The organism is Nocardioides sp. NPDC006273, assembly GCF_040613495.1.
Taxonomy (GTDB): Bacteria; Actinomycetota; Actinomycetes; order Propionibacteriales; family Nocardioidaceae; genus Nocardioides.
Genome location: NZ_JBEXSD010000051.1, coordinates 1 through 45,602, shown reverse-complemented (window position 1 = coordinate 45,602; position 45,602 = coordinate 1). Strand labels below are relative to the sequence as shown.

At 69.0% G+C, this 45,602-nt stretch carries 45 protein-coding genes and 1 tRNA gene; 29 read left to right on the top strand and 17 right to left on the bottom strand.

Going from position 1 to position 45,602, the window contains the following annotated elements; all coding sequences use genetic code 11:
• Positions 1 to 773, bottom strand: a 773-nt coding sequence (locus tag ABZZ22_RS20240) for a DUF222 domain-containing protein (protein WP_354934890.1), incomplete at its 3' end; no start/stop codon positions are given.
• 423 nt (positions 774 to 1,196) lie between these two features.
• The gene (locus tag ABZZ22_RS20235; protein WP_354934897.1) at positions 1,197 to 2,921 is read right to left on the bottom strand and encodes a gamma-glutamyltransferase; all 1,725 of its coding nucleotides are present in this window, start codon (positions 2,919 to 2,921) and stop codon (positions 1,197 to 1,199) included.
• 132 nt (positions 2,922 to 3,053) lie between these two features.
• Between ABZZ22_RS20235 and ABZZ22_RS20230 the strand changes: the two genes are divergently transcribed.
• Positions 3,054 to 4,175, top strand: a complete 1,122-nt coding sequence (locus ABZZ22_RS20230; RefSeq protein WP_354934887.1) for an ionic transporter y4hA — start codon at positions 3,054 to 3,056, stop codon at positions 4,173 to 4,175.
• A 31-nt stretch (positions 4,176 to 4,206) separates the two neighbouring features.
• Here the strand turns inward: ABZZ22_RS20230 and ABZZ22_RS20225 are convergent, their stop codons facing one another.
• From ABZZ22_RS20225 to ABZZ22_RS20210, 4 genes are read right to left on the bottom strand one after another with little or no spacing between them, the layout of a single operon-like run.
• On the bottom strand, positions 4,207 to 5,406 hold the full coding sequence (locus tag ABZZ22_RS20225; protein ID WP_354934884.1) for a Wadjet anti-phage system protein JetD domain-containing protein: 1,200 nt from the start codon (positions 5,404 to 5,406) through the stop codon (positions 4,207 to 4,209).
• On the bottom strand, positions 5,403 to 8,765 hold the full coding sequence (locus tag ABZZ22_RS20220) for an SbcC/MukB-like Walker B domain-containing protein (RefSeq protein WP_354934881.1): 3,363 nt from the start codon (positions 8,763 to 8,765) through the stop codon (positions 5,403 to 5,405). Before ABZZ22_RS20220 ends, ABZZ22_RS20225 begins: the two co-directional genes overlap by 4 nt.
• Positions 8,762 to 9,583: a DUF4194 domain-containing protein gene (locus tag ABZZ22_RS20215; protein ID WP_354934878.1), complete on the bottom strand. Its 822-nt coding sequence runs from the start codon at positions 9,581 to 9,583 to the stop codon at positions 8,762 to 8,764. Before ABZZ22_RS20215 ends, ABZZ22_RS20220 begins: the two co-directional genes overlap by 4 nt.
• Positions 9,576 to 11,105, bottom strand: coding sequence for a DUF3375 domain-containing protein (locus ABZZ22_RS20210; RefSeq protein ID WP_354934875.1), 1,530 nt, complete (start codon positions 11,103 to 11,105; stop codon positions 9,576 to 9,578). The genes ABZZ22_RS20215 and ABZZ22_RS20210 overlap by 8 nt, the downstream gene beginning before the upstream one ends.
• A gap of 160 nt (positions 11,106 to 11,265) precedes the next feature.
• Between ABZZ22_RS20210 and ABZZ22_RS20205 the strand changes: the two genes are divergently transcribed.
• Positions 11,266 to 12,441, top strand: coding sequence for an Ig-like domain-containing protein (locus ABZZ22_RS20205; RefSeq protein WP_354934872.1), 1,176 nt, complete (start codon positions 11,266 to 11,268; stop codon positions 12,439 to 12,441).
• Here ABZZ22_RS20205 and ABZZ22_RS20200 read toward each other — a convergent pair.
• Positions 12,438 to 12,857, bottom strand: a complete 420-nt coding sequence (locus ABZZ22_RS20200; protein WP_354934869.1) for an SRPBCC family protein — start codon at positions 12,855 to 12,857, stop codon at positions 12,438 to 12,440. The two genes, ABZZ22_RS20205 and ABZZ22_RS20200, sit on opposite strands and share 4 nt — an antisense overlap.
• A gap of 24 nt (positions 12,858 to 12,881) precedes the next feature.
• Positions 12,882 to 14,558 carry a phosphoenolpyruvate--protein phosphotransferase gene (gene ptsP, locus ABZZ22_RS20195; RefSeq protein ID WP_354934866.1) on the bottom strand — a complete coding sequence of 559 codons (1,677 nt, stop codon included), beginning with the start codon at positions 14,556 to 14,558 and terminating at the stop codon, positions 12,882 to 12,884.
• Positions 14,559 to 14,677: 119 nt separating this feature from the next.
• Between ptsP and ABZZ22_RS20190 the strand changes: the two genes are divergently transcribed.
• Genes ABZZ22_RS20190 through ABZZ22_RS20175 form a run of 4 tightly spaced genes read left to right on the top strand, consistent with a single transcriptional unit; the run spans position 14,678 to position 18,734 of the window.
• A complete protein-coding gene (locus ABZZ22_RS20190; protein WP_354934863.1) occupies positions 14,678 to 15,445 on the top strand; it encodes a DeoR/GlpR family DNA-binding transcription regulator in 768 nt (255 codons plus the stop codon).
• Positions 15,442 to 16,395, top strand: coding sequence for a hexose kinase (locus tag ABZZ22_RS20185; RefSeq protein ID WP_354934860.1), 954 nt, complete (start codon positions 15,442 to 15,444; stop codon positions 16,393 to 16,395). Before ABZZ22_RS20190 ends, ABZZ22_RS20185 begins: the two co-directional genes overlap by 4 nt.
• Positions 16,392 to 18,440: a fructose-specific PTS transporter subunit EIIC gene (locus tag ABZZ22_RS20180; protein ID WP_354934893.1), complete on the top strand. Its 2,049-nt coding sequence runs from the start codon at positions 16,392 to 16,394 to the stop codon at positions 18,438 to 18,440. The genes ABZZ22_RS20185 and ABZZ22_RS20180 overlap by 4 nt, the downstream gene beginning before the upstream one ends.
• 36 nt (positions 18,441 to 18,476) lie before the next feature.
• The gene (locus ABZZ22_RS20175; protein WP_354934858.1) at positions 18,477 to 18,734 is read left to right on the top strand and encodes an HPr family phosphocarrier protein; all 258 of its coding nucleotides are present in this window, start codon (positions 18,477 to 18,479) and stop codon (positions 18,732 to 18,734) included.
• 145 nt (positions 18,735 to 18,879) lie between these two features.
• On the opposite strand, the gene ABZZ22_RS20170 is transcribed toward ABZZ22_RS20175, so the two are convergent.
• Together ABZZ22_RS20170 and ABZZ22_RS20165 are read right to left on the bottom strand one after the other, a co-directional pair.
• Positions 18,880 to 19,029, bottom strand: a complete 150-nt coding sequence (locus ABZZ22_RS20170) for a hypothetical protein (protein ID WP_354934856.1) — start codon at positions 19,027 to 19,029, stop codon at positions 18,880 to 18,882.
• Positions 19,030 to 19,651: 622 nt separating this feature from the next.
• Entirely contained in the window at positions 19,652 to 20,041 is a 390-nt protein-coding gene (locus ABZZ22_RS20165) for a DoxX family protein (RefSeq protein WP_354934853.1), read from the bottom strand.
• Between the two features lie 253 nt (positions 20,042 to 20,294).
• Here ABZZ22_RS20165 and ABZZ22_RS20160 point away from each other — a divergent pair, with 253 nt between their 5' ends.
• The 7 genes from ABZZ22_RS20160 to ABZZ22_RS20130 all read left to right on the top strand — a co-directional run bounded on the left by ABZZ22_RS20160 (position 20,295) and on the right by ABZZ22_RS20130 (position 27,128).
• The gene (locus ABZZ22_RS20160) at positions 20,295 to 21,191 is read left to right on the top strand and encodes an RNA polymerase sigma-70 factor (protein WP_354934850.1); all 897 of its coding nucleotides are present in this window, start codon (positions 20,295 to 20,297) and stop codon (positions 21,189 to 21,191) included.
• Between the two features lie 119 nt (positions 21,192 to 21,310).
• Positions 21,311 to 22,411 carry an NAD(P)/FAD-dependent oxidoreductase gene (locus ABZZ22_RS20155; protein ID WP_354934847.1) on the top strand — a complete coding sequence of 367 codons (1,101 nt, stop codon included), beginning with the start codon at positions 21,311 to 21,313 and terminating at the stop codon, positions 22,409 to 22,411.
• Positions 22,412 to 22,443: 32 nt separating this feature from the next.
• On the top strand, positions 22,444 to 24,066 hold the full coding sequence (locus ABZZ22_RS20150) for a LuxR C-terminal-related transcriptional regulator (RefSeq protein WP_354934844.1): 1,623 nt from the start codon (positions 22,444 to 22,446) through the stop codon (positions 24,064 to 24,066).
• A 38-nt stretch (positions 24,067 to 24,104) separates the two neighbouring features.
• Positions 24,105 to 24,638, top strand: coding sequence for a cupin domain-containing protein (locus ABZZ22_RS20145; protein WP_354934841.1), 534 nt, complete (start codon positions 24,105 to 24,107; stop codon positions 24,636 to 24,638).
• 276 nt (positions 24,639 to 24,914) lie between these two features.
• Positions 24,915 to 25,904 (top strand): YihY/virulence factor BrkB family protein, encoded by a 990-nt coding sequence (locus tag ABZZ22_RS20140; protein WP_354934838.1) that lies wholly within the window; start codon positions 24,915 to 24,917, stop codon positions 25,902 to 25,904.
• Between the two features lie 131 nt (positions 25,905 to 26,035).
• Positions 26,036 to 26,932: a glycosyltransferase gene (locus ABZZ22_RS20135; protein WP_354934835.1), complete on the top strand. Its 897-nt coding sequence runs from the start codon at positions 26,036 to 26,038 to the stop codon at positions 26,930 to 26,932.
• Positions 26,922 to 27,128, top strand: a complete 207-nt coding sequence (locus ABZZ22_RS20130; RefSeq protein ID WP_354934832.1) for a hypothetical protein — start codon at positions 26,922 to 26,924, stop codon at positions 27,126 to 27,128. The genes ABZZ22_RS20135 and ABZZ22_RS20130 overlap by 11 nt, the downstream gene beginning before the upstream one ends.
• A gap of 27 nt (positions 27,129 to 27,155) precedes the next feature.
• Here ABZZ22_RS20130 and ABZZ22_RS20125 read toward each other — a convergent pair whose 3' ends face one another.
• Entirely contained in the window at positions 27,156 to 27,308 is a 153-nt protein-coding gene (locus tag ABZZ22_RS20125; RefSeq protein WP_354934829.1) for a hypothetical protein, read from the bottom strand.
• A gap of 651 nt (positions 27,309 to 27,959) precedes the next feature.
• Between ABZZ22_RS20125 and ABZZ22_RS20120 the strand changes: the two genes are divergently transcribed.
• Positions 27,960 to 28,373: a PRC-barrel domain-containing protein gene (locus tag ABZZ22_RS20120; protein ID WP_354934826.1), complete on the top strand. Its 414-nt coding sequence runs from the start codon at positions 27,960 to 27,962 to the stop codon at positions 28,371 to 28,373.
• A gap of 230 nt (positions 28,374 to 28,603) precedes the next feature.
• Entirely contained in the window at positions 28,604 to 28,966 is a 363-nt protein-coding gene (locus ABZZ22_RS20115) for a nuclear transport factor 2 family protein (protein ID WP_354934823.1), read from the top strand.
• A gap of 685 nt (positions 28,967 to 29,651) precedes the next feature.
• Here the strand turns inward: ABZZ22_RS20115 and ABZZ22_RS20110 are convergent.
• The 4 genes from ABZZ22_RS20110 to ABZZ22_RS20095 all read right to left on the bottom strand — a co-directional run bounded on the left by ABZZ22_RS20110 (position 29,652) and on the right by ABZZ22_RS20095 (position 33,042).
• Positions 29,652 to 30,431 (bottom strand): hypothetical protein, encoded by a 780-nt coding sequence (locus tag ABZZ22_RS20110; RefSeq protein ID WP_354934820.1) that lies wholly within the window; start codon positions 30,429 to 30,431, stop codon positions 29,652 to 29,654.
• Between the two features lie 272 nt (positions 30,432 to 30,703).
• Positions 30,704 to 31,054 (bottom strand): hypothetical protein, encoded by a 351-nt coding sequence (locus tag ABZZ22_RS20105; protein ID WP_354934817.1) that lies wholly within the window; start codon positions 31,052 to 31,054, stop codon positions 30,704 to 30,706.
• Complete coding sequence (locus ABZZ22_RS20100; protein ID WP_354934814.1) at positions 31,051 to 32,538, bottom strand: hypothetical protein; 1,488 nt, start codon at positions 32,536 to 32,538, stop codon at positions 31,051 to 31,053. The genes ABZZ22_RS20105 and ABZZ22_RS20100 overlap by 4 nt, the downstream gene beginning before the upstream one ends.
• A 156-nt stretch (positions 32,539 to 32,694) precedes the next feature.
• Positions 32,695 to 33,042 (bottom strand): GntR family transcriptional regulator, encoded by a 348-nt coding sequence (locus ABZZ22_RS20095; protein WP_354934811.1) that lies wholly within the window; start codon positions 33,040 to 33,042, stop codon positions 32,695 to 32,697.
• A gap of 120 nt (positions 33,043 to 33,162) precedes the next feature.
• On the opposite strand from ABZZ22_RS20095, the gene ABZZ22_RS20090 reads away from it, so the two are divergent.
• The 12 genes from ABZZ22_RS20090 (at position 33,163) to ABZZ22_RS20035 (ending at position 43,151) form a co-directional block, all read left to right on the top strand.
• Positions 33,163 to 33,423 (top strand): DUF6284 family protein, encoded by a 261-nt coding sequence (locus ABZZ22_RS20090; RefSeq protein ID WP_354934808.1) that lies wholly within the window; start codon positions 33,163 to 33,165, stop codon positions 33,421 to 33,423.
• A gap of 18 nt (positions 33,424 to 33,441) precedes the next feature.
• The gene (locus ABZZ22_RS20085) at positions 33,442 to 33,654 is read left to right on the top strand and encodes a hypothetical protein (RefSeq protein ID WP_354934805.1); all 213 of its coding nucleotides are present in this window, start codon (positions 33,442 to 33,444) and stop codon (positions 33,652 to 33,654) included.
• Between the two features lie 111 nt (positions 33,655 to 33,765).
• Positions 33,766 to 33,984, top strand: a complete 219-nt coding sequence (locus ABZZ22_RS20080) for a hypothetical protein (protein WP_354934802.1) — start codon at positions 33,766 to 33,768, stop codon at positions 33,982 to 33,984.
• The gene (locus ABZZ22_RS20075; protein ID WP_354934799.1) at positions 33,981 to 36,194 is read left to right on the top strand and encodes a hypothetical protein; all 2,214 of its coding nucleotides are present in this window, start codon (positions 33,981 to 33,983) and stop codon (positions 36,192 to 36,194) included. Before ABZZ22_RS20080 ends, ABZZ22_RS20075 begins: the two co-directional genes overlap by 4 nt.
• A gap of 148 nt (positions 36,195 to 36,342) precedes the next feature.
• Positions 36,343 to 36,651 (top strand): hypothetical protein, encoded by a 309-nt coding sequence (locus tag ABZZ22_RS20070; RefSeq protein ID WP_354934796.1) that lies wholly within the window; start codon positions 36,343 to 36,345, stop codon positions 36,649 to 36,651.
• 111 nt (positions 36,652 to 36,762) lie between these two features.
• Positions 36,763 to 37,779: a helix-turn-helix domain-containing protein gene (locus ABZZ22_RS20065; RefSeq protein ID WP_354934793.1), complete on the top strand. Its 1,017-nt coding sequence runs from the start codon at positions 36,763 to 36,765 to the stop codon at positions 37,777 to 37,779.
• Complete coding sequence (locus ABZZ22_RS20060) at positions 37,779 to 38,057, top strand: hypothetical protein (RefSeq protein WP_354934790.1); 279 nt, start codon at positions 37,779 to 37,781, stop codon at positions 38,055 to 38,057. The genes ABZZ22_RS20065 and ABZZ22_RS20060 overlap by 1 nt, the downstream gene beginning before the upstream one ends.
• On the top strand, positions 38,041 to 39,063 hold the full coding sequence (locus tag ABZZ22_RS20055) for a bifunctional DNA primase/polymerase (protein ID WP_354934787.1): 1,023 nt from the start codon (positions 38,041 to 38,043) through the stop codon (positions 39,061 to 39,063). The genes ABZZ22_RS20060 and ABZZ22_RS20055 overlap by 17 nt, the downstream gene beginning before the upstream one ends.
• The gene (locus ABZZ22_RS20050) at positions 39,060 to 40,196 is read left to right on the top strand and encodes a DNA cytosine methyltransferase (RefSeq protein WP_354934784.1); all 1,137 of its coding nucleotides are present in this window, start codon (positions 39,060 to 39,062) and stop codon (positions 40,194 to 40,196) included. Before ABZZ22_RS20055 ends, ABZZ22_RS20050 begins: the two co-directional genes overlap by 4 nt.
• Before the next feature lie 47 nt (positions 40,197 to 40,243).
• Positions 40,244 to 41,698 (top strand): DUF3631 domain-containing protein, encoded by a 1,455-nt coding sequence (locus ABZZ22_RS20045; RefSeq protein ID WP_354934781.1) that lies wholly within the window; start codon positions 40,244 to 40,246, stop codon positions 41,696 to 41,698.
• Positions 41,695 to 41,925 (top strand): helix-turn-helix domain-containing protein, encoded by a 231-nt coding sequence (locus ABZZ22_RS20040; protein WP_354934778.1) that lies wholly within the window; start codon positions 41,695 to 41,697, stop codon positions 41,923 to 41,925. The genes ABZZ22_RS20045 and ABZZ22_RS20040 overlap by 4 nt, the downstream gene beginning before the upstream one ends.
• Positions 41,922 to 43,151: a site-specific integrase gene (locus ABZZ22_RS20035; RefSeq protein WP_354934775.1), complete on the top strand. Its 1,230-nt coding sequence runs from the start codon at positions 41,922 to 41,924 to the stop codon at positions 43,149 to 43,151. Before ABZZ22_RS20040 ends, ABZZ22_RS20035 begins: the two co-directional genes overlap by 4 nt.
• Positions 43,152 to 43,179: 28 nt before the next feature.
• Here ABZZ22_RS20035 and ABZZ22_RS20030 read toward each other — a convergent pair.
• Both ABZZ22_RS20030 and ABZZ22_RS20025 read right to left on the bottom strand, forming a co-directional pair.
• Positions 43,180 to 43,253 (bottom strand) — tRNA-Pro (locus ABZZ22_RS20030).
• Between the two features lie 77 nt (positions 43,254 to 43,330).
• Positions 43,331 to 44,050, bottom strand: coding sequence for a FadR/GntR family transcriptional regulator (locus ABZZ22_RS20025; RefSeq protein WP_354934772.1), 720 nt, complete (start codon positions 44,048 to 44,050; stop codon positions 43,331 to 43,333).
• A gap of 95 nt (positions 44,051 to 44,145) precedes the next feature.
• Between ABZZ22_RS20025 and ABZZ22_RS20020 the strand changes: the two genes are divergently transcribed.
• Both ABZZ22_RS20020 and ABZZ22_RS20015 read left to right on the top strand, forming a co-directional pair.
• A complete protein-coding gene (locus tag ABZZ22_RS20020; protein WP_354934769.1) occupies positions 44,146 to 44,661 on the top strand; it encodes a gluconokinase in 516 nt (171 codons plus the stop codon).
• 220 nt (positions 44,662 to 44,881) lie between these two features.
• Entirely contained in the window at positions 44,882 to 45,490 is a 609-nt protein-coding gene (locus tag ABZZ22_RS20015) for a hypothetical protein (protein WP_354934767.1), read from the top strand.
• Positions 45,491 to 45,602: the final 112 nt, after the last annotated feature.

Here is a 45,602-nt window from a genome sequence, read left to right as displayed (position 1 = left end):
ACGACCTTGACCTCGACCCGAGGCTTCGCGCCGGTCGTGCTTCGGCCGGTGATTCGGTCGACGAGGGTGTCGGCCATGACCTGGCCACGGGTCCGCTCGTCCCCAGCGGCCTGCGCGGCCTTCGCCGCCTGATCCAGCGCAGCGAATACGGCGACTCCGTCCTTGACCGGCAACAGCGCCCCGAGCCAGGTCATCGTGTCCGGGGCCGGCCGCCCGCTGACCCGGCGGTCTTTCTCCGCGTTCGCGGCACGGGCGACGACGGATTCCTGGTCCAGGGTGATCGCGAGCTTCTCGGCGGCGTTCTCGAGCTGCCGAAGCCCCATCGTCACCACCGCTGGCGGCTCACCGTCAGAGCCGAGGGCGCAGAGCTGGTAATCGATGACCCGGCGGTCCTCCAGAGCCAGGCAGGCGGTTTCGCGGGCGAGGATGGTGGCCTGCCACTGCGAGAACAGACCCGCCTTCATCAGGGTGAAGGTGTGTGGCATCTCGGTGAGGAGGATCTTCGCCAGTCCGAGCAGCTTGGCACCTTTGGCGGGCGAGACCCGCCGCGCCAACGCGATCTGGGAGGCGACACCTTCGCCGAGCTTCCGGGCAGGAACCCCTGCCTCGGCCTGCCGGACGCGGGTGGCCTCGTCGAGGCGTACCGCTGCTTCTGCCTGAACCGCCTCAGCGACGCACTTCACTTCTTCGAGCCGAGTGATCCAGTCGACCAGCTCACCCTCGGACGCGCCCAGCGGCGGCCCGGCAAGGAGCTGGTCGACGGTCTCGTTCATACGCCTGATTATATGCGACACGGCACCGCGGCGCCACCCGTTTTTGCTGGTCAGGCCTGATTTATGCAGTCCGCATACAAGCAACCTGATCCCCGCGCCACACCCTCGCCGCCGCCCCGATAATGGCGAAATCCTTTCTCGATCAGGTGCCGGGTCAAGGATGGCCGAAGGCCACCGCGAAGCGGCGGGCGAAGCCCGTTCTTGACGCGGCGCATGATCGAGAAACACTGGAGGAAGGGTCGGCGGCGAACCCAGAAACGAAGAAACAGTCGCCAAGCGAGGTTTCCCCGACGAGAACCGTGTTGGTCTCGACACGCCTCCGCCTAGCGGCTCCAGCGGCTCGACCAGCGGGGTAGGGCGACCAGCGGGGTAGGGCGACCAGCGGGGTAGGGCGACCAGCGGGGTAGGGCGACGAGCGGAACATCAACGCCCGACGGCATACCCCTGAGCGCCCCGAGCATTAGCAGCAGCAGAAAGCGTCCCAGTCTCCGGATCACGAGTAACCGCAGAAAGCCGCCCCAGCGACCAGTCTCCGCTCAGCTCAACAGCATGCCCCCGTTGCCGCAACCCCTCGATGATCGAAGCACCGAGCCGGTCCTCGAGCACCGCCCCAGCAGGATTCCAGGTGCGAGGCCAGAAGGAGCCGGGGAAGGATGTCGAGTGGAGCGCGGGAGCGTCGATGGCCTCCTGAGGCGAATATCCGCCGACGAGAGTGCGCAATAGGTAGAGCAGCTGCCACTGGTCCTGCTGGTCCCCGCCGGGAGAGCCGACCGCGGTGACGGCCTGACCCTCGCGGAGCACGAGGGTCGGAGTGAGCGTGGTCCGAGGCCGGCGCCCCGCACGAAGCGTGGAGGGCAGACCGGGCTCCAGCCAGGTCATCTGCAGCCGGGTGCCGAGGCAGAAGCCGAGCTCGGGGATCGTGGGCGAGGACTGCAGCCAGCCGCCCGACGGGGTCACCGCGATCATGTTGCCCCAGCGGTCGGCGACATCGATGTGGCAGGTGTCACCGCGGGTCTCGCCCTCTCGCGAGACGGTCGGCTCCCCCACCCCGGACGCGACCACACCCGGGTCGTAGGTCTCCCGCAACGGCGGGAAGGTCTTCGCGCCCAGGCCGGGCCTCACCTCGGACGAGGCGGCATCGGCGATCAGGGGTCGGCGGATCGCGGCGTACTCCTTGGACAGCAGAGTCTCGATCACGTCGGGATCGGCACCGTCGCCGTAGTGGGCGTCGCGGTCGGCGAAGGCGAGCTTGGTCGCCTCCAGGATCGTGTGCGCACCCTCCGGCCGGCTCGGGTCGAGCAGCGCGTCGTCCAGCGGCTCGAGCAGGTTGAGCGTCTGCAGCAGCACCGGGCCTTGGGTCCACGGCCCTGCCTTCGCGATCGTGCGGCCGCGGAACTCCGTCGTCACCGGCCTCTCGTACGCAGCCGAGAACTCGGCCATGTCAGCCGACCTGATCACTCCGGAATGATCGGTTCCGGAGGAGTGGCGGTGCGGGGTGCGTACGAACCGATCGATCGCCTCCGCGACGAACCCGCTGCCCCAAGCAGCACGGGCGGCGTCGATGCGCTCCGCACGGGTCGCTGCGGTGTCCCCAACTGCCACCAGCCGGTCGAGCACGGCGGCGTAAGCCTCGTTGTGGACCATGGTGTCGGGCTCGGGCGGCTGGCCGTCGACGAGCCAGTGGGCTGCCGAGGTGGGCCAGTGGTCGCGGAACAGATCGGCCACGGCGGCGATCGTGGAGACCGCCCGGCCCAGGATCGGGTGGCCGTTGCGGGCGTAGTCGATGGCGTAGGCGAGCACGTCTGCCAGCTCCCAGGTGCCGTGGTCGCGCAGCAGCATGAGCCAGGCGTCGACCGCACCTGGGACGGCGGCCGCCAGCGCCCCGGAGCCGGGGACCAGCTCGAGCCCCTCTGCCCGCATGTGCTCGACGGAAGCCCCCGCGGGCGCCGGCCCCTGACCCATCAGCACCGTCGCCTCGCCACCGGCGGGGGCGAAGATCCCGACCAGGTCGCCACCCGGCCCGTTGAGGTGGGGCTCGACGACGTGCAGCACGAACCCACCCGCGACCACCGCGTCGAAGGCGTTGCCTCCACGCTCGAGCACCGCCTGCGCGGTGCCGCTGGCCAGCCAGTGCGTCGAGCCGACCATGCCGAACCTCCCCAGCAGATCGGGACGGGTCTTGAACGCTGCCGGAGGGGTGTAGGAGGAAGGCACACCCTCAGGCTACGAGCGCGTACCGGGCATCCCGTCGGCGGCCCCGCGCCGGGATAGGGTCGCCGCATGAGTGCGCCAGCGGTCCGGGGCCGCCTGCAATGGTCAGTGGTCGTGCCGATCCTCGCACTGGTGGTGCTGGTCTTCGCGTGGCTCCGCCACGACCACTGGACCATCCTCGCCGTGGTGGGCGCCGTGCTGATCGGTGCGGTGCTGGGCGCGGTCCACCACGCCGAGGTCGTCGCCCACAAGGTCGGCGAGCCGTTCGGCTCGCTGATCCTCGCGATCGCGGTGACCGTGATCGAGGTCGGCCTGATCGTGATGCTGATGATCAGCGGTGGCGACAACACCAGCACCTATGCCCGCGACACCGTCTTCGCCGCGGTGATGATCACCCTCAACGGCATCGTCGGGCTCTCGCTCCTGATCGGAGCCCTCAAGCACGGCCTGGTCAGCTTCAACGCCGCCGGCACCGGGTCCGCGGTCGCCACGGTCATCGCCCTGGCCGGTCTCACCCTGGTGCTGCCGCGCTTCACTACGTCGGCGCAAGGCCCGCAGTACTCGACCTCGCAGCTCGTCTTCGCCGCCATCGCCTCGCTGGCCCTCTACGTCGCCTTCCTCTTCACCCAGACTGTCCGTCACCGCGACTTCTTCCTCCCGGTCACCAGCGACGAGCAGGGCCGGATGACCGGACTGGTCGACCTCGACGAGGACGGCCACGCCGACCCGCCCTCGGCGGGCGAGGCTGGCCTCAGCCTGGCCCTCCTCCTGGTCTCTCTCGTCGCCGTGGTCGGCCTGGCGAAGGTCCTCTCTCCCACGATCGAGAGCACTGTGAAGAGCCTCGGGTTCCCCTACGCCGTCGTGGGCGTCGTGATCGCCCTCCTCGTACTCGCTCCCGAGTCGATCGCCGCGGTGCGCAACGCCTCCCGGGACCGGGTGCAGACCAGCCTCAATCTCGCCTACGGCTCCGCGATGGCCTCGATCGGTCTCACCATCCCCACCCTCGCCGTCGCGATGATCTGGCTCAGCGGTCCCCTCGATCTGGGCCTCGAACCGACCCAGATCGTGCTGCTGGTCATCACCGTCTTCGTCACCGGACTCACCGTCGTCCAAGGTCGCGTCTACGCCTTGCAGGGATTCGTCCACCTGGTCCTGCTGGCATCGTTCCTGTTCCTGTCGATGCAGCCGTGAGCCGTTGCTGGCTGTGACAGCGGGAACGGCGTCAGATTGCGCGCAGGATCGCCGCCGCCTCCTGAATCGGCAGCTTCTCCTGCTCGATCCGGCGGAACCTGGCCGGACCCGCGGTGGCGACCATGTCGTAGGCCGCACGCTCTTCTTCGGTCAGCAAGCCAAGCTTGCGCTGTGAGGGCTTGAGCGGGATGCCGTCCTTGTCCTCACTCACGCCCTGCTCCTCGTAGCGGTTCATGGTGAAGACGTCCATGAAGATCGACGTAGCCTTGGGCAGAGCAGCACGGAACTGGTCCAAGATCGCGTAGCCATCCGCGTCCATGTCTCCCCAGTAGACGACCCGTTCGGCGTCACGGACCCACGGGATCTCCGCCAGCAGTGCGGTAGCCGCCGCGCCGCCGCCCTCGACGACGACCGTGTCAGAGACCTCCGGGAAGAACACTCGGCAATCTCGGTTCTCGACGACCAGGACGGTGTGCGGTGTGTATGGGATGTCGTGGCTGTCACCGGCAGTCCACGAGTCATGCTTGCGCGGCCGGTCGGGTCCAGCGAGGTAGACAGGGTCGATGTACGTCAGGTGGACCGCCGTAGGCCGCTTGCGCAATTCGCTCTTGAGATCACGACCAGTGAGGTCACGGATCAGCGACATGCGCTTGTCCAGCCACTTGGTGTGGACGCGAGGGATCGGAAGCTGACGAATACTCCACGCACTCACGTCGGGATGGTCCGCGAGCCAGTCAAGCACCCCAAGCAGGGCGCGCAGATCCGGTTCAGACAGAGCGATGGCCTTCTTGAGTGTGCTCGGGCTGAGCCCGGCTTTCCGCGAATGAAGATGCTTGGCGACACTCCTGGCTCGGGCCAGGTCAGTCCTCGTCGGCTCGCCGCCCAGAACGGACACTGCGGCTACAGCTGACTCCAGGTCAGACGCGTGGAGCGTCTTGGGGAAGTCGACCGCCTCGCCTCTTGCCACCGAGAGTGTCGACTCCGTCACCCAGCAGCCGACTCCTTCGGACGTCGGCAGCCCGAGCCGTCGCCACTCGGCCCGCCAGCCGCCCCAAGAGGCCAAGAGATGCCGCTCGACGATGGCGCCGCTGGTCACATTCGGGCTCAGCGGGACCTGGAACGGAAACGGATCACCACGGGTCTCCGCACAGATCGCCGCCGCCCACTTGTCCTTGACCTGCGCAGCGAGCCGGGAGCCCGCCTCGGCGGGGTTCAACAACCTTGGGATCATTTCGCCGGTATCTCCTCGAGTCCCACCTCGAGCTTCGGGAACGAGTGGCCCTCGGCGTCCTTGAGCACCGTGTACTGGACGTCGACGTGGGGCTCGATGGCGCTGTGCTTGTCGTTGGGGGCGCCGATGATGAGCTGGAACCCCAGACCCCGCCAGGCGCCGATGGCTCGGCCGGTGAAGCGGGCGTCGGCCTTGATCAGCGCCTCGTCGAGGAAGACCGGGGCGTAGCGCGGGCGCTCGGCTCCGGCGTCACCGAGCTGGTAGCGCAGCGCCGCGCCGACGATGAAGGCGACCAGCTCCTGCGACTCGCCACCGGACTTCTCGCCGATGTGGTCATAGAGGGCCACGTGCTCACCGGCGTCGGTGACTTTCTCGGCGCTGACGCGGACGTGGTTGCGTACGTCGATCAGGTCGGCGAAGTCAGGAGCCGTGCGGCGCATCCGGTCGATGAGCCGCGCCATCCGGGTGTAGGCCTGCTCGCGAGACTCGTTGGTCGCCGCCTTCTCGATGAGGTCGCGCACCGAGCGCAGCTCCTTGCGGAACCGGCCGCGCACCGCCGACTGACCCTCCTGGGTGTCGATGCGGAGCCGGTGGGCGTCGTCGTTGAACGGGAGCCCGGCGAGGATCTGGTTGATCGGGTCGATCCGGTCGCGGATCTCGCGCACCGCGCGTGACAGGGTCGAGTCGAGGTTCGTCAGGTCGTTGCCCGACAGCTTGAGCAGGGAGTCACGCCACTCGACCTCGAGCTCGTGCAGGCCGCTGGTCTCCAGCTCGTCGAGGAGGCGGTCGAAGTCGGCGTAGGAGTCCTCCGGGTCGGTGTGGAGGTTCGGGTTGGGCCAGCGTTCGACGAACGCCTCGAAGGTCTGCCGGAGCTGGCCGCGGGCGGTCCCGATCGTCTCCTGTGCGCCGGCCCGGTCTGCGGTGAGGCTCTCGCTCGCCCGGGCGAAGACCGCATCGAGCTCGGCGAGCGCGTCCTCGCGGCGGCCGGCCTCCTCGCCACCGGACGCCTTGAAGAGCTGCTCGAGATAGTCGGCCTGGGCGGCAGCGACGTCGGTGCCGGACGCCGCGGCGTCCTCCAGCGCGTCCTTGGCACGATCGACCTGCTCGACCACGTCGCTCCAGCGCTCGTCGAGGTCCTGGAAGCTGCTCTTGGCCGCGCCGATGCCCTCGCGTAGCGAGTCGACCTTGGCCCGAGCGCTCTTCAGGCGCTCCTGGAGCGTGGCGATCTCCGGGTTCTCGGCTGTGACCTCGGCGATCACCGAGGCCCACCGGTCCCGCTCGGCCTCGGCACCAGCCACGTCGACCTGGTCCCAGGTCAGCGAGGAGACCGCCTTGAAGGACGTACGCCGCAGGTCGAGCTGTTTGATGGCCCGCTCGGTCGCGATGACCACGCCCTTCGCGGCTTCCGCGTCCTTGCGGGCGGTCTCGAGGCGCTCGGTGAGGTCGGCGACGCGACGGGTGTTGGTGAAGCCGAGCACGTTGCCGGCACCGTGGCCGCCGTGCGCGCCCCGGGTCCCCTGCGAGACCTGCCCGGTGACCGTGAGCGCCATCCGGTGCTGGCCGAGCAGCGCAGGGGTCTGCACGCAGACGTAGCCGTGCCGCTCCCTCAGGCGCTGCTTGAGCCAGCCGGTGAACACGCCGCGGCGGTAGTCCAGACGCCCCGGAAGGGTGCCCTCGTCCAGCTGCTGCACACCCTCCTTCAAGCCGGTGGGGACGGCCTCGTAGCGGATCCGGGTCCGTTGCCGCACCGAGTCGATCGCGGCTCGGAAGGCGCCCACGTGAGCCGCGTCGACGAGCATCGTGGTGGCGAAACCGCCCAGCGCCAGGTTGAAGGCCTCGCGCCAGGCCTCGTGCTCGGTGCGCACCTCGATCAGCTCGCCGACGAACGGCATCTCCGCCGGGCTGAGCCCGGCCGCCTCGGCCAGCACCGCACGAGCGGCGCGCAGCGGCTCGGGAATGTTGTTCTTCGTCTTCTCGGCATCGGCGAGCTCGTCCTCGAGGCGGCCGACCAGCTCGACGGCGGCGGCCTCGGCAGACCGAGCCGCGGCGTACGCGTTGAGGGCGGTCGTGCGGGCATCGTCATCGACCAGGGCCTCCTGCGCGGCGGCCTGGAGGCTCTCGAACTCGGCGGGCGTGGTCGCCACGGCACCGAGTACGCCGAGCTCCTCGTCCAGGCCCTCGCGGGCGCGGCGTACGTTGTCCGCGCGGGTCTCGGCGGACCGGATCTCGCGGGTGGCCTCCTCGAGGCGCCGTCCGCCGGAGGCGGCGACCGTGACCGCGAGGCCGTCGCGCTCGGACTCGGCGGCCTCGACGAGCGCCTGCTTCTCGGCCACCGCCTTCTCCGCCGCACCCCTGCGGGCGCTGAGATCGGCCTCCAGCTCGCTGAGCAGGTCGACCCGCTTGCCGGCCCGCCACAGGCCCGCCGGGGTGGTCTCGTCCCCGAAGTCGCCGATCCCGTCGATGACCTCCAGTCTGGCGGCGGCGCCCTCGATGGCTGCGCGGTGCTCCCGGATCGGTGTCAGCGCACGCACCTGCTGCTGGGCGGTGACCATCCGGTCGCGGGTCGCGGCGAGCTCGTCGAAGTGGGCCACGACGCCGTCGGCGGTGGCGAGGGTCTCGGGCTCCTCGAGCACCATCTTCTTGTAGAGATCGTCGACCGTGGTGATCTGCTGCCCGGCCTGGATCCGGCCCAGCAGGTTGACCGCCTTCTCGCCGTCGCCGGCCGCGCCGATCCCGAGCGCAGAATGGATCCGCGCCGTGAAGTCACGGTCGGTGTCGATCGGGGTCAGCCCGACCTCGGAGACCGAGGCGCGCGTGAACCGGTGGGCCGCGACCGGCTCCAGATCGCGTACGTCGAAGCCTGCCTCGGCCACCGCCCGGAGCTTGGTCACGTCGTCGAGGTTCTTGGCGGACGCGGGGACATACCAGGCCCGGACCGCGGTGAAGCGGGAGCCGGTCTGGTCCGCCCAGGTCATCGCGATCGCCGACCAGGTGTCGCGGCCGTCGCCGCGCAGCACCCGGATCCTGGTGCCCTCGGCGGTCTTCGCCTCGTCGATCTTGCCGCGCGCGTAGGAGAGGATGTTGCGCTGGTCCTGACCGCGCGGACGGCCAACCACGCCACCGTTGGAGGCACCGTTGAACGGCGTCGTGTGCGGCATGATCAACGCGATATAGGCGTCCATCAGCGTCGACTTTCCCGACCCGGAGCCCCCGGTCAGCAGCGTCGCGGTCGGCGAGAACCGCACCCGGTGGGCGCCGTCGTAGCCGCCCCAGTTGACCAGCTGTAGCTCGCTCGCGACCCACTGCCGCCCGGTCGAGCGCGCCGGGATGAGGCCGAAGAGTGTGTCGATCATGCTCATTCTTCGATCTCCTCGTCATCGTCCTCGCTGGTCGAGCCGACGGAGCCGCTAGGCGAAGGCCCCATGGAGTCGGGCTCAGTGAGACCAACACGGTCCCCCTCGGCGCTCGATTCGACTGTGTTGGTCTCGACACGCTCGGCCGCAGGCGGCCTCACGGCTCGACCAGCCGATTCCCTCAGCCATTCCTTGAGCTCGGCCAGCTTCTCGACACTCAGCACGATCTCGACCAGGGGTGTGATCCGGAACCGGTCCTCGGACTCCTCCTCGATCAGCCCCTCCCGGGCGAGCCGGTCGACCGCCCGGCGGATCTCGCGGCGCGCGGAGGCGTCGCCGCTGGCGACGTCGAAGTAGGTGAGCACGGTCTGCTCCAGCTCGTCGGCGTCGACGCGCGCGGAGCTCTCGCCCGCGCCGCGCTCGCGCTGGAAGACGGTGCGCAGATGGACGAGCACGAGCGTCTCGGCGCGCGAGTAGGCGTCGTCCTTGAGGAGCACCGGCACGTCCAGCTCCTCCGAGCGCACCTGCCGCTTGTAGGCGATCCCGCGGTCGTGGTCGACGACGAGCCGGACGAACAGGTCGTGGAGGCGCGACTCGATCACCGCCTGGTGGTCGAGCAAAGTACGCCACTGACGCGGGTTCCGCTCGGCCGTGATGAACCGGCGGCGCAGCAGCTGGACCAGCACCCGGCGTACGTCGGCGTCGAGGACACCGTGGTCGCCGACGAAGAGCTCGGTCGGGTCGTCCTCCATCGAGACGGGCTCGATGAAGCCTTCCGGCTCGCTGCCATAGGCCACGGAAGCTCCGGTCTCGGTCTCACTCATCGTCGCCATCCTCTTCGCCTGCCCGTTCGTCATCTGTCGCCGCTGTTGGGCTGAGTCTCACCCCGCCGAAGGCGAACCTGCGGCGCACCCCGTCTGCCCGGACGGCCTCGATGGTGGAGATCTCCCCCGTCTCGCTCATCCCACGGCGGTGGGCGACCTCCAGCAGCCCGAGCAGGTCGACCGGCCGCCGGATCTCCTCCGGCGCGGCCGCGAAGACCTCGGCCAGGTCGATCGCCTCCTCGCTGGCACTGGCCGCGACGTAGGCGTCCAGATGGGCCTCGATCGCCCGGTAGCCCGGACCGCCCCACGACCTGGTGTCCTCGACGGCGCTCTCCACGTCACCCCAGTCGGCCAGCGGTGCCGGCGGCTCGGGCGGACGCAGCTCACTGACGGACTGGCGCAGGTGGCCCAGGTCGGCGACCGGGAGCCGGCGCAGCGGCTCGACCGCCTCGGCGGTGCGCGAGGACGGCATCCACGCCTGGAGCCCGACCATCACATCGCGCAGCAGGTCGTCGACCTGCCGGTCGCGGGCCGGGTCGTGCGTACGCACCTGGGTGGTGATCACGTGCGAGGCGGTCTGCTGGGCCGCCAGGACCTCCGCGACACCGGTCTCGATCCGGCGCCCGACCGCGGCCAGCTCGGCGCGCTCGGGCGGGACCATCTCTCTGGTGAACCGATGCCGCAGCACCGTCCGCAGGTTGGTGGCGAGGTCGTCGAGGCGGCGCGGGTCGCCGATCATCCGCAGCGCGCCCGCGAACGCCTTTCCCTCGGGGGTGGAGGCCATCACGTCCTTGCCGCGCTGGAGGTACTCGCGCAGGACCTCGCCGGCCGGACGTACGTCCTGGCGCAGGTCGGTCACCACATCACGCTGCATCGCCCGGATCGACTCGACCACCCGCGCGAAGTCGGCCGGGAGCTCGCGGGTCAGGTGGAGGATGTTCTCGGCCTGCTCCAGCAGGGTGTCGTCGTCGACCGTGTCGACCACACCGGTGCGATCCAGACGGGCGATCTCGGCGCGCCGCTCGGCAATCTCCTCGGTCAGCCGGGCGACCCGGGTCAGCACGTCGGGATCGGCGTCCTGGGCGAGCCGCTCGACCGCCTCCAGGAGGGTCCGGACCCGCGACTCGGAGACGCGTGCCCGCGACCCGCTCGCCCGTCCGGCGATCTCCAGCGCACCCACCGCGTGGGCGGAGAGCCGGTAGACCTCGTCCTCGCCCTCGATCTGGCGCAGCAGCCAGCCGGCGCGCACCCACTGACGGCACAGCTCACGGGCCGTGCCCACCGGGAGCATCACCTCGCCGCTCTCACCCTCGGCGTAGCCCGTGGCGCGGAGCCGGTCCAGCATGTCGCCGATCTCGGCGTGCGCGTCCACCACCGGCACCGCCGCTCGATCGGAGGTGAACGTCACCGACAGCACCGCCACCACGAACGGTGCGAACCGACCGTGCAGGAGGTCGAGCATCGGGTTCTTGAAGGCGGCCAGTGCCCCGGCGTACGCCGCCTCGACGCGAGTCTCACTCATCGGCAGATACCGTACGCGGCACCGCCGACAACGCCACAACGCCACAACGCCACAACGCGAACCGTCGGGAGCATCCCGGATCTCTTCCAGCGCGCGATTCCTTCGGCGCGTGCACGCCGCGGGCTGAGAATTCGGTTGCCACCTGCCGCATAGTGGTCGCATGCGGGTTCGTACCTTCTCTGTCTTCGTGGCCACGATGGCCCTGATCGCCCTCTCCGGCTGCGCCGGCGCCCCGGAGACCCCGGACTCGGCGAAGGGCGGGTCGGCTGCCGCCTCGCCGTCCGCGAAGCCGCTGGCCGCCGACATCGCCCCCGCCGACGGAGCCAAGGACGTGCCGGTCGACAGCACCGTCACCGTCACCGCGACCTCGGGCGAGTTCACGAGCGTGAAGGTGGCCAGGCCCGACGGGAGCACCGTGCCCGGCTCGCTCTCGACGGACAAGACGAAGTGGACCGCCAACGACCTGCTCGACCCGGCGCTGCGCTACACCGTGACCGCCACCGGTGAGACCGGCACCGTCACCAGCAGCTTCACCACCCGCTCGCTCTCCCTGGCGCAGCAGACCTTCGCCACCATCGTCCCCGTCGACGGCACCAAGGTCGGCGTCGGGATGCCGGTCGCGGTCTACTTCGACGTCCCGGTCAAGGACCACGCCTCCTTCGAGAAGCGTATGCACGTCACCTCCACCCCGGCCCAGGCCGGCTCCTGGTACTGGGTCTCCGACAAGGAGGCCCGCTACCGCCCGCAGCAATACTGGAAGCCCGGCACCACCATCAAGGTCGACCTCGACATCAACGGCGCCTCCGCCGGAGCCGGCGTCTACGGCCAGCACAGCCGCACCGCCACCTACAAGGTCGGCGACGCCCACATCTTCAAGGTCAACGCGCGCACCCACCAGATGAAGGTCTTCAGCAACGGCAAGCTGCTGCGTACGATCCCGATCACGACCGGCAAGCCCGGCTTCACCACCCGTTCGGGGATCAAGGTCATCTCCGAGAAGCACCGGGTCAAGGAGATGCGCTCAGAGACGATCGGCATCTCCGACCAGAGCTCCAGCGACTACTACTCCCTCGACAACGTCGAGTACGCCATGCGGATCTCCAACTCCGGCGAGTTCATCCACGCAGCGCCGTGGTCGACCGGCTCCCAGGGCAACGCCAACGTCTCCCACGGCTGCACCGGCCTCTCCACGGCCAACGCCGGCTGGCTCTACGGCCTGGCCCGCGTCGGCGACATCGTCGACACCGTCGGCACCGACCGGAAGATGGAGTGGGACAACGGCTTCGGCGACTGGAACCTGTCCTGGGCCGAATACCAGAAGGGCTCCGCGCTCTAGGCCGCCAGGCCGTTGCGGCAGCCGAGCATCATCTGCCGGTGGTTCCAGGTGAGCACCGGACGCAGCGCGATCGAGGCCAGCCCGAGTAGACCGCGTACGACGACCTCCTGCTCGAACACCATCCGGCTCCCGCCCGGGGCCGGTGTCAGCGTCCACCGCGCGAAGCCGTCCAGGTCCCCGCCGAGCCCGACCTCCAGCGTCGGCAGATCCCGGCTGACCGCGTGCAGCACGATCTCCAGGTCGTAGGGCAGCCTCGAACGGCACACCAGCAGCGCGTCGTCCTCCCCCAGCTTCGCCACCGCCCGCACCTGCGGCCACCACTGCGGATAGCGCTCCACGTCGACCAGCACGTCCCGCACCGCCTCCGCCGGCATCGGCAGCTCCCAGGTCTCGGCGAAGGCGTAGTGCGAGGGCATGAGGCCAGTGTGCACCGGCCCCGATCACCTCAGGAGCGCCGCGACCGCCTCTCGGCCCTGCTGCGGCGAACTCGCGGCGAGGGCGGCCTCGGCGGCGGTGCCGCACAGCCCGGCTGTCGCTGACCCGAGCCGGGCGCCGACCGCGGCGACGGCTGCGGGGGCCATCGACAGCGAGGTGATACCGAGGCCGACGAGCACCGGCGCGAGCAGCGGGTCGGCGGCGGCCTCACCGCAGATGCCGACGGGCTTGCCGGCCGTACGCCCCGCCTCGGCGGTGATCGCGATGAGCTGCAGCACTGCCGGCTGCCAGGGGTCGGTGAGGTGGGCCAGATCGGTGGCGAGGCGGTCGGCGGCCATGGCGTACTGGGTCAGGTCGTTGGTTCCGATGGAGAGGAAGTCGACGACCTCCAGCATCCGACGGGCCATCAGCGCGGCTGCCGGCACCTCGATCATGACGCCCGGCTTGAGGCCGCGGGCACGGACCAGAGCGGCGAAGTCGGCGGCTTCCTGGACGGTGGCGACCATCGGCGCCATCACCCAGGTGTCCGCGCCCGTGCGCTCCGCGGCGATCGCGATGGCATCGAGCTGGCGCTCCAGGAGTCCGGGGTTGTCGGCGGCGAGCCGCAGGCCACGTACGCCCAGGGCCGGGTTCTCCTCGCCCTCGTGGGTGGCGAACGCGATCGGCTTGTCCGAGCCCGCGTCGAGGGTGCGCACGACGACATGGCCGCGACCCGCGAACGGTTCCAGCACCTTGGTGTAGACGTCGGCCTGCTCGCTCACGGTCGGCTCCTCGCGCTGGTCGAGGAAGCAGAGCTCCGTGCGGAAGAGCCCGACACCCTCGACCTGGCTCGCGGCCGCGTCGCGGGCCGAGGAACCGTCGGCGACGTTGGCCAGGAGCGCCACCGGGTGGCCGTCGGCCGTACGGCCGGGGCCGGACCAGGTGGCAACGGCCCGACGCCGGGCGAGGTCGGCCTCGGCCCGGATAGCGGCTTCTGGGCCCGGCTCCAGGTCGACGATCCCGGCCTGGCCGTCGACCAGGACCGGAGTCCCTGCGGCGACGCCGGTCGCCCCGGCCACGCCGACGAGGCAAGGGATGCCGAGCTGGCGGGCGATGATCGCGGTGTGGCTGGTGGGGCCGCCCCGCTCGGTGACGAGCGCGACCACGCGGGCAGGGTCGAGCGCGGCGGTGTCGGAGGGTGCCAGGTCGGCGGCGACCAGCACGCATGGGCTCTCCGGCAGATCCACCCCGGGTTCGGGCTCGCCGGCGAGGTGGGCGAGGACCCGGCGCTCGATGTCGCGCAGGTCGGTGACCCGCTCAGCCATCAGGCCACCCATGCCGCTGAACAGGGTGACGAACTGGTCCACCGCCGCTCGGACGGAGGCGACCAGCCCCTCCCCCGCGCGCAGGTGCTTCTCCACGGCGACCCTCAGCCCCTTGTCCCGGGCCAGGCCGGCGCTCGCGCTCAGGACGGAGGCGGCTGCCCCGGACGCGGTCTCCGCCCGGCGTGCGTACCCGTCGGCGACGTCGGTCGCAGCCGCCGCGTAGGCCGCGAGGGCGTCCTCGGGCTGGTCGAACCCGCGCCGTTCGAAGGCCTCCAGCGCGGCGGGATCGACCTCGGTGCGCACCACGTGGACGGGGGCCAGCACGATCCCCGGGACCACCGGAGTGCCGGAGAGGACAGATGAGCGAGACGTGACCATAGCCACAAATATCTGCCCAAACCCCTTGACTAGTCAACACATTCGGACATAAAACAACACATGTGGGCATCTGAAAGTCAGAAACCCACCCGAAACCACATCGACCGAAGGAGGCCGCGATGTACGCCGAGGAGCGACAGATCGCGACGGCCCGTCTCGTCGCCGAGCGCGGGCGGATATCCGTGGCCGACATCGCCGAGCGCTTCGAGGTCACCACCGAGACCGTGCGGCGCGACCTCTCCACCCTGGAGCGCCGAGGACTGGTGCGCCGGGTCCACGGTGGCGCGGTGCCCGTGGAGACCATGGCCGTGCTCGAGTCCGCCCTCGGCGAGCGCGAGCAGACCTACACCGCGCAGAAGGACCGCATCGCCCAGGCCGCCCTCTCGCTCCTCCCCACCACCGGCGGCACCATCGCGATCGACGCCGGCACGACGACCAGCAGGTTCGCCCACGCCCTTCCGCGCGACCATCAGCTCACCGTGGTGACCCACGCGGTCCCGGTCGCCGCCATGCTGGCCGGCAGCGCGCAGATCGAGCTCCACCTGCTGCCCGGTCGCGTCCGACCGGCCACCCAGGCCGCCGTCGGCGCCGAGACCGTCGACGCGCTGAGTCGCCTCCGGGTCGATGTCACCTTCGTGGCCACCAACGGGCTGACGCTCGCCCACGGCCTCTCCACCCCCGACCACGAGGAGGCCGCGACCAAGCGCGCGCTGGTCAACGCCGCTCGCCGAGTCGTGTGCCTCACCGACTCCAGCAAGATCGGCGTCGAGACGACGCTCCGCTTCGCCGCGCTGGGCAACGTCGACGTGCTCGTCACCGACAGCGACATCGACGACGACGTCGCAGCCGAGCTCCGCGAGAGCGGCCTGGAGGTGCTGATCGCGTGATCATCACCCTGACCGCCAACCCGAGCATCGACCACACCGTGGTCCTCACCAGCCCGCTTCGCCGCGGCGAGGTGCTGCGGGCCCGCACCACCACGTCGCAGCCCGGCGGCAAGGGCGTGAACATCTCCGGAGCCGCGTACGCCGCCGGAGTTCCCACCCGCGCCGTGGTCCCCTGCCCCGACCTCGATCCGATGATCACCGAGCTGCGCGCCACCGGCCTCGACGTGGTCGCGGTCGGGCCGGCCGGCCGGCCACGGATCAACACCACCGTGACCGAGCCTGACGGCACCACCACCAAGCTCAACGGTCCCGGCGCCACCACGACGCCGGCGCTGCTCGACGCGCTCGCCGCCCGGCTCATCCAAGAGGCCGAGCGGGCCCAGTGGGTGGTCCTCGCCGGATCGCTGCCGCCGGGGACACCTGCCGGCTGGTACGCCGAAGTCGTGGGCGCGCTCCGCTCCACCGGCGCTCGCATCGCCGTCGACACCAGCGAGACCCCCCTCGAGGCGCTCGCCGCGGGGCTCCCGGCCGGCGCACCCGATCTGCTCAAGCCCAACGCCGAGGAGCTGGCCTCCATCACCGGTTCCGACTCCCTCGAGGATCCGGCCACCGCAGCCGCGGCAGCCCGGACCCTGGTCGACCGCGGCATCAGCGCCGTGCTCGCGACCCTCGGGGGAAAGGGTGCTGTCCTCGTCTCCGCCGAAGGCACCTGGCACGCCACCCCGCCGCCCATCGAGGTCGTCAGCACGGTCGGCGCCGGGGACAGCTCGCTGTTCGGCTATCTCCTCGCCGACCTGCGTGGACTCGCCGCCCCTGAACGTCTCGGGCTCGCCGTCGCGTACGGCAGTGCAGCCGCCGGCCTCCCCGGCACCACCCTCCCCACCCCACCCCAGGTCCGAGCGGACCTCGTGTCCGTCCGCGATCTCGACCCCATCACCGGAGGACTCTGATGTCCGCACTCATCGCCCCCGAGCTCGTCGCTCTCGACGCCGATCTCGGCCCTGACAAGCACGACGTCATCCGCGCCCTCGCACAGCGCGTGGCCGACTCCGGCCGGGCCACCGACCTGGACGCGCTCGTCGCCGATGCACTGGCCCGGGAGGAGGTTTCCGCCACCGGCCTCCCCGGCGGCCTGGCGATCCCCCACTGCCGTACGTCGGGGGTCGACGAGCCCGTGGTGGCGTTCGCGCGGCTCTCGCCTCCGGTCGACTTCGGCGCCAAGGACGGCCCGGCCGACCTGGCCTTCCTCATCGGGGCACCTGCGGGCGGTGACGCCACCCATCTGACCATCCTGACCAAGCTCGCCCGTGCGCTTGCCCGCCCTGAGTTCGGCCAGACCTTGCGCGAGACCGACTCGGCCGCGCAGGCGGCCCAGACCATCCTCGCCACGGTCAGCGACGAGCCAGCACCTGCTCCGCCCGCGGCGCCGGCTCCGGCAGTGACGGAGAAGCGCTCCCTGGTCGCGGTGACCGCCTGCCCGACCGGCATCGCGCACACCTACATGGCGGCCGAGGCCCTCCAGGCCGCGGCCGCGCGGGCGGGGGTCGAGATCGCGGTCGAGACCCAGGGTTCGGCCGGCGCGACGCCCCTTCCGGCAGAGACGATCGCCGAAGCAGACGCCGCCATCTTCGCCGTCGACGTCGGTGTCCGCGACCGGAGCCGGTTCGCCGGAAAGCCGCTGGTCTCCTCCGGGGTGAAGCGTCCGATCGATGACGCCGACGCGATGATCGCCGAGGCGCTCGCTGCCGCCGCGGACCCGAACGCCGCGCGCGTGGAATCCGGCCGGAGCGACTCCTCCGAGACCGCCACCACGACCTCGGAGAGCTGGGGCGGCCGCACCCGCCGGATCCTGATGACCGGCGTCTCCTACATGATCCCGTTCGTCGCCGCCGGCGGTCTGCTGATCGCGCTGAGCTTCCTGCTCGGTGGCTACGACATCACCGACGTCTACGGCGCGATCATGGTCGACAACACTCTGACCAACCTCCCCGACGTACAGGCTCTCGGCCTCGAGCACGCCCTGTTCGACAGCGCCCTCGCCGTCTACCTGGGCGCGCTTCTCTTCGTCATCGGCAAGACCGCGTTCATGCTGTTCATCCCGGCGTTGGCGGGCTATATCGCGTACGCCATCGCGGACCGCCCCGGCATCGCCCCGGGCTTCATCATGGGCGCGCTCGCCGCGAACCTGTTCGGTGTCGCCAATGCCGACGGCGTCGCGGCACCCGCGACCGGCTTCCTCGGCGCGATCGCCGGCGGCGTGCTGGCGGGCGTGATCGCCCACTGGGTCAGCCGCTGGCGGGTGCCGAGCTGGGCGCGGGGCCTGATGCCCGTGCTGGTGATCCCGCTGGTGACCTCGATCCTCGCCGGTCTGGTGATGATCGTGGTGCTCGGAAAGCCGATCAACTGGCTGATGGAGCGGCTCACCGACGGCCTCGCCGCCCTCGACGGCACCAGTGCCGTCGCACTCGGCGCGGTGCTCGGCCTGATGATGGCCTTCGACATGGGTGGCCCGCTCAACAAGGTCGCCTACAGCTTCGCCGCCACCGGAGTCGGTGCCGCCTCGCTGGCCGCCGACTCCCCCGAGCTGCGGATCATGGCCGCGGTCATGCTCGCCGGGATGGTCCCGCCGATCGCGCTGGCGCTGGCCACCGTCGTACGTCCGCAGCTGTTCACCAACGCAGAGCACGAGAACGGCAAGGCCGGTTGGCTGCTCGGCGCCTCGTTCATCACCGAGGGAGCCATCCCGTTCGCCGCGGGCGACCCGATGCGCGTCATCCCGGCGATCATGCTCGGCAGCGCGGTGACCGGCGGCCTCTCCCAGCTCTTCGAGGTCGGCGTCCGCGCACCTCACGGCGGCATCTTCGTCCTCTTCGCCGTCACCAACATCCTCGGCTACCTGATCGCGCTGGCCGCCGGCGTGATCGCCGGCGCCGTCGCCGTGATCGCCCTCAAGTCCATCGGTCGCGCTCCGGTTCCTGCCGCCGCGACCAGCTGAGCTTCAACACATCCCGCAACCAACCGAAGGAGCATCATGCCCACCCAGACCGTCACCGTCGGCTCAGCCGTCGGCCTGCACGCCCGTCCCGCAGCGATCATCTCCGAGAAGGTCGAGGAGCTCGGAGCCGAGATCACTCTCGCCGTTCCTGGCGGCGAACCGGTCGACGCCGCCTCGTCCCTTCTGATCATGACCCTTGGCGCCGCCAACGGCGACAAGGTCGAGGTCACCGGCGCGGACCAGGCGGCGGTCGACGCCGTCGCAGCGCTCGTCGCGCAGGATCTCGACGCCTGAGGCTGGTGTTTTCCGGCGCGCGGCACCTGTGTCGACGACCGGCCTCCTCCGAGGCGTTGCGGTAGAACCTTTGTCGGCTTGGTCGATCCTCCGGTGATCTGGGTGATCGTCTCGGAGGTTGCCGTCTGGGCGCAGGTCGCGCTCTTCAGTCGCCGTCTCCGGCGCCGTCGATCCCGCCGCCACCGCCTTCGGGACCGAGCGGAATCTCCTTCTCGGCCGCCTGATAGGCGACCGTCTCCTCCAGCGGCACCGAGGGCGGCAGCTTGCTGAAGTCTTCCGGGGGCTGTTTGGTCATCTCTCGAGTATCGCCCCAACTCGGCACTTCGTGGGCCGGAAACCGGTATCGGACGCAGCGGCGGCGATTGCTGCTGCCGGACCGCGACCCCGGACTGTTGCCGGGGTCGCGGCACCCGACGACTCATCGTGGTGTCACTTTCCCTGCCACGCGGCTAGAAGTAGTCACCCAGACGGCTTCATCGAGTGGACCGTCGGTAACCATCTACGCCCCCGATGATGCATCGAAACCCTGTCGAAGTTGAGTCGGCCAGGGTTAGCATGTTCTTGAAGGGGAGTACCTCCATCGCCACGTGTCGTCATCACGGCTTCCGCCCGGTTCTGGGTGCGTCGTCCCCACCACCGCTCACCGACGCCGATGCGAGCAGCACCGAAGCATCCAGATCCGAGCACACGCAGCTGCTGGCATCCGCCGAGGCACAGGCCGTCACGATGGGTGAGGTCTTCGCCTGGGTCGGCCTCGCGGTGTGGGGCGGCGCACTGGTCGCGTTCATGCTCTGCGACCTCGCCCGGACCTACCGGCACCATCATGAGGCCCCGAGCACACCGACCGGCGGCGAACCCGGCGGCGTGACGTCACCTGGTGTCGATCCTCGCGAGCGGTTCGACCGCGACGCCGCCAGTCAGCGTACGAAGGATTCGGGACCCAAGAAGCGGCCCCACACCACGACGGCTGCGAGGGCGAGATAGACCAGGTCTGCCGCCATGTACTTGAGCTCGCGACGCCGGATGCGTGTGACCGCCGCTCCGGCCATGATCATCACCAGGCCAAGCGCCGCGAGGGGCACGAGGATCGGCGCGATGTCGAGCGCGGCGGGCAGCACCAGGCCCACGGCAGCCAGCACCTCGAGGGCTCCGATGGTCTTGATGCTTCGCGCGCTGAAGTCTTCTGCCCATCCGGCGCTCGCCGACATGGAGATGATCTTCTCCTTGGTCAGAAGCAGCTTGCCGCCGCCAGAGAACAGGTAGGCAGCGGCAAGCACTCCGGCAACGATCCACAGAGCCAGGTTCATGAGGAGTATCTCCTTGTAGTCGGTGAGCGATCTCGTACTCGAACCGGACAGGCCATCGGGACCAGCCGGTCGAACAAGAGATGCCGGCGACCCCGATCCTGTGACACCTTGTGACACCTCACTTTCGAAGCACCCCTCATGGCTCAGCCGCGCAGTATGGTTTCGAGTTGGATCCCTTGCCGCCGCCATGTCACAACGCGGGGAATCCTGGCGTCTCGTGGTCGCCACGAGAAACGAGACGTCAGGAGCCACCATGAGCCATCGAGGCGAGCCGGACCCCGCCACCGAGGCATTCCTCACTCACCGCAACCTGCTCTTCACGGTTGCCTACGAGATGCTCGGCATGGCCGCTGACGCCGAAGACGTCCTCCAGGAGACCTGGCTACGTTGGGCCGACGTCGATCTCGGCACGGTGCGGGACCAGCGGGCCTACCTCGTCAAGATCACCACCCGCCAGGCACTCACCCGCCTGCGTACGCTCGGCCGTCGCAAGGAGTCCTACGTGGGCCCGTGGCTGCCTGAACCGCTGCTGACCGCGCCGGACGTGGCCGAGGACATCGAGCTCGCCGACAGCCTGTCGATGGCGATGCTGCTCGTCCTGGAGACACTGGGGCCGACCGAGCGGGCGGTGTTCGTGCTCCGCGAGGTGTTCGACCTCGGCTACGACGAGATCGCCGAGGCCGTCGACAAGACGCCGCCCGCCGTCCGCCAGATCGCCCACCGGGCGCGGTCGCATGTCGCCGCGCGACGGCCGCGCGAGGCCGTCGCCCGCGCCGAGACCCTGGCCGTGTTCGAGGCCTTCCAGCGCGCGATCCAGACAGGCGATCTGCAGAGTCTGGTCGACATCCTCGCGCCCGGCGTCGTCGCCCTGAGCGACGGGGGTGGGATCAAGCAAGCCATGCCACGGCCCATCGTCGGGGCCGAAAAGGTGGCCAACCTGTTCGCTCTCCTCCTGGGCACCGTCGGTGCCGAGCTGTCCGTCGAGCCGGCTCAGATCAACGGCTCCCCCGGCCTCTTCCTACGGCTCGATGGCGTCCTCGACATGGTGGTGGCGGTACGGATCGACGAAGGTCTCGTCACCGGCCTCTACTCCGTACGCAATCCCGAGAAGCTGTCGCACGTGCAGCGCGAGACCGCCGTGAGCCGCTGAGCAGCTTCGGCACCGTCCACCGCGCCTTGCGGAGTGGGTAGATCGACCCATCGCCGCGGCGGACGAATGCGCCGTACGCCCGACGCGGAGCGGCGAGCTGCGGACCTAGCGTCATCGACATGGACACCACACATATCGAGACGATCATCATCGGCGCCGGCCAGGCGGGTCTGGCGACCGGCTACCACTTGCGCCGCCGCGGCCGCCCGTTCATGATCATCGACGCGAACGCGCGGGTCGGTGACAACTGGCGGCGCCAGTGGGACTCGCTCCGCCTCTACTCCCCCGCCAAGTACGACTCTCTCCCGGGTCTCGCGTTCCCGGCGAAGAAGTGGTCCTTCCCTGGAAAGGACGACGTCGCCGACTATCTGGAGACGTACGCCCACACCTTCGACCTGCCGGTGCGGCTCGAGACCCGAGTCAGTGGGCTCGAGCGGGACGGTGACGGCTTCCGGGTGACGACCGACCGCGGCACCTGGACCTGCGACAACGTCGTGGTCGCGACCGGAACCTTCGGCCGGACGCCGAACGTGCCGGCGATCGCCGCGCAGCTCGACCCGTCGATCCTGCAGCTCCACTCCAGCGAGTACCGCCGCCCCGGGCAGCTGCGCGAGGGACCGGTGCTCGTCGTCGGTGCCAGCCACTCCGGCTGCGACATCGCCTTCGAGGTCGCCGAGTCCCGGCCGACGATCCTGGCCGGCCGCGACTGCGGCGAGATCCCGCCGCGCCTGGACTCGCCGGTGATGCACCTGGTCTTCCCCGTCCTGCTCTTCGCATGGCGGCACGTCATCACCCGGCGTACGCCGATCGGCCGCAAGGAGATGCCCGAGGTCCGGCATCACGGCGGGCCGATGCTGCGGGTGAAGCGCTCGGACCTGGCCGACCGCGGCGTCGAGCGAGTCACCTCGAGAGTCGAGGAGATCCGCGACGGGCTGCCCGTGGTCGACGGCACTCCGCGAGAGGTCGCCAACGTCGTGTGGGCCACCGGATTCCGGCAGGCCTTCGACTGGATCCACCTGCCGGTGCTCGACGAGGACGGCTGGCCGCGGGAGATGCGCGGCGTGGTGGCAGAGGCCGACGGGCTGTTCTTCTGCGGCCTCAGCTTCCAGTACGCCTTCAGCTCGATGCTCCTCGCCGGCGCCGGACGGGACGCCGCACTGGTCGCGGACCGGGTCACGGCCCGGATGCGGCAGGTCGCAGGCCACTCGCTGGCCGCCTGATCCGAGTACGCTCTCCTGTGGAGGTGCCTGCCGTGGCCGAGGTCCAGCTGGAGAGCGCCCGTGCCGACTTCGACCGCGGAGACTGGGGCGCGGCGTACGCAGCCTGGTCGATCGCCGACCCGGACGTGCTCTCGGCCGAGGAGCTCGAGGACTTCGCCGTCGCCGCCGAGCTGACCGGCCACCACGACGCCACGGTCACCGCCCTGCAGCTGGCCTTCCGCAGAGGTCAGGACGCCTCCGATCTCGGCCGCTCGGTTCGCTGCGCCTTCCGGATCACGATGACCGCGCACGTCCACGGGGAGAGTGCCCTGGCCCGCGGCTGGACCTCGCGGGCGGAGAGCCTCGTCGCCGACCTCGGCGATGGTGTCGAGCTCGGGTGGGTGGACTTCCTACGGATGTTCCGAGCCCTGAGCTCTGGCGACTTCGCCACGGCCGGCGCCTGTGCCGACAACGTGGCCGATCGCGGTCGGCGCTTCAGTGAACCCGACCTCATCGCGCTGGGGCTCTGCTCCCAGGGCCGGATGGCGCTCTACTCCGGCCGGGTCACAGAGGGACTCGCCCTGCTCGACGAGGCGATGGTCCGGGTGATCGCGGGCGAGGCCTCCCCGGTCGTGGCCGGGCACGTCTACTGCACCGCGATCGAGGGCTGCCAGGAGATCAGCGACTTCGGCCGGGTGGCGGAGTGGACCGCAGCCCTCGACCGCTGGTGTGCCGCCCAGCCCGGGCTGCTGACGTTCACCGGCCAGTGCGCGGTCCACCGCGGCCAACTGCTGCGGCTGCACGGTGAGTGGCAGCAGGCGCTGGAGGAGTTCGAGCACGCGACCCGCCGCTACCAGGAGGTGCACGCGCCGGACGCGGCCGGGCTGGCGGCGTACGAGGCCGGCGAGGTGCTCCGGCTGCGCGGCGACTTCACCGAGGCGGACGCCGCCTACGAGCGCGCGGCCGACCGAGGCTTCGACCCGCAGCCCGGCCTGGCGCTGCTCTGGTCGGCTCGTGGCCAAGGTGCGGCGGCGCTCGCCGCCATCGAGCGGCTGCTGGTGGAGACCGAAGGTCCCGTGCAGCGATGTCGGCTCCTGCCTGCCGCCGTCGAGGTGCTGCTCGCTGCTGGCGAGGGCGACCAGGCCCGGCAGGTCGCGGCCGAGCTGGACGGGCTGGCCGGACACTTCGGCTGCGTCTGGCTCGAGGCCGCGGCTGCCCACGCGCATGGGGCAGTCGAGCTGGCCGCGGGTGACGCCGCCGGCGCCCTCCCCTATCTGCGCAAGGCTCAGCAGCTGTGGGCACGGGCCGAGGCGCCTTACGAGCGGAGCCAGGCGCGGCTGCTGACCGGGCGCGCGCTGGCCGGCGTCGGCGACGCCGAGTCGTCGCGGCGTGAGCTCGAGGCGGCGCGTACGGTCTTCCGCCAGATCGGCGCCCGGCCCGCCGCCGACGACGCTGAGCGCCTGCTCGCCCCCGCGTCGCTGCCCGCCGGCCTCTCCGCCCGCGAGGCCGAGGTTCTCCGCCTGGTCGCCTCCGGCCGCAGCAACGCTCAGATCGCCGCCGACCTGGTCCTCAGCGAGAAGACCGTCGCCCGTCATCTCTCCAACATCTTCACCAAGCTCGACGTCCGTTCCCGCACCGCCGCAACGGCCTTCGCCTTCGAGCACGGCGTGGTCTGAGCGCCAACGTTCTCCCTCACCCCGACCAAAGGAGCCTGATGCCCGCCGTTCACGTACCTGCCGAGTCCTCAGACGGTGACTACGTCCGCACTCCGAGCGGCGTCCTCGTCCCCGCCGAGATCGACGCCTTCCACCGGCACCTCCACCACGTGGCTCCCACCGGTCTGGTCGACCAGACCGGACAGACCTCGGGGATGCGACGACTCGAGGCGGTCAGCGGCAAGACGGTCGGCGCAAAGAGCCTGTGGATGGGCCAGACCCACGTCCCCGCCTCCACCGCCTCGGAAAACCACCACCATGGCGCCTCCGAGACAGCGATCTACGTCGTCTCCGGCAACCCGGTCTTCGTCTTCCTCGACACCGAAGGCGACGAGCCCCGCGAGACCCGTGTCGAGACCGGCCCCGGCGACTATGTCTTCGTGCCCCCGTGGGTCCCTCATCGCGAGGAGAACCCCGACCCCGATACGGAGGCTGTCGTCGTGATCGCCCGCACCACCCAGGAGGCGATCGTCGTGAATCTCGACGGTCTCGACTGGTCCGAGGTCCGCCTCGGCGACGAGAGCGGCTCCTGAGCCGGCACCCGCAACGCCTCCGGCTGGACCCCGAGCTGATCCGCGATCCGCTTGACCGCACCCATCTTTGGGGCCGGATCCTGCAGAGCCTCCACCGCCAAACGCGTGGGCCGCTCCCTCAACTCCAGCGGGTAGTTACGCTGCGCTGCCATCTTCCTCGTTCCTCCAGATCTCGATGTCTCCACCTAACCCGGGGCGCAACAGGATGCGCTTCTGCTCGGGGACAGGAGGTTGCCTGTCTCGTTGAGCCCGACGGGTCCCGGGTACTGGTGGGACATGGAACCGCACAGGACCTTGACCGAGAGGTTTCCGGGAGCCAAGGCTGACAACCCCACCAGCATTCCCTGCCGGGGCTGGAAACAGGTGGCCAGGCGAGTCTGGGAAGAGACCCAGATCGATCAGGTGCCTCTGTTGGCTGCGGGCGTGGCCTTCTGGGGATTCCTCTCCCTGTTCCCGGCAATGATCGCGGCGGTCGCGGTCTACGGACTGGTGGCGGATCCTGCCACCGTGACCCGACAGGCCGAGGTGGTCACCGAGGCGCTCCCCCGGGACGCTGCGTCACTGATCGTGGACCAGATGAAGACGATCAGCGCGGAGTCAAGCGACGCGCTGGGCTTCAGTCTGCTGGTCTCCGTACTGCTGGCCCTGTGGACCGCGTCAGCGGCAGTCACCAACATGATGTCGGCGATCAACATCGCCTACGACGAAGAGGAAACCAGAACGTATCTGCGCCGCAAGGGCATCGCCCTGCTGCTGAGCGTCGCGGCTGTCGTGTTCGTGGTGATCTCGGTCGGCTTCATCGCGGTAGCACCGGTGGTGCTGGACACGCTGGCGCCCAAAGGCGCAACTCGCGGCATGCTCCAGGTCGGGCGCTGGGTCGGGCTGGTCCTCGCCATCCTGGCCGGTACGGCGGTGCTCTACAAGCTCGCTCCCGACCGTGACAACCCGCGGCTCGCGTGGGTGTCTGTCGGCTCGGTCTCCGCAACGGCCGTGTGGCTGCTGGCATCGATCGGCTTCTCACTCTATGTCGACAACTTCGGGCGCTACGGCCGCACGTACGGCGCGCTGGCCGGTGTCGCGATCCTCATGCTGTGGCTGTGGATCACCGCCCTCATCGTCCTGGTGGGCGCCGAGATCAACGCCGAGGCCGAGCAGCAGACGACCCGCGACACGACCGTCGGTGAGCCCCGACCCATGGGGCAGCGCAACGCCGTGAAGGCCGACGCGTGGCCCGACGCCGAGCACCGAGAGCGCAAGCGCACCTAGAGGCTGCCGGCGTTTCGGTACCGGGCTCCGCGGAGAGGGCTGACTGTGTGAGGTCATGGCGGCCTGACCAACGGGTACCGGTGGTCTCGTCCGCCGACGCAGGACGTGTCAACCGACAAGGAAGAAGCGCCATGACCGACCCGCGGACTACCGCCGTGGTGATCACGTACGACCGCAGGGACGAGGCCGACCTGGCGCTGACGCGGCTGGAGGACCTGCCGGAACGGCCGCGCGTAGTCGTAATCGACAACGGCTCCTCCGACGGAACCTCGGCGATGGTTCGGGAGCGGCACCCGGACGCCCACCTCATCTCGCCCGGAGTCAATCTCGGTGCCGTCGGTCGGAACCTCGGGGTCGCCGCTGCGGAGACGCCGTACGTTGCCTTCTGCGACGACGACACGTGGTACGACCCGGGCGCGTTGCGGCTGGCGGCAGACCTCCTGGACCGGCACCCGCGGCTGGCCGTCGTGACCGCGCAGATCCTCGTGGAGCCGGGGAGCAGGCTCGACCCGATCTGCGTGGAGATGGCCGAGAGCCCGCTTACCCGTCCGGAGGGGCTGCCCGGTTCCCCGCTGCTGAGCTTCCTAGCCGGGGTCTCGATCGTTCGGCGCGATGCGTTCGAGGCGGTCGGCGGCTTCTCCACCCGGCTGTGGCTGGGCGGTGAGGAGGAACTGCTCGCCTGCGACCTCGCCCGCAACGGTTGGCACATGGCGTACGTCCCTGAGGTGGTCGCCCACCACCAAGCCTCCGTACTCCGCGCCCCGCACCTCCGCCGGCGACACGGCATCCGGAACACCCTGTGGTTCACCTGGCTCCGCAGGCCACTGCGCAGCGCGCTGCGTCGCACCAGGCGCCTCGTCGTTCGACTGCCTCGCGACCGGGTCACCCTTCTCGCCCTCGGAGAGGCGCTCATCGGGCTGCCGTGGGTCCTGCGCCGCAGGGCGGTGGTGCCGCCGGAGGTCGAGCACGGATACCTGCTCCTCGAGCGGATGCAGCTCGACAGCGAGGCGCGGAACTATGTCTCCTGAGCGATTCCGCCCGCCGTGGGCGCTGGTCGCCGGCTGGTTCAACTTCCTCCACGGAGAGGCGACCGCCGGCGACCAGCTCGCCGGCGATGCGGTCTGGGAGAGGCTGCGGGAATTGGGGATCGACCACGATGCCGCCTTGTCGCCAGGTCTTCGGCGACCTTGCCTCGTCGTCGCGGCGTCGCGGGCCTTCACATGATTTGGACGACGGCCTCCGGGGGCAGGGTCACCGCGGTGCGCACCAAGCCGACGACGATCGCTGGGCCATCATCCGCTCCTGGGGCAGGCCCCACTGGTCCGTCATCGGCGTGTTCATCGCCGCCGGGTCGATGATGCCGACCCGCGCCAGCCAGTCGCGCTCACGCGACTCGGTCTGCATGACCTCAGCGAACTTGTGCCTGGCTGAGCGCGCGGATGAACACCACGCACACGATGTCCCCGGTGCGGGCAGCGCTTCGGGGTTCGGCGGGGCGGGGTGTCTGTGTTCGGCCCGGACGTTCCACGTGGTCACCGAGGAGCCATCGGGCGGCTCGGAACCTCGATCTCTGAATACAAACCCGTCTGAGGCTCGACGGTCACGGTGGTGGCAATCTGAGCGCTGGAATCGACGGTCAACTCCAGTGGTGCGCGGGACCCCTGCACCAGTCGGTCGCTCGATATGACGACGGTGAGCTCGTCGGCCAGACGCACAGGCTCGTCCGGCGCAAGTGGGACGGGGCCGTCGATGAATTCTACCGCGACCGGGATGCCCGACTCGGCTTCGACATCGACATCCAGCAGTCGGTCGTTGACGTCGGCTTCGTTGATCAGGGCGCCGACAAGGACTCCGCGCGACCTCGGTGCCCTATTCGTGGCCACGCATGCACGCCGCTACGCATGTCGAAACGAAGTGCGGCCCAGCGGACGACGCTGAGGCGCTTCGGGTCCGATGTCCAGCCTCGATATGCCCGACGGGCCCTCAGGTTTATCCAACTGAACCGCCGGGTACGGGATCCACATACGCATCGTCAAGACAGAGAGGTGAGAAACCATGGTGGACAATCCAGAGGCAGGGCTCGTCCAGCTCAAGGACACCGACCTGACGCTTGCCAGTGCCAAGGACGACGTCCGCGGCAGCAAGGTGGTAGACCGGAATGGGGACGAGGTAGGCGACGTCGACGGCTTGCTCATCGATGAATCGGAGCGAAGGGTCCGCTTTCTGCAGGTCGGTTCGGGAGGTTTCCTCGGGATCGGTGAGAAGAAGCGGCTGATCCCGGTCGACGCTGTCACGGCTGTCGACAACCGGGTCCACCTGGGCACAAGCCGCGAACATGTCGCCGGTAGCGCCGAGTACGACCCCGACCTCGTGCAGGAGCCGGACTACTACGGTGGCCTCTACGAGTACTACGGGTATGCCCCGTTCTGGGGCGCTGGCTACGTCCGTCCCGGCTACCCCTACCTGTGAGCCCACGCCGGCTTCCAGCCGTGTCACGGGACGGGCCCGTGCCAGCAGACGGGCGCGGGGTGAGGGTGTCGGGGCCGGCATGGTCGTCCTTTGGCAGCCGGTGCTCCACTCCTTGGACCTCGGTATCCACGCGCACAGCAGGTGTTGCTTATCACTGCCGGATCAACAGCTGGCACAGTCCGCCTTCTTCCGGCTGAAGAAGGCGCGCCGAGCCACGACAAGAGGAATCCATGAGAACAGCACGGGAAGTACTCGAGGCACACCTGCGCCGCCGCAAACACGGCGAACTGGAGTCCGACCTCGCGGAAAACTACGCCGCCGACGTCACGCTGCTCTCCGCCGAGGGAGTGAGTCGCGGTCATGACGGTGTCCGCCACCTTGCCGACATCCTCAACAGCTACCTGCCCGAAGGGCATTACAGCTACCAGCAGATCCTCATCGACGGCGAGGTGGGCATGCTGCAGTGGACTGGCACAGGCAAGGACACCGTGATCCACGACGGCGCGGACAGCTACGTTGTCCGCGCCGGCTTGATCCGTGCTCAGACGATCCACTACTCGACCCGTACACGTGACGACACCTTCGACCGGTGAATCAACCGCTGGCAGGCCGGGAGCGATGGTCCACGGCCTGATGTAGGTAGACGTAGCCACGTGAGGCTGCCGCGCCGGCGACGTCGCGGCGACCAGCCAAGTCGTGCTCGACCCGCCGCTTCCGGAATACACCCGACTGGGAGTCGCTCGCTGACTGCGATCGACTGGTGCGGGCGCAGATCCGTGGCAGACAGCCAGCAACAGAACTGGCTCTGACCGGTTTACCCAGGTCAGAGCCAGTTTGTTTCGGTCGGGCTGACAGGATTTGAACCTGCGGCCCCTTGACCCCCAGATCGTGTGTGGACAGAAATCGGCCGTGCATCCGCGTGGAATACGTGCACGATGTGATCCAACGACCCACAAATCAGCCCTCAGCGCGCGGCGTTGGGCCCATCGTGGGCCCAACGATTTCTCCACGCGAGGGCTGCTTGCCGTTCGGTCACTGACTCAGGCTGCTTCGGAACTGTGACGCGTGTCCTCTTGCCAGCTCAGTCACGAATGGGCCGTTGCCCCCTGGCTGAGGAGTCCCTCGTCTGACGACGCCGGGTAATGAGTAGATCCGGGGCCCGCCAACTCCGGGACATGCGAGCCAGAGATGACCTACGCATTCGCGCGCGCCCAACCGTCGCCTCGGTGCTGCAGACGTTCGACGAGCACGGGCTCGTGGGGCGAATCCTTAATCGGATTAGAGCACGCCTTTTGGCGCAAATTCGTCCGCTTTGAAATAAGCTCGCGCGAATTTCGCAATTTTGTCAGCATGCGGCTTGAGGTCTTTCAAGTTCTCCACCCAGTACGCATGCGCCCAATAATCCGTCGCCGCCCTGAGGTCATCCAGTTCGGGGTACTTCTCCGGCAACTGCGGAGCAACCCAAATGAGGACCTTTCCGACCGTTGAGGATATAACTCCTTCGATCTCTGCAAGGTATGCCTCGAGGAGGCTCGCGCACTCACTTGGAAGCAGAGGTTCTTCTAGAATGGATCGAACACGATCAGTGTACTCGACCAGCCCGTCCGGGATCGCAATCATATCCGCAGGAGCGCCCGGCCATTCCGCCTTCCGGCGGGCGCGGGCTTCCTCTTGATTGAGTGGTTCAGACTTAGGGAAAACAACATGGTCATTGGCGACCACGATGCTCTCTGGCTTAACTAGAAAGTTTCGAATTCCCGAGTACGGTCGTGCTTCCTTGTCAATCTCGATCGGAAAGAACGTTTCGGCATACGAATCCAGCAGTCGAATGAAATTGGCCTCAAACAGTTCTTGGAAGTGCGCATCCTCGCGCAGTTTCATTTCGCTTCGCCCGACAAACAGAGCCAAGACCTCGCGCATCCGCTCCAACTGAAGTTTGAATACCTCAGTCCGTAGAGGCTGTAAGATAGTCTTGCTGGCGCGACTAAACGTTAGAACAGTAACTGTGCCAACTACGATCCAGAAGACAATCTGAGCGAGGCCAGAGACGGTGTCCATGTCAAGTTTAGCAACGACCGATAGTAGTGACCTTAGGTGTTCCCTGGCGGACTCCAGCAAGACGCCCTCTTCATTTGAGATCTGCATTCTGACATTCAGCGCCACACAAGATACGACGAACCACCGGCTACCGCACACAGCAACCGCAGCCGTTACCGAAATTCGATGAACTCCCAACTGCGATCGCGACTACAGGAAAGCGCATCGGCGTCACCGGTAGTCTCGGATATGCAGCGGCGGGCATCAGTTCCGGTGATTCGGCGAAGCATGGGCTAGACCACCGATGGCCAACGGACCGTGAGGACGATCGAGTCATCGATTGCCCGCCAGGAGTGTGAAGTCCCGGGGCCGAAAACGACAAAGTCGCCTTCGCGCTTCATCTCTTGGTCACCGTCGGGGAGACGTACGGCGAAGTGGCCGCGGAGGAGCATGACCATGGTCGTGCGGACCTCCTCCTCGGCGACGGTCCACTCGTAACGCTCCTCCTCCGCCTGGTGAGTGCCCCACTTGATCTCGACGTCGGTCGAATGAAGCGGGCTGGTCTCAGGGTCGATGAAGTGGCCGATGAGCCAGCCGCGGCGCTCCGCGCCGTCGTCATACGCGTTGCCAGAGGCGGTCGTCACTGGGTGAATCCAATCTCGAAGTGGGGCAGCGCTACGCGCTCTGGGTGCAGCTCGTGGAGACGTCGGAGGCCGAGGACAAAGGCGAAGAGTCCCTCGTCTGACCACGCCGGGTTGTGTGCGAGAGCCCGCAGACCGCCCTCATCCTGCGACGAAATCAGGGTGATCCGCTCGGACTCCCAGTTGCTCTCGACGCCACCTCCACAACGCTGCCAGAAACCCTCGTCGTGCACCGCAACAAGACACGGAAATTCATAGTTTCCGGTGAGGAGGTTGAAGCCGAAGCCGGTGCACTCCATCGACCAAGCGGTCGGCCCGGCCTCGGTCAGGTAGCGCATCGGCCCGGTGAGGAGATCCGGGTGCATCGGGTCGATCGTGCGGCGTGTGTCGAGGGTGGTGTCGACCTCCGCCTTGCCGAAGAGTTCCTCCTCCAGTTCTCTCGCGAGCGAGGTTCCGATACTGACCTCCCAGCTCGGCTCTGAGGTCGGCTCGTGGAAGCACTTCGGAATCACGGCGAGTCGCCCGGAGGCGTTGAGGACCTTCGCCCCGCGCTCCTGGATCAGCAAGGCGAAATCGGCTGGGCGTGCACCTTGCGCCGGCCGGGCAAACGCCGTCAACGCGAGCGCTCCGCCCATGCAGTTACGCGAGCCAGGCGTGAGCACCGACTCGACTGTCGGCATCATCAGATCGCGCAGCGGGAGAGCCTCTCCCCCGCCCTGTGCGGCCGCGAGCGTCTCGGCTTCGAGGAGGTCCACCGTAAGCGCGTATTGCGCAAACGATCCGGTAGTGAAGGACGTACGCACGCCGCCGGACTGCGACTCCCAGCCGGTCATCCGGTAGAGCTGGCCGTCGACGAAGCGCGTCTCCTGGACCAAGCACTCAGCGAGTCTGGTTTCAGCGGCACGTAGCCAGGCACCCGAGTCAGGCCGAGGCGCGACAGCGGCGGCATGGTCGTACGCGAATCGTGTCGCTGCGTCGTCGGACTGCAGGTCGATCGGGGTGCTGAACCACTCCGTTGCACTAAGAATCGTGAGGTCGATATCCGCGTCGCCGAGCCCGATTCGCATCGGCCGATAATCGCCGAATCCGTCCGCGTAGTACCGGTGCAGGCGCTGCGCCACGGCCGATCGGGCGGTCTCAGCCACACGCCAACGGGACCCGGCGGCCGCGTTCATCCGAGCCGCCGCCGTGAGCACGCTGGCGGCCGCGTCGTCATCGCGGCCACTCTGCAGCCACGCGAGCGCGCTGTGAAGGTTCGCCGCAGCATCCAGTCGGCTCCGCAACTCATCACCGCTACCGGCCACTTTGTCGAGACCGGCCAGCTGGGCGAACCGATCACGCTGTGCGTTGGTCGCGTCCTCTAGGACCGTGTCAAAGATCCGCTGGATCTGCAGCGAGATAGCTCCGTCTCCACCCTTGCGCCACAGCGCGACCGAGCGCGCCGACACCCCGAGCTGCTCGGCGAACTCCTCGTTGGTGAGCCGCAAAGCGGCCCGCAGAGCATCGGCCTCCCGTGACGTCCACTCGATAACGCTCGTCATCGGAACACCGCCCGGTCCTCGGCCGGACGCCAACGGATTGCACTGTGATTGCACAACCGCTTCACGGTGAGAAACGCCTGATCACGGCTGACTAGAGGCATGTCAAGCACCAGCCGATTCGGCGCCACCAACGAGCTTCTCCAGCCGCTCAACACGGCTCGACAGGCTCGCGACGTCTCGCCGGAGCTGGTCAACGTCGTCAACACTCTCCTGGCCTCCCGGAAGCGCGTTGACGTACGTGCCACGGCCGGTGCTCGATACGAGGACGCCTTCACGCTGCAACTCGCGGATCGCGTTGTGAACCGTGACCTCGGCGACGCCGTACGCCTCCCGAAGCTCCCGAAGCGGGGGCAGCTTCGCGCCGACTTCGTACTCACCGTTCCGCACTCGCTGCCGGATGTCCTCGGCGACCTGCTCGTGAAGAGGGGTCGCGTTGTCTCTGCTGATCATGCCTCCAAGGTAACCACAAATGCCCTGGTGTGCGTAGAGGCATTGACATTCCAGATTGCCCTAGTGCACGCTAGTGCACAGCAAGGCAATGTTGCTTACTCCTACGGAAGGCACCAACCGATGGACCTCTCGCCAACTCACTCCGACCTCGCCGAGATCGAGGCCGAGTGGCCCCAGATCGCCGCAGAGCGCGACCTGGTCGATGCCGAATGCCGCCTACTCGCCGACCCGGCCGACGCGCTCGCCAAGCGGGCCCACCGCCGGGCTGTGAGCGCACTCCTGCACCTGATGGTCCAGCAGCTCAACCACGACGCGGGCAAGACCGCGCCTGTCTACCTGCTCACCAACTTTGGCCCGGCCGACCCGGTCGAGGCCGCCTGATTCTCGGAGGTCTTATCCATGGTTACCGCACCTCTCGTCCTCATCCTGGGCATCATCGCCTTCTTCATGACCAAGGGCACCGCATCGACCATCGCGGCCACCATCGTCAACATCCTGCTCGGAATCGCACTGGCTTCCACGCTCATCGGACCGCCGATGATCCAGGGTCTAGAGGCCGGATCGAACGCCGTCGTCCAGGGCATCTCCGACGCCATCAAGGCGGGTAACTGATGGCTACCGCGCTCCTGGCCCTCGGCTGCCTCGCGCTGATCGCCGAATGGGTCCATTCAGTCCTCACACGCGACGAGGCAGACGACCTCTCCGAGGAGCAGCAGTAGCGCCATGACCGATCGGCCGTGCCAGTCCTGCGAGCAACTGCACCGCGAGCTGCAAGCGGAGCGGGAACGCACCTGGCTACTGGTCCGGGGCCTGGCCACCGTGCTCGCCCTGCTCGACGCCGAACAGATCGAACCGTCCATGGCTAAGCGCCGCGTGCTCGCGATCGTGCATCACCGCCTCACCCACCTGATGACCCAGACCAACGGAAGGACCCGACGATGACGGACTACTACCCCACGAACGGGACCGCGCCGGACAGCCCGGCCGCCCTGTTCGAGAACCGGATCGGCCTCGCCGAGCCCGACCACGATGCCTACGACGCCGAGCGGGTCGACGTGTTCGAGGGTGAAGTCCTCGCCGTGGTCGACCACGTCGACAACGCCACCCCGTTCACCCAGAGCGACCAGGACGACACCGAGACCGAGTCCATTGAGGCTGCCGAGTCGGGTGAGCCCGAGGACGTGACCTCCACGCTCACCTGGGCCGCTCCTGACCGGGCGGCCGGCGACCGCGCCCCGGTGATCCCGCCGTGGCTGCGTTCGACCGAAGCCCGCAAGGCCGCCGCCCGTCACGCTGTGTCGACTGCGGGCTACTACGCCGCGTTCCACTGCGTCCGTACGCCGGTCTACGCGGCCAAGACGCTCGGTTACTCCTTCGTGGGCGCTGGCCGGATCACGGGCAAGGTCACGCGGTGGGTGCGCGCCGAAGAGGGCAACTACGAGCTGCGTCAGAAGGCCGCTGAGACCAACGACGCCTACACCTGGCAGGCCCTGAACAAGATCCGCGAGCGTGAGGCCCGGGGCCGCCTGTGGGGCCTGTCCCTCTCCACCCTCGCCACCCTCATCGTGGTGACCATCCTCGCCGTGACCGGCCTACTGGTCGCGCCGATCCTGTGGGCCGGTCTGGCCGCACTGATCGTGGTGACTGCCCGCGCTGGCCGCCCGGCTGACAAGCCGATCCTTGGCCGCGTCTCGACCGGTCGCCGGTTCACCCGCCTGACCGGCGACCTGGTCCGCAACGCCCTGGTCTCCCTGGCCGTGCGTGGCATCCAGACGCCGGACCAGATCGAGTTCTGTCACCCCGGCATCCACCGCGACGGCCCCGGCTGGCTGGCCCGGGTCAACCTCCCCGAGGGTGTCACCGCTGTGAAGGTGCTCGAGCGCCGCGACGGCCTGGCCGCCGCGCTGCGTCTCCCGGTCGACCAGGTGTGGCCGGCGGCCGGACCCGACCACCCCGGACAGCTCGACCTGTGGGTCGGCTACCACCCCGCCTCCAAGACCGGACAGCCCACCTGGTCCCTGGCCGCTGAGAACGCGCGTACGTCGTTCTTCGAGCCTGCCGAGTTCGGCACTGACGAGCGTGGCCGCCCGGTGGAGACCACCATGTTCCAGCGCTCCTACCTGCTCGGTGGACAGCCCGGCTCCGGCAAGTCGTACGCCGCGCGTGCCCTGGTCGGTGTCGCGCTGCTGGACCCAACCTGTGAGCTCAAGATCGCTGAGTTCAAGGGAACCGGTGACTTCCTCGACCTCGAACACCTGTGCTCGACCTACGTGTGCGGTGTCGATGATGAGGCGCTGGACCAGGGTGTCGCGCTGGGCCGCTGGCTGGTCGCCGAAGCCGAGAAGCGCGGACGGCTCATCCTCAACGCCCGCAAGCGTGGCGAGGCCCCTCAGGGCAAGGTCACCCCCGAACTCGCCGCTAAGCCCGGCTCCGGCCTGCACCCGGTCTGTGTCGTCATCGATGAGGCCCACGAACTGTTCCTGTACTCCCCGGACGCTGCGAACGATGTGGAGCGTGCGATCAAGCGGCTGCGTGCCCTCGGTGTCACCGTCATCCTGGCTACCCAGATCCCTGACAAGGCATCCCTGCCCCCGGGCATCACCCGCTGTGTCACCAACCGCTGGTGCCTCTCGGTGGCCGGTCAGGTCGAGAACGACATGATCCTCGGCACCGGAGCCTACAAGCGCGGTCTGACCGGCACCGTCTACCGGCCCGTGTACGACGCCGGATGGGGCTGCATGACCGGTGGAGCCGCCCCGGCCGCTGTCCGCTCCCAGTTCCCCGCCGATGAGGTCTGGGCCGGGATGGTCGCCCGCGCCACCTCGCTGCGCGGTGGCGTCGCGGTCGGTGCACCGATCGAGACCGCCCCGGCCCGCGACCTGCTCGCTGATCTGACCGAGGTCGCCGCCCCCAACGGCCAGCACTGGGACACCGCAGCTACCAGCCTCACCGAGACCTGGCCCGACGCCTACACCCACCTGAGCGCCGCCGCCCTCTCCGACCTGGCACGCACCGCCGGACTGTCTTCGGTCGACGTGAAGATCGCCGGAGCCGTCCGCAAGGGCTACCGCCGCGCCGACCTCAACAAGCTCCGAGCCACCCGTGAGGAGACCCAGACAGACACCCCGAACCACACCGAGAAAGAGGGGTAGCGCCGGAGGTAGCGGACCACCACCCGGTAGCGAGACCGCTACCCACCCCGCTACCCCCAAACCCAGCCCTGACCAGCACAGACGTTCGAAGGTAGCGGGTAGCGACCCTCCCCGAGACCACCCGAAACCAGCCCAGGAGGCAGATTCCATGACACCGCTCACCGTCGCTACCCTCGCGGCCGCCGTGCTCATCACGCTGGCCACTGGGATCTACGCCACCCTCTGCCGCGAACTCCCGTTCAAGCGGTGCCGCCGCTGCCAGGGCACCGGCTCCTGCACCACCGGAACTGTCTTCCGCAAGCTCCGGGCCTGCCGCCGCTGCCGAGGCACCGGCACCCGACTCCGGACCGGGCGCGCGCTCTACAACCACGCCCGCCGCATCCACGCCGAGGCAACCACCACGACCCTGCCGCCGCAGCGCGACCCGAACCAGCCGCCGAACCGGCCCGGCTGGTAACCCTCCGCCTCGCTCTCCGGGCCCTCAGTGGCCCAGGTCCCTACCCGACCCATGCCTAAAACACCGAACTGACCAGCAAAAACAGATCCCAGCCACAGAAAGAGACCCGCCATGAGTACCGCTTCTTTGCCCCGCTCCAGCCGCCCCTCCGGCCTCGCCGCTGTCGGCTACGGCATGACCGCCGTGGGCTTCGTCCAGGTCGCCGTCACGATCGCTCCCCAGGTCGCTGCGATGATCCCCTCCGCCGGTGCTGCTGCTCCCGCTATCGGCGTGGCCGTCGCCCTCGCGGCCGACGTCGTGTGGGCCGCCCTGGGCCACACCACGATCCAGGCCTACAAGTCCGGCCAGCGAGCCGCCGCCTACGGCTTCGGTGCCGCTACAGCGGTCGCTGTGGCCGTCTCTACCGTCCTGCTGGCCGCAGTCGGGCACATGGGCCCCTGGTCCGCGATCCCGGCGCTGGCCGCGCTGCTGCTGGTCGCTGACGGGATCCGTGACCAGGTGAGCGTCTCGCCCGAGACCGCCGACTTCATCCGGACCCGTACCGCCGAGATTCGCGACCAGCGCGCCCGGGCGGTGATCGAGGCCCGCCACGCGGCCCACATGGAGACGATCACCGGCTACGGCGAGTCGGCCCGCCTCGCGGCCCGCACTCACGCCCTGGCCGAGATCAAGGTGACCGTCGAGCGCGCCGAGAACAAGGCCGCCAACCGGCTGAAGACCTCGGCCGAGAAGCACTCCGCCGGGGCGATCGCGTACCGCGAGCTACTCGGTAACCAGGCGACCGGCAACCCTGACACCTCCTCTGACACCGAGGGTGACACCGACCCTGGCAACCAGCTCCATGCGATCGCCGTTCCGGCCGTCGATGTCACCCCGCCTGACAGCCCCGCCCGGACGCTGACTGTCATCCCTGACACCCACGACGACGAGGGCGACGAGGGCGACACCGGCCGGTGCGCCATCTGCAAGGAGACGCTGAGCGACGTCCACGACGGCGAGGTGCACTCGGTCTGCGCCGCGATCGAGATGCGCGCTTACGGGCTGCCCGTGGCTGAGGTCGCCGAGCTGCTAAAGGTCACCGAGCGGACCGTCTACCGCTGGACCAACAGCAAGGCTGCGGGTGCGTGATGAGCCGAGTACGTCGCCGCTACGTGCAGCGCCGCCGCCACTTGTGGCGCGACCTGATCACGAGCCACTACTACGCCGCTGAGCACGCGTGGGAGCTCGACGCCGAGGCCGAATCCCTCGGCTACGCAACCGAACTCGAGGAGTACGCCGCCGCGCACCCGCGACCCACCTTGAAGGCCTTCATGGTCGCCCTCGCCCGACCCGACCGACACGGACCCGACCAGCACGAGACCGCGAATGACACCGAGGAAGGACAGACCGATGACGCAGCAGCCTGACACCCTGACCGAGAGCCTCAGCCTCGCCCTGCACTACGCGGCAAACGGCTGGCGGGTCTTCCCCCTCCTCCCCGGCTCCAAGCGACCCGCCACCCCCAACCACCGCGCCGCCGACTGCGACCGGACCGACCCCTGGTGCCGCACCGGTCACGCCGGATGGGAGCAACGCGCCACCAACCGCCCGGACTGGATCACCCGAGCATGGTCCAGCAACCCCGCCTACGGAGTCGGCATCGCCTGCGGACCCTCGCGCCTGGTCGTGGTCGACCTCGACACCCACAAGCCCGGAACCGAGATACCCGAACCCTGGCACCGCTTCGGCATCACCACCGGAGCCGACGTGCTCGACCACCTCGCCGGAGCCCACGGCGGCACCATCACCCCGACCTACACCGTGCGAACCGTCTCCGGCGGCACCCACCTCTACTACACCGCGCCCGACACCACCCGCCGATTCACCAACACCGCCGGAAAGATCGGCTGGCTCATCGACACCCGCGCCCACGGCGGCTACGTCGCCGCCCCACCCACGCAGATCGGTTCCAGCTCGTACGACGTCACCGACGACCGTCCGCCGGCACCGCTGCCGATGTTCCTGCTCGACCTCCTCAGCCGCGACCAGCGGCCCACCCCCAGCACTCCAAACGACGACCACAACGCGCCCCAGCGGCCCTCCAGCCGCCCGTACCGGCCCGCTGGGTGCGGTGATCCCGTCCACAGCACCTCCGCCTACGTAGAGGCCGTGATCGCCGCCGAGACCGCCGCTCTCAACGCCGCCCCTGACGGTGGCCGCAACCTCGCCCTGTGGGTCATGGCCACCAACGTCGGCAAGCTCATCAACCGAGGGCTCATCACCGAGCACGCCGCCCTGGACCGGGTCCTCGCCGCCGCCGCCGGACATATCGCCGCCGATGCCTACGACACCTACCAGGCCGAGGCCACCATCCGATCCGGATTCCACCGCGCCGCCACCAAACCCACCACCTCGACCAGGAGCGCCGCATGAACACCGCGACCGACGATCACGCCCATGACGCCCTGGACGACTTCGCCGGACCCGGCGGGTGGGACGAAGGAGCCCGCCTGATCGGGATGAGCCTGTTCGGCGTCGACCACGACAAGGCCGCCTGCCAGACCGCGATCGCCGCCGGGCACGCACGAGAGACCGCCGACGTCACCACCCACGAGAGCCCCGCCTGGGCACGCGGCCGAGGACACGTCTCCTCGCCCTCATGCACCCTGTTCTCCGCCACCGTAACCGGTGTCGGACTCCTGGTCCTCGACACCCTCGCCGACGGCATCCGCGACATCCTGCGCGGCCAGCACCCGGCCACCGTCAGAGACCGCACCCGCGCCGCGATCTACCCCGTAGCGCTAGCCGAGGCACAGCGCGCCAACGCCAAGCGTCGGACGCCGTGGGAGTCGGAGAAGGTCGCTGAGAAGGCCCGAAGCGATGCCAAGATCGCCGCCCTGGTGCTGGAGCCCGCACGCCGGATCGTGGAGCTCGAACCCGAGTGGGTCGCACTGGAGCAGGTCCCTGACGTGCTGCCGCTGTGGCAGGTCTACAAGCACGAACTCCGCAACCAGGGCTGGTCCTGCTTCGCACTGATCCTCAACGCCGCCGACTACGGCGTCGCCCAGACCCGACGACGCGCCATCCTCGGCGCCCACCGCACCCGCCCCATCGCCCCACCAGCACCGACGCACGCCGAGCACCCGCAAGACGCCGACCTGTTCGGCGACCGGCTCCACGGCTGGATCTCTATGGCCACAGCACTGGCATGGAGCGCTCCTGAGAAGCGCCACAGCGGCTCCCGGTGGGTCTTCGAGCGGCCCGCAACCACGATCGTCGGGAGCTTCAAGCCCGAGGTCGTCGCCGCACCCGGCTACCGCACCCAAGAGAGCCGACAGAACGCACCCGGCTCCGTCACGGTCTCCGTGGCCGAAGCCGGAGTCCTCCAGTCCTTCTCGCTCGACTTCCCGTGGCGTGGGAGCAAGTCCAAGCAGTTCGAGCAGGTCGGCAACGCCATCCCGCCGCTGCTCGCCGCTCACGTCCTCGCTGCCATCACCGGCCGCACACCGCCCAGCGTCGAACCTGCCCACACGCTCACCCCAGCGTCAACGGTGAGTGCCGCATGAACACCGACCAACCCGACCACTCTGCACCCGACTCGGAGGAGACCAGCATGGACAGCACCGACAGCACCGCAACCAGCGATCAGAACCAACGTGACCAGCCCCCAGCCCTCACCCCGGCCGACTTCGACGCCGACGCCGGAGAGCTGCTGCTCAACGAGGTCCGCGAAGCCCTCGCCCGCTACGTCATCCTGCCCGACGAGCACGCCGCCACCGGAGTCGTTCTCTGGATCGCAGCCACCCACGCCGTGCCCGCCTGGGCCCACGCCGCCCGCCTGGTCATCCGAGCCCCCGAGAAGCGATGCGGCAAGTCACGACTACTCGACCTGGCCGAGGCCATGTGTCATGACCCGCTTCTCACCGTCAACGCCTCACCCTCGGCGGTCTACCGCTCGATCGGGATGAAGCGGAAGAACCCGCCCACCATCCTGCTCGATGAGGCCGACACCATCTTCGGACCCAAGGCCGGAGACAACGAGGACCTCCGCGGCCTGCTCAACGCCGGACACCAGCGCAACCGGCCCGCCCTGCGCTACAACGCCTCCACCACCACCGTGGAGAAGATCCAGACATTCGCCATGGCCGCACTCGCCGGAATCGGTGCCATGCCCGACACCATCGAGGACCGCGCAGTCGTCATCCGGATGCGCCGCCGTGCCCCGGGTGAGACCGTCGCCCCGTACCGAACCCGCCGTGATGGTCCAGCCCTGGACAACCTCCGCCAACGGCTGAACCAGTGGGTCAGGGCACACCTCGACCACCTCGGGTCCGCCATGCCCGACATGCCCGTCGAGGACCGCGCAGCCGACACGTGGGAACCCCTCCTCGCTGTCGCCGACCTCGCCGGAGGTGCCTGGCCCGACCTCGCCCGAGCCGCCTGCACCACCCTGACCGAGACCCGCGACGCCAACGCTCAACTCAGCATCCAAGCCCGCCTCCTCGCCGACTGCCGCGCCGCGTTCGGCACCTCCGAAATGCTGGCCACCACCGACCTGCTCGACCACCTCAAAGAGGATCCCGAGGCCCCCTGGGCCACCTACGGCAACACCGGGCTCACTCCGGTGCGACTCGGGGCCCTGCTGCGCGACTTCGACATCAGCTCAACGAACCTCCGCCTCGGCAAGGACCGTCAGGCAAAGGGCTACCGCCGCACCGACTTCACCGACGCCTGGGCTCGCTACTGCCCGCCCGAGGTCCCCAACCCGTCCCAGCCGTCCCAGCCGTCCCACAGCGACGTTTCCGCAGATCAGAGCTTGTTTATGACTGGGACGGCTCGCGAAAACGATCCGTCCCACAGCCGTCCCACCCACACCCAAGCCGTCCCAGCCGTCCCACAGCCGTCCCACCCCGAAACCCGACCTGACCAGCCACAACACCCGGCCGGGACGGCTGGGACGGCTGGGACGGCTCCCCTCCCCCTTACCTGCCGCGCCTGCCATGAGCCCATGGCCGTAGACGACGGAACCCACCTTCACCCGACCTGCGACCCGGAGGCCCAGCGATGACGATCGAGCGCACATCAACGACAGCGAATGTTGTCGAGCTGCCCCCGCTGCTCACCACCGAGGAGGTCGCCGACCACTTCCGGGTTAACCCATCGACCGTACGGCGCTGGCGGCTCGACGGTGTCGGCCCGTGCTACGTCAAGGTGGGATCGGTCTACCGCTACCCCCAAGCCGCGCTTGCCGACTGGCTGCACACCAACCTGACCGAAGAGGCCGATGCATCATGAGCCAGCACAAGACACCGCCGTTCGGCGTACGCGTGAACCGCGAGGTCACCAAGCGCACCACCAAGAGCGGCGCAGTTCGCTACCCGGCGCGGGCCCGATGGACGGACCCGCGCACAGGGAAGCGCGCCCAGGCTAAAGACACCTTCGAGTCGGTGGACGCCGCGAACGCGTGGCTCGACACGCTCGAAGACTCGGCTCGGACCGGCATCGACCGGACGCAGCTCCTAGAGGCGTATATCGAGCAGCTCGGCGAGCGATGGGCACGGAGCATCGACCCGACGTCGACGTACGACCCGTACTCAGCAGGTCTCCGGAAGCGTGTGATTCCGACCCTCGGTCACGTTCCCGTCGGGATGATCACCACGGGCCTGATCGACCGCGCCATCGACCAGTGGGAACTGGAGTTCGGCGCTTCGACGGTGAAGAACACTGTTGCCGCCCTGGTGCTGATCCTTGACGAGGCGGTGAGAGACAACCTGCTCGATCGCAACCCCGCGAAGAACCGTTCGCGACGGAAGACGGCGGGGCGCACGGAGACACCAACCGAGGTGATGAATCCGCGCGACTTCGCCTTGCCCGACGTCGCGACCCTCGACCGCCTGGTCGCCGCGCTTGTCGAGGCTGGAGGACACCGGTCGTGGGGCGACGCCGTGACCGTCCTTGCGACCACGGCAGTGCGCATCAGTGAGTGCGCTGGCTTGACCGTGGCTGACATCCACTTCGATGACGGACTGATCTGGGTAAAGCGCCAGACCTACCCCGGCCGGGGTGGCCTGATCACGAAGGAGACCAAGGGGCGACGGAAACGACCGGTCCCGATCATCGATCAGCTACGCCCAACGCTGGAGCGGCTGACCGAGGGCCGTGACCCAGAGGCCCGACTCATAGTCGGACCGCGAGGCGGGGTCGTCACCACCGCATCGTTGCGCCGCGCAACCGACTGGGACGCCGTGGTCAAGAAGCTCGGCCTTGCCGGTCTGGACCGGCACGCTCTACGTCACACAGCCCTGACCTGGATGGCGGACAGCGAAGTTCCACTCCACATGTTGCAGCGTGTTGCAGGTCACACAGACCCGGCGGTGACCCAGCGCTACCTACACCCCGATCACCAGGCTTTGACCGCCGTTGGAGACGCATTTTCGACCTGGTGGGCCCAGAATGGGCCCACGGCGACACCGTCAGGCAACGTGGTGAACCTCGCAGACAGGCGCAAAAAACGCCCCTGACCTGCGATGCAGGTCAGGGGCGAATCTGTCGGGCTGACAGGATTTGAACCTGCGGCCCCTTGACCCCCAGTCAAGTGCGCTACCAAGCTGCGCCACAGCCCGAAACTGCGAGCGGATCTCTCCGTTCGAAGCGCTCCGAACATTACCGCACGGCGCCGGGCGGCCTCCAATCGGTACCCCTACGGCGGGTCGTCGGCGGAGGCGAGGGCGGCGGCGGCCTCGTCGATGATGGCGCGCATGGCTTCCTCGGCCCCCGCCGGGTCGCCGTTGCGGATGGAGATCGCGACCGTCTCGTGCAGCTCGATGGCGGTCGGGTTCGGCGTGGCCGGCATCAGGTGGTGGTGCGTACGGCCGGCGAGGAGCTCGGCGACGAGGTCGCCGAACGCGGCGAGCATCTCGTTGCCGCAGGCGTTGAGGAGCACCCGGTGGAAGAGGGTGTCGGCGTCCAGGTAGGCCTCCAGGTCGCCGGCGGCGGCGTGCACGACCATGTCTGCCACTGCCCGGGCGAGGGCGCCGTGATGCTCCGGCTCGGCGCGTTCGGCGGCGAGGCGGGCCGCGATCGGCTCGAACCCGCGACGCAGCTCGGAGAGGGACAGCAGCTGCTCGCGCCGGCCCTCGCCGTCGAGGCGCCACCGGATGACGAGCGGGTCGAAGACGTTCCACTCCTGCCGAGGCATGACCGTGATGCCGACGCGTCGTCGGGTCGTGACCATCCCCATGGCCTGGAGCACGCGCACGGCCTCCCGGGCGATCGGGCGCGAGACGTCGTACGTCGCCTGGATCCCCTCCAGGGTGAGGACCGCCCCTGTCGGGAGCTCGCCAGAGACGATGTCGCGTCCGAGTGCGTCCCGGACGCTCTGATGCAGCCGACGTACGGCGCCCCCGCTGGAAGTCGTCACGGCGGCATCGTCCCACACCCCTCGATCGCCGCAATCAGGGTCCTTTCGATGGCCGGTCTTGCCAAACGGATGCCTTTTCGTGCACGCTGTGACGCGTGACACAGCACCCCCTCCTCGTCGTCGTGGGCGTCTCCGGCTGCGGCAAGTCCACCGTCGGCGCTGCCATCGCCCAGCGCCTCCAGGTCGCCTTCGCCGACGCCGACGACTTCCACCCGCCGGAGAACATCGCGAAGATGGCCTCCGGCCGCCCGCTCGACGATGACGACCGCCGTCCCTGGCTGGAGACGCTCGGCGACTGGCTGGCCGCCCACGAGCCCACCGGCGCCGTACTGAGCTGCTCAGCGCTCAAGCGCAGCTACCGCGACCTGCTCCACAGCCGCGCCCACGGCCTTCGGCTCCTCCACCTCAGCGGCACCCCCGAAGTCGTCGAGGCGCGTCTCGCCGCTCGTGCGGGCCACTTCATGCCGGCATCTCTGCTGCGATCGCAGTTCACGACCCTCGAGCCCCTCGCCCCCGACGAGCCGGGCACGACCATCGACATCGACCAGGACATCGACGCGATCGTCGACCGCTACCTCGCCAGCTCCTCCGTACGCAGCCTCCTGGCCTGATCAGCGGGCTTTCAGCAGGGGCGTCGCCGACAGGCGGCGCCCCTGTGCATTAGCTCGTTCGACAACTCTGGTGTGCGATAGCGGGCAGCCCTAGCCGCGATCCGCATCCGGACAGAGCGGTCCCAGAAGCCACTCAGGTCCCATCCGTCACCGAAACTGTCGGTGGTCTCCGACAGAATCATCTGTGACCGAAGGAACACCCCCAACCCAGGAGCTCACCGTGTCGGATTCATCTTCCCCATCCGCCACCGACGAGACCACCGCTCAGGCGACAGCTGCCAGCGAGACGTCCGTGGACTCGCCCGTCAAACTCGACCCGATCTCCCGCAAGGGCACCCCTGCTCACCGCACCAAGTCTCGGCGCGAGGGTGCCGGGCGGCGCCAGGGCATGCCGGTGCAGGCGATCAGCCTCTCCGTGCCGGCCTCCCTGGCGGCGCAGTGGAAGACCTACAGCCAGGAGGTCCCGCGCTCGCTCGTCGACGTGATGCTCGACGCCGTCGCGGCGACCCGCCCCCGGCTCCCGGTCCTCCTGCGTGCCCACCAGGCGGCGCTGCGCGAGAAGACCAGGCCCGTCTCCGACGGCACCTTCATGCGCAACGTGCCGAAGCCGAAACGGCTCGAGGATCCGTACGTCACGATGCCCCTGCGCCTGCTGGCCACCAACGTCGACGTGCTCGATGCCATGGTCCACGAGATGGCCGCGGAGTCCCGCTCGCAGCTGGTCGTGGTGGCGCTGACGGCGTGGCTCGCCGACCGGCGGGCCGAGGAGCAGGTCTACGAGGAGCAGCTCGAGCTCGAGGTGCCCGAGGACCCGTTCGACCGTCCGTGAGCAGACGGCCGGGACGGGGCGACCGGGACGGTCGCTCCCCCGACGTACGCCCGCGCTCGGCCTTCGGCAGCGACCGTGCGGGCCACGAGGACGCGGCCCTCCTCGACCTCTC

Coding starts and splice junctions, on each gene's coding strand:
- ABZZ22_RS20235 (WP_354934897.1), bottom strand. CDS start 2,921: ATGGTCGGCTCGACGCACTGGCTGGCCAGCGGCACCGCGCAGGCGGTG.
- ABZZ22_RS20230 (WP_354934887.1), top strand. CDS start 3,054: ATGAGTGCGCCAGCGGTCCGGGGCCGCCTGCAATGGTCAGTGGTCGTG.
- ABZZ22_RS20225 (WP_354934884.1), bottom strand. CDS start 5,406: ATGATCCCAAGGTTGTTGAACCCCGCCGAGGCGGGCTCCCGGCTCGCT.
- ABZZ22_RS20220 (WP_354934881.1), bottom strand. CDS start 8,765: ATGAGCATGATCGACACACTCTTCGGCCTCATCCCGGCGCGCTCGACC.
- ABZZ22_RS20215 (WP_354934878.1), bottom strand. CDS start 9,583: ATGAGTGAGACCGAGACCGGAGCTTCCGTGGCCTATGGCAGCGAGCCG.
- ABZZ22_RS20210 (WP_354934875.1), bottom strand. CDS start 11,105: ATGAGTGAGACTCGCGTCGAGGCGGCGTACGCCGGGGCACTGGCCGCC.
- ABZZ22_RS20205 (WP_354934872.1), top strand. CDS start 11,266: ATGCGGGTTCGTACCTTCTCTGTCTTCGTGGCCACGATGGCCCTGATC.
- ABZZ22_RS20200 (WP_354934869.1), bottom strand. CDS start 12,857: ATGCCCTCGCACTACGCCTTCGCCGAGACCTGGGAGCTGCCGATGCCG.
- ptsP (WP_354934866.1), bottom strand. CDS start 14,558: ATGGTCACGTCTCGCTCATCTGTCCTCTCCGGCACTCCGGTGGTCCCG.
- ABZZ22_RS20190 (WP_354934863.1), top strand. CDS start 14,678: ATGTACGCCGAGGAGCGACAGATCGCGACGGCCCGTCTCGTCGCCGAG.
- ABZZ22_RS20175 (WP_354934858.1), top strand. CDS start 18,477: ATGCCCACCCAGACCGTCACCGTCGGCTCAGCCGTCGGCCTGCACGCC.
- ABZZ22_RS20170 (WP_354934856.1), bottom strand. CDS start 19,029: ATGACCAAACAGCCCCCGGAAGACTTCAGCAAGCTGCCGCCCTCGGTG.
- ABZZ22_RS20165 (WP_354934853.1), bottom strand. CDS start 20,041: ATGAACCTGGCTCTGTGGATCGTTGCCGGAGTGCTTGCCGCTGCCTAC.
- ABZZ22_RS20160 (WP_354934850.1), top strand. CDS start 20,295: ATGAGCCATCGAGGCGAGCCGGACCCCGCCACCGAGGCATTCCTCACT.
- ABZZ22_RS20155 (WP_354934847.1), top strand. CDS start 21,311: ATGGACACCACACATATCGAGACGATCATCATCGGCGCCGGCCAGGCG.
- ABZZ22_RS20145 (WP_354934841.1), top strand. CDS start 24,105: ATGCCCGCCGTTCACGTACCTGCCGAGTCCTCAGACGGTGACTACGTC.
- ABZZ22_RS20140 (WP_354934838.1), top strand. CDS start 24,915: ATGGAACCGCACAGGACCTTGACCGAGAGGTTTCCGGGAGCCAAGGCT.
- ABZZ22_RS20135 (WP_354934835.1), top strand. CDS start 26,036: ATGACCGACCCGCGGACTACCGCCGTGGTGATCACGTACGACCGCAGG.
- ABZZ22_RS20130 (WP_354934832.1), top strand. CDS start 26,922: ATGTCTCCTGAGCGATTCCGCCCGCCGTGGGCGCTGGTCGCCGGCTGG.
- ABZZ22_RS20125 (WP_354934829.1), bottom strand. CDS start 27,308: ATGCAGACCGAGTCGCGTGAGCGCGACTGGCTGGCGCGGGTCGGCATC.
- ABZZ22_RS20120 (WP_354934826.1), top strand. CDS start 27,960: ATGGTGGACAATCCAGAGGCAGGGCTCGTCCAGCTCAAGGACACCGAC.
- ABZZ22_RS20115 (WP_354934823.1), top strand. CDS start 28,604: ATGAGAACAGCACGGGAAGTACTCGAGGCACACCTGCGCCGCCGCAAA.
- ABZZ22_RS20110 (WP_354934820.1), bottom strand. CDS start 30,431: ATGGACACCGTCTCTGGCCTCGCTCAGATTGTCTTCTGGATCGTAGTT.
- ABZZ22_RS20095 (WP_354934811.1), bottom strand. CDS start 33,042: ATGATCAGCAGAGACAACGCGACCCCTCTTCACGAGCAGGTCGCCGAG.
- ABZZ22_RS20090 (WP_354934808.1), top strand. CDS start 33,163: ATGGACCTCTCGCCAACTCACTCCGACCTCGCCGAGATCGAGGCCGAG.
- ABZZ22_RS20085 (WP_354934805.1), top strand. CDS start 33,442: ATGGTTACCGCACCTCTCGTCCTCATCCTGGGCATCATCGCCTTCTTC.
- ABZZ22_RS20080 (WP_354934802.1), top strand. CDS start 33,766: ATGACCGATCGGCCGTGCCAGTCCTGCGAGCAACTGCACCGCGAGCTG.
- ABZZ22_RS20075 (WP_354934799.1), top strand. CDS start 33,981: ATGACGGACTACTACCCCACGAACGGGACCGCGCCGGACAGCCCGGCC.
- ABZZ22_RS20070 (WP_354934796.1), top strand. CDS start 36,343: ATGACACCGCTCACCGTCGCTACCCTCGCGGCCGCCGTGCTCATCACG.
- ABZZ22_RS20065 (WP_354934793.1), top strand. CDS start 36,763: ATGAGTACCGCTTCTTTGCCCCGCTCCAGCCGCCCCTCCGGCCTCGCC.
- ABZZ22_RS20060 (WP_354934790.1), top strand. CDS start 37,779: ATGAGCCGAGTACGTCGCCGCTACGTGCAGCGCCGCCGCCACTTGTGG.
- ABZZ22_RS20055 (WP_354934787.1), top strand. CDS start 38,041: ATGACGCAGCAGCCTGACACCCTGACCGAGAGCCTCAGCCTCGCCCTG.
- ABZZ22_RS20050 (WP_354934784.1), top strand. CDS start 39,060: ATGAACACCGCGACCGACGATCACGCCCATGACGCCCTGGACGACTTC.
- ABZZ22_RS20045 (WP_354934781.1), top strand. CDS start 40,244: ATGGACAGCACCGACAGCACCGCAACCAGCGATCAGAACCAACGTGAC.
- ABZZ22_RS20040 (WP_354934778.1), top strand. CDS start 41,695: ATGACGATCGAGCGCACATCAACGACAGCGAATGTTGTCGAGCTGCCC.
- ABZZ22_RS20035 (WP_354934775.1), top strand. CDS start 41,922: ATGAGCCAGCACAAGACACCGCCGTTCGGCGTACGCGTGAACCGCGAG.